Here is a 54,549-nt window from a genome sequence, read left to right on the forward strand (position 1 = left end):
GCAAAACAAAACCACAACATTAAAAATCGAACACAACTTCAGCAAACCACACTTAGATACAAAACCGAGCAAAATTGCACGATTCATTAGCCCGAAATTTTCTGCTTTAGCTGCGTTTTTAGCGCTGGCAACTAACGCCCAATTAAGTAGCCCGAAACGCACTGGCTCACTTTCCGCATAACTCGGCAACACAAAACCCGGCGCAAACCAAAAGTGCTGAGCGTTGAGGGTCTGCTTGAATTGTTTGTTATGTTTTACCACAAACGACTGATTTATTTGGCAAAGAACTGCTTTGTTGACCGCATTTCAAGAAGTGAATCACAAGCTCAAATTCACTTGGCCGCCAACGGCACGAAACACCAAGCGCGTAAGCCCACTTCCCTGCCCAATGAGGCAACCCGACTTCACCTCAACAAGCGCCCTCTCTTTCCAACCACAGCGCAGAACAATGGAAAATTGCCGAGGCAACTGCCAAGCCGATGTGCCACTTGGCAAAGAGCCACAAAGCGACTTTAAGCCAGTTAAACAACAACCCAACCGACACGACCTACAAATGAAGCAACCCGCGAACATTGACATGTTTTACGGGGTGAGAAATTCGCGAACTTGGACCGACAATGCGTATTTGCTGAGGCAACTCGAACGAATTGCCAAAGGGACAAAGAACATAGATCGAAGAAGCTTTAAGCCACTGAAATACAAGTAAACATAACGCCAAATTAAGGTGTGAACAACGCTAACCACCTAACCTAAACCATTGTGCCATAAACACTAAACTTACTTGAAGTGAGAGCGCCAAGCGTTGTGAATCACTCTTAAATTTCTTGTTATGTACGTGCTCCCTCTGGCACGACCATAGGCAGGTCAGTACAGCCAAAGTCTAAACCAAACTGGCTTAACAAACAGGTTAGCTGACCTCTGTGATGCGTTTGATGATTGAAAATATGTTGGCAAAACTCACCAACTGTTCGTTCGATTACCTGACCCTCGGTTGTCGTATACCTGACTACTTGGTTACAACTACCAGAGCTAAACTGATTAGTAATTTCAATATAGATCGAGTCTACAAGTTCTCGTAATTCAGATAGTTCGCCGAGATTCGAAGCGAACGTGTCAGAAACTGACTTAGCGACAGGTAATTTATCTAAAACTGTAGCTTCAACTGTTACTAACTCATTTGCTACAAGGCGCTGTAGCATAATCAAGTCACCGAACAAGATATGATTCCAGTGAGCCATGATTGTAGGAAAAAATGAGTTGGTATTCTGATACAACTGCTCATCAGTCAGCTTACTGCAAACACCAAGTAACTGCTTATTCATTCGCTGATTATACAGCGCCAACATCCTGAAATTTGAGGATAAATCCATTTGACCTCCAAAGTACATAACGCCGCGTTAAGTGGTGAACAACGCTAACCACCTAACCTAAACCATTGTACCTTAAACACTTAACCTAACTGGAACTGAAATCGCCAAGCGTTGTGAATCCGTCTTAAACGCTTTGTTATGCGTTTACTCAAAGACTTCGTAATGACGCTCAACGTTCACAGTTACCTTACCCCAATGGGAAGCTTTAACTCTTTGCTGATGTTGCTCGAAAGCAACTTTATCCGTGAATTCTTCGTAAACATCAAAACGGAGAGGGTTTTCTGGATTCTCAGTGACACTAAAGGTAATACAACCGGGTTCTTCGAGAGTAAGACGTTTATGGTGTTCCAACTCACTTTTCACTAACTCAAGATCTAGCTCAGGAACTAGAATAAAGCCTTTCAATGTTACTTTTGACATAAATTCCCTCGAAACGCATAACGCCCAATTAAGTAGCCCGAAACGCCCTGGCTAACCTTCTGCATTCCTCGGCAACGCCAAACCCGACACTAACCAAAAGTGCTGAGCGTTGAGGGTCTGCTTGAATTGCTTGTTAGGTGTGTAGCCCGAGAGTTCATCATTTCCAGCCTTGGAGCCATTTACTTTGGTCTTTAAGCTCTACCCAGTTAATTGAGTACTCTTTATTTGAAAGCACCGCTTCAACTTTACACACCAAAACTGAACCATCTTCATCAAACTCTATCTCTGACACGAGGAAATGCTTTTCTCGGTTGAGAGGGCTCACCGCTGTCCACTTACTGTTGTACAACTTAGCTGGGTTAATTTTATTCATAGTCACTCCATAAAACTCTGACTTTGCCCGATTTTTACGATGTGACAATTGAGCGAGTTCACTAATCTATGATTTCTAAGAAAAAACACCTAACGCCAAATTAAGGTGTGAACAACGCTAACACCTTACCTAAAGCATTGTGCCATAAACACTAAGCCGGCTTGAAGTGAAAGCACCAAGCGTTGTGAATCACTCTTAAATTTATTGTTATACAGCAGATTTCACCTAGCCTCTTCGTACATCATTGAAGATTTCACAAGATAACTTATAGTTGTGCTGTCTTGCGATTTTCTGTGAAAAAAACAACTGTGGTAATTCATAGACAACTAGTAATACGAGTATAAGAAGTGCACTAGAATGACCTAGAACAAGGCCGATGATGCTTACAGTTAACAGTGTCAGTTCCAATGCGAATAATGCATATTTTCCTAGATAACAGTGGTGAAAACCGCCTAGGAAGAACCAATTCAACGTTGCGTAGGTGTCTGGATCCTTCAGTCTTTTTGACTGGAGTTCATAGAATTCTTTTTTTTGATTTTCAGATAATGAATTTACCTGGCTTCTCAACAATTCTTCTTTTTTTTCTAACTCTTCAATAGGTTCAAATAAGCGCATTACGGCACCTCATCATATATTTTTTCAATGAGGTCAGGTTGATTACACCGCTTAATTCTTGCTAAGCCAAGTTTCCAACCTTTTATCGCCCCATACTTTGCAATACATTGCTTGGTGAATTCAGAGCAAGTAGGCTCAAAATTACATTCAATATTTAATAATTGCTTTGAACCACCGCTAACCTGATAGCGATGGATCAATTTCAAAGAGATATACTTAAGCAAACTTATCGGCCAAGAGTAATAATCACGGCCTCGCGTTTCCAAAACAGCATAAAGCGTTTTTGTTCAACAACTTGAAATACAACTTGCCAGCCATCTTGTACAAATTTGTTCAACTCTGCTTCCATTTTTTGCACAGGTAAGCCACTTGCACCTAGCAAGATTGTGCCGCAGCCACCTTCAACAATATGAACCACTTTATACTCTGTAAACTTTGTCATTTTTATAACCAACTAATTTAATAAAAACAGGATGTTACAATAAGCAAAGAGGTGCATCAAGGTGAATATTGTGAAGTTTGCTGTATAACGCTGCGTTAAGGTGTGACAAGCGCTTGCCATACTTGAGCGAAGCGAAACCGGCAAGCGTTTGGAATCACCCTTAAACGCTTTGTTATGTGTATTTTTTCGACTGCAACCACTATACCCTTATTTTCTATGGGTGGTCCGCTCTTACTTTGACCGCTACACTGTTCAAGTCAAATAAAATAAGGAATACAGACATGATCCAGATAGGCCAAACGTTACCAACCGCTACCCTTAGTGAACTAGGTAACGAAGGAATGGTAAACCATAACACTGACGAGCTTTTTGCAAACAAGCGAGTTGTACTCTTCGCTGTACCCGGAGCATTTACACCTACTTGCTCAGAGGCCCATCTACCTGGTTACGTTGTACTCGCTGACGAAATTAAGGCAACAGGTATCGATCTCATTGCTTGTGTTTCAGTTAACGATGCTTTTGTAATGCAAGCTTGGGGTGAGGCACAAAACGCCACAGAAATTATGATGTTAGCCGATGGCGATGCCAGCTTTACAAAATCGTTGGGGCTTGAAATGGATACGGCGACTTTCGGTGGAATTCGTTCACAGCGCTATGCAATGGTTATCGAAAATGGCGTGATTACACAGCTAAATGTCGAGGAGCCAAAACAATTTGAAGCTAGCAAAGCCGAGACTATTTTAGCTGCTCTCAAGTAACCTTCAAGAACAACAACGGTTCAGAGTAGCCTATTCTGAACCCTTTTCCCGTGAATACACATAACGCCCAATTAAGTAGCCCGAAACGCACTGGCTCACTTTCCGCATGACACCGTAAACACGAAATTCAACGCAAACCAAAAATGCTAAGCGTTGAGGGTCTGCTTGAATTGTTTGTTATGCCGCTACATTTCGCCTGATTTTATTTTTGACTGAGCTTCCATTATCGTCTGTTTCCCAAACAATAAATCCATCATTGCTATGATCCGTTTATTGTCGTTTCCCCACTTATTTGTATTCGCACTATTCGGTGCCTTGAACTCTACTTCGCCCACTTTTTTACTATTTTTATAAGCTTTAACTTGGGCATCTGCGATGAACGTTCTAAAATCCCAGCTCCAACGCGATACATAAGTCAATGTCAGTTCCGAGCCCTTAGGTGATGTTCCGTCACTTACAACCGTACATTTATGAGCAGTTTCCAAACACCATTCTTGCATTGAATCTAAGAAAATTTCTCTTGTTGCATCATCTTTCACGATGGTAACTTCTTCACTCTGATGCTCTTCTGGTATTGCTTCTACTGTATATTTTGGTGAAGCACATGCTGCCAATAGAACAGGTAGACTCAGGATGATTAGCTTTTTATACATTTTATATCTCTTCTAATGAATTATAATTTTACTGGAATTTGAGTGGCGGCATAACGCCCAATTAAGTAGCCCGAAACGCCCTGACTCACTTTCCGCATGACGCCGTAAACACGAAATTCAACGCAAACCAAAAGTGCTAAGCGTTAAGGGTCTGCTTGAATTGTTTGTTATGTTTTACCACAACAGACTGATTTATTTGGCAAAGAACTGCATTATTGACCGAATTTCAAGAAGTCAGTCACACGCTCACACTCACTTGACCGCCAAATACACGAAACACAAAGCGCGTAAATCCACTTCCCTGCCCAATGAGGCAACCCGATAAACGCTCAACAAGCGCCCTCTCTTTCCAACCAAAGCGCAGAGCAATGGCAAATTGCCGAGGCAATTGCCAAGCCGACATGCTACTTGGCAAATACGCTGAAAGCGCCTTAAAGCCAGTGAAACTTAAAACCAGCCACCACGACCTGCAAATGAAGCAACCCACGAATATTGGCATGTTTTACGGGCTGAGAGATTCAAGAATTTAGGCCGACAATGCGGATTTGCTGAAGTATTCGAACAAACTGCCCAAGGGACAAAGAACATAGATCGAAGAAACTTTAAGCCACTGAAATACAAGTAAACATAACGCTGCGTTAAGTAGTGAGCAACATTGCCACCTAACCTAAACCTTTGTGCCGTAAACACTAAATTCAAAGCAAACCGAAAATGCTTAGCGTTGCGAATCTGCCTTAAACGCCTTGTTAGTTGCCATTCTACACCTTTGATTTTCAGTTCATTACCACTTTGCCAACACCGTTTTTGAGCGCTTAGAAAAACTCAAATCAGGCGCAGTTTCAAAGCGACTGTCACTGAAACCACTTGGAACTTACAACGTCGCAGAAAACTGGCCAAAAACACCCAATAAACCTTTTGGAAAGGCAATGTCACAAAGCTGACTTTCAAAAAGTAAATTTGCGTCTGAAACGGCAAAACAAAACCACAACATTAAAAATCAAACCCAACTTCAGCAAACTACACCCAGACACAAACCCGAGCACAATTGCACAGTTCATTAGCCTTAAGTTTTCTGCTTTAGTATCGTTTTTTCCGCTGGCAACTAACGCCCAATTAAGTAGCCCGAAACGCACTGGCTCACTTTCCGCAATACTCGGCAACACCAAACTCGACGCAAACCAAAAGTGCTGAGCGTTGAGGGTCTGCTTGAATTGTTTGTTATGTTTTACCACAAATGACTGATTTATTTGGCAAAGAACTGCTTTGTTGACCGCAATTTCAAGAAGTCAGTCACACGCTCAAACTGACGTGGCCGCCAGATGCACGAAACACCAAGCGCGTAAGTCCACTTCCCTGCCCAATGAGGCAACCCGATAAACGCTCAACAAGCGCCCTCTCTTTCCAACTACAGCGCAGAACAATGGCAAATTGCCGAGGCAACTGCCAAGCCGACATGTTACTTGGCAAATACGCTAAAAGCGCTCTAAAGCCAGCGAAACCTAAAACCAACCGACCCGGTTTGCAAATGAAGCAACCCACGAATTTTGGCATGTCTGACGGGCTGAGTGATTCATGAATTTAGGCCGACAATGCAGATTTGCTGAAGTAACTCGAACGAACTGCCAAAGGGACAAAGAACATAGTTCGAAGAAGCTTTAAGCCACTGAAATACAAGTAAACATAACGCTGCGTTAAGTGGTGAACAACGCTACCACCCAACCTCACCCATTATGTCGTAAGCACTAAAGTTGAATCAAACTGAAAATGCTAAGCGTTGTGAATCCGCCTTAAACGCCTTGTTATGTGCCGGATTTGCACTGAACTAATCTTCAAATAAGTCCAAATTCTCATTCACGTATTCCATAATTTGGTCGTAGAAGAACTCATCAATTTTACCTGCTACGACAAAGCAAAGTAGATAGGACGATACAAAGTGAAATTTGTACTGTTTTTTCGAATTAGTATCGAGTGACCAGTCTGCCTTAACCTGCTCATCAATTTCGTTGTTCATCATTTCAAACAGAGCATCATTATTCATATGATTTCGTTTAGAGTAAAAGATTGATGCTAGTTGATACATATGTTCCTTTGGAATTTCTCCAGAAGCTACCGCATAAAGAGCCTCATCTAACGCTTCACTCGCTTCTAGCAACCACTTTTCCATCGAATATTTCTCCATTTCCGAACTGGCACATAACGCCCAATTAAGTAGCCCGAAACGCACTGACTGACTTTCCGCATAACACCGTAAACACGAAATTCAACGCAAACCAAAAGTGCTAAGCGTTGAGGGTCTGCTTGAATTGTTTGTTATGTTTTACCACAAATGACTGATTTATTTGGCAAAGAACTGCTTTGTTGACCGCATTTCAAGAAGTCAGTCACACGCTCAAACTGACGTGGCCGCCAGATGCACGAAACACAAAGCGCGTAACTCCACTTCCCTGCCCAATGAGGCAACCCGACAAAGGTTCAACAAGCGCCCTCTCTTTCCAACCACAGCGCAGAACAATGGCAAATTGCCGAGGCAACTGCCAAGCCAACATGCTACTTGGCAAATACACTCAAAGCGTCTTAAAGACAGTGATATTTAAATCCAACCTCCACGACCTGAAAATGAAGCAACCCACGAATATTGGCATGTTTTACGGGCTGAGTGATTCATGAACTTAGACCGATAATGCTGATTTGCTGAAGTACTCGAACGAACAGTCCAAGGGACAAAGAAAGTAGATCGAAGAAACTTTAAGCCACTGAAATACAAGTAAACATAACGCTGCGTTAAGGTGTGACAAGCGTTTGCCATACTTGAGCGAAGCGAAACCGGCAAGCGTTTGGAATCACTCTTAAACGCCTTGTTATAACACGGTTTTACACGTCACTTTCCGTCAAAATCTGACGGCAATTACGAACTGTTAGCACCCGAACTTCATGGCTTAAACTGTAAATAATACGATAATGCCCAAAAATTATTTCGCGATAATTTGTATGGAGCATTTCAGGAACGAAACGACCCACTTCTGGCGTACTTCCTAACAATTCTGTTTTTTCGAACACTTCATTTACCCACTTTTCTGCAGCCGATGGGTTGTCCAATGAAATAAACTCCGCTGCATCACCAAGCTTTTGTAATGCTAAGGGTGACCAAACTACTTTCATTTCTTAACACGTCCTAGCACTTGAGCACGCGCATCTTCATTTGAAACACCGAGACCTGAAGCTAATTGAGCTTCTGCTGTGCGCATTTCTTCAAGCAATTCGATTTTCTCTTGCATTGCTTCATACTCTGCAACATCAAGAACAACTGCAACACCTTTACCACGTTGTGTAATGACCAATGGACGACGAGTCTCATTGATTTGTTTGATGTAAGAAGCTACACCTGCACGAAATTCAGATAAAGGCTGAATATCTTGATCGAAATGAATACGACTCATATTGAACTCCAATTAGTACAAAATAACGTACAAATAATAGCTCAATTAACCGTTTTGAGCAAGGAGTTGATTCCGTGTTATAACGCTCTGTTAAGGGGTGAGCAACGCAATACCGAAGCCGCCGCATTCCACCTTAAACACTAAAACCAACGCATAGTGAAAATGCCACGCGTTGCGAATCCCTCTTGAACAGTTTGTTAACTGAGCGCCTTTCAGTTTTCGCCGTTCTTACAGCCACTTTAGCCAAAGCTGGTTTTCCTAATGAATGATTAGTAAAGCTAACTCAGATATGTATTTAACCAAAAGATTACCTTTTATCTTTAGTTTGAAATGCGTCTCACAGCACCATACTTCGGCGATGTAAGTGCGCCGAACTAATCGCGAATACCTTATATTATTAGAAGGCTTTGTGCCGCCTTTCACATCAGTAAATTTAAGTACCAAATTGAAATTAGTCGCATTAGCTCAATTAAGGAAACCGACCGAACACGCTAAACCTCTGAGCCTAGAAACCGTATCAATGTGCTTTCGTATTTTATGCGCCAGTTAACGCCCAATTAAGGGGTGAACAACGCCTCCACCCTAACCTAAAGCATTGTGCCATAAACACTAAATTTGAAGTAGAAGCAAAAATGCCAAGCGTTGTGAATCCCTCTTAAATTGCTTGTTATGCGTATTATCCCACGCGTACCAGACTGAGTTTTTCACTCGCTGCTGGAGCTTCAATGTAACCCTCCCTGTTTTAGTGGCACTCTAAATTAGAGTTTTTCCTACTTTCATGCCTTGCTAAATACTCCCAAGGAGTCAGATCATCGAGTGAATCATGAGGGCGTTCATCGTTGTATTCCTTCATCCATTTTTCTGTCAGGTCTCGGACTTCGCTCAAGGTTTTGAACACGTACATGTTGAGTATTTCTGTCCGATAAGTTCGGTTAAATCGCTCTATATAGGAGTTCTCCGTTGGTTTGCCTGGGCGAATAAATTCCAGTTCAACTGCGTTTTCTTCAGCCCATTCAGCCAGAGTGGTCGAGATAAATTCAGGGCCATTATCCATGCGCAGCTTACTGGGGTACCCTCGCCAGGCAATAATGCGTTCTAGCACCCTTATAATGCGTGGTGCAGGCAGATTGAGATCTACTTCAATCGCTAGCACCTCACGGTTGAAATCGTCCACGACATTGAACGTACGAAAGCGTCTGCCGCAGAGCAATGCGTCACTCATGAAATCGATAGACCAGCAACTGTTGATCGACTCTGGGCATACCAGTGGCGCTGGATTTCGTTTAGGTAGGCGCTTTTTGCCCTTGCGCCGTAGGTTTAGCTTGAGCGAACAGTACACTCGATGGACTCGTTTATGATTCCATCGGTGTCCCCAGCGCCTAAGTACTTTAAATAATTTGCTAAAACCGTATGCAGGGTACCGCTCTACTGCCTCTTGCAATTTAGCGATAACCTCATCATCTCGATGAGGCTCTGGTCGGTAGCGATAGACTGAGTCGCTAATGCCAACTACGCGGCAGGCCATTCGCAAACTGACCTGATAGTGTTTGCGAGCGTAATCGACGAGCTCGCGTTTAACCGCTGGCCTTACAGCTTTTTTTCCAGGATATCTTTAACGATACGGTGCTCGAGGCTGAGGTCTGCAAACATTTGCTTGAGCCTCCGATTCTCATCCTCGAGCTCTTTGAGCCGTTTAACATCTGACGCTTCCATACCACCATACTTGGACTTCCAGTTGTAGTATGTCGCATCAGAGATGCCATATTCACGACAGACTTCGTTAACCTTTCGTCCTGCTTCGACTTCCTTCAGGATCTTTACGATTTGCGTTTCTGTGTAGCGTGATTTTTTCATCATGCGTTCTCCGTTTGTTTCAGTGTAAACGGAAAAACTCTAATAGCTAATGACCAGTTTTTGGGGGAGGGTTACAGTTAGTTGTACACCCCCAAAATGATGATGAGAACCATTATGCTCGTAGGTTAAAAAACCTTCTTGTTGCAACCAAACGATAGTTGAATTGAATATCTCTGATTCTAGTCGGAAGTCTTCAGACTGTTTTGAACCATAAACAAGATCATAGTAAGTCCACTCTTCATCTTCGTCCTCAGGTGATTTTACAACGTTACCACTTTGGTCGATTAGCTCACTCGTCGCAATGTCGTGCCGTTGTAGTGTGATTTTTATAGGGAAGTTGGCATATAACATTGCCAATATTTTTGCTGCATGATTTTCAAATATTTGAATATTGTTCATTGTAAGCCCATTTCGTATAACGCCGCGTTAAGTGGTGAACAACGCGACCACCTAACCTAAACCGTTGTGCCGTAAACACTAAAACCGATTAAAACTGAAAATGCCAAGCGTTGTGAATCCGTCTTAAACGCTTTGTTAGCCGTCTTGGACACCAACCATAGAAAAGTGGTGACTAGCGATATTAAAGCCTTCGCGTAAGTAGAACTTATGTGCCGGAAAACGCTGTACACCAGAATCCAGATGTATTTGTTCACAACCGCTTTCTAAGGCGTATATTTTGAACCAATCGATAATAAATTTGCCTACTCCACGCGAACGAAATTGAGAATTAGTTACCAAGTCTTCAATGTAAATATGCTTACCCCAAGCCAGCTTTTCACCTACGCTAAAGCCTGCTGCCGCAAGCACACCTTCTGACGATTTAACATAGACGACTTGGTAACCATTTGATTGCTGCTTCTCGATCTGAGCAGACAAAGTATCTAAGTTGTAATTTGGGCGAAGTTGCAGCAATACCTCTAGGACTGACTCATAATCAGAGTTTTTCTCTAAAAATTGGACTTCCATGTTTTCTCCATTTTGACGTTGACGGCTAACGCTGCGTTAAGGTGTGACAAGCGCTTGCCATACTTGAGCGAAGCGAAACCGGCAAGCGTTTGGAATCACCCTTAAACGCTTTGTTATGTGTATTTTTCGACTGCAACCACTATACCCTTATTTTCTATGGGTGGTCCGCTCTTACTTTGACCGCTACACTGTTCAAGTCAAATAAAATAAGGAATACAGACATGATCCAGATAGGCCAAACATTACCAACCGCTACCCTTAGTGAACTAGGTAACGAAGGAATGGTAAACCATAACACTGACGAGCTTTTTGCAAACAAGCGAGTTGTACTCTTCGCTGTACCCGGAGCATTTACACCTACTTGCTCAGAGGCCCATCTACCTGGTTACGTTGTACTCGCTGACGAAATTAAGGCAACAGGTATCGATCTCATTGCTTGTGTTTCAGTTAACGATGCTTTTGTAATGCAAGCTTGGGGTGAGGCACAAAACGCCACAGAAATTATGATGTTAGCCGATGGCGATGCCAGCTTTACAAAATCGTTGGGGCTTGAAATGGATACGGCGACTTTCGGTGGAATTCGTTCACAGCGCTATGCAATGGTTATCGAAAATGGCGTGATTACACAGCTAAATGTCGAGGAGCCAAAACAATTTGAAGCTAGCAAAGCCGAGACTATTTTAGCTGCTCTCAAGTAACCTTCAAGAACAACAACGGTTCAGAGTAGCCTATTGTGAACCCTTTTCCCGTGAATACACATAACGCCCTGTTAAGGTGTGAGCAACGCAATACCGATGCTTCCGCACACCGCCTTATACACTAAATGCAACGCATGGCAAAAATGCCGAGCGTTGCGAATCACTCTTAAACAGTTTGTTATGTGCTGTAATCTATCACCAAGGCTCAGGCAACTCTTCATGAGATAATTCAATTTTAACTTTATCATCCCGAAATATAATATCGACCTGAGTCCAGTGCTCTTCTTTACTTTTCATTAGCGCATGTACATCATCCAACAAAAAGGCTACTTTAGAATTTGATACTGAAGCATCCTTGCGGACAACTTCACCAACTACCATTTCAAGTTCATATTCTTTCATACCATATTTTTCATATCTCTTTTCGGTATATACGAATGAACTAGCATTGAACCCCTGATTAAGTAAATCTATTCGTATCAGGTCAACAATACTTTGAAAGTACTCTATATAATTACTAACCAAATCAGCCTTCCTTTTATGGCACATAACGCCGCGTTAAGTAGTGAGCAACATTGCCACCCAGCCTAAACCATTGTGCCGTAAACACTAAATTCAAAGCAAACCGAAAATGCTAAGCGTTGCGAATCTGCCTTAAACGCTTTGTTAGTTGCATTCTACACCTTTGATTTCCAGTTTATTTCCGCTTTGCCAACACCGTTTTTGAGCGCGTTGAAAAACTTAAATCAGGCGCAGTTTTAAAGCGCCTGTCACTGAAACCACTTGGAATTATCAACGCCGTAGAAAACTGACTAAAAGCATCAAAAAGACCTTTTGGAAAGACAATGTCACAAAGCTGATTTTCAACGAGTACATTCGCGTCTGAAACGGCAAAACAAAGCCACAATATTAAAAAATCGAACGCAACTTCAGCAAACTAGATCATAGAGACAAAGCTGAGCACAATTGCACGATTCATTAGCCTTAATTTTCTGCCTTAGCTGCGTTTTTCTCGCTGGCAACTAACGCCCAATTAAGTAGCCCGAAACGCCCTGGCTAACTTTCCGCATTGCTCTGCAACACGAAATTCAACGCAAACCAAAAGTGCTAAGCGTTGAGGGTCTGCTTGAATTGTTTGTTATGTTTTACCACAAATGACTGATTTATTTGGCAAAGAACTGCTTTATTGACCGCATTTCAAGAAGTGAATCACACACTCAAACTCACTTGGCCGCCAGATGCGCTAGACACAAAGCGCATAAGTCCACTTCCCTGCCCAATGAGGCAACCCGATAAACGCTCAACAAGCGCCCTCTCTTTCCAACCACAGCGCAGAACAATGGCAAATTGCCGAGGCAACTGCTAAGTCGACATGCTACTTGGCAAATACGCTGAAAGCGCCTTAGAGCCAATGACATTTAACGTCAACCGCCACGACCTGAAAATGAAGCAACCCACGAATATTGGCATGTTTTACGGGCTGAGAAATTCAAGGATTTAGGCCGACAATGCGGATTTGCTGAAGTAACTCGGACGAACTGCCAAAGGGACAAAGAACATAGATCGAAGAAACTTTAAGCCACTGAAATACAAGTAAACATAACGCCCAATTAAGTAGTGAGTAACGCACTGACCAAGCCGCTGCAAACCACTTAAAACACAAAAGCCAACGCATAGTAAATTCGCCAAGCGTTACGAATCTGCTTGAATTGTTTGTTATGTTTTACCACAAATGACTGATTTATTTGGCAAAGAACTGCATTATTGACCGTGTTTTCTGAGCCTAATCACACGCCAAAACTCACTTGGCCGCCAGATGCGCTAGACACAGAGCGCGTAAGTCCACTTCCCTGCCCAATGAGGCAACCCGACAAAGGCTCAACAAGCGCCCTCTCTTTCCAACCACAGCGCAGAACAATGGCAAATTGCCGAGGCAACTGCCAAGCCGACATGCTACTTGGCAAATACGCTGAAAGCGCCTTAAAGCCAGTGAAACTTAAAACCAGCCACCACGACCCTGCAAATGAAGCAACCCACGAATATTGGCATGTTTTATAGGTTGAGAGATTCAAGAATTTAGGCCGACAATGCGGATTTGCTGAAGTACTCGAACGAACTGCCAAAGGGACAAAGAACATAGATCAAACAAACTTTAAGCCACTGAAATACAAGTAAACATAACGCTGCGTTAAGGTGTGACAAGCGTTTGCCACACTTGAGCGAAGCGAAACCGGCAAGCGTTTGGAATCACTCTTAAACGCCTTGTTAGGTTTATTTTTGTTCCACGTATATTAATTGCTCAACATCAAAACCATTCTGTTCAGCCAGTTCTTCAAACCTTTCGATGATATCTGCACTTACACTCGGTGACCGCGATAACAACCAAAGATAATCATTGTTCGGACCTGATACAAAAGCATATTCGTAGTTTTCTTTTTCTAGGTCAAAGACCACATATGAGCCATAAAATGGGCCAAAAAACGACACTTTCAAATACCCTTCGTCAGGGTTGTTAACGAAATATGCTTTACCTTCCGCTTCTTTCCATTCTTGGGTTGCTGCGGAATAACCGCGGTTCAACACCGAAACACCGCCATCTTTACGCAATCTATATTCGGCAGTGACCTGACTCAAACCTCGTTCAAACGAATGATCTAAGCGAGCTATTTCGTACCACTGACCTAAATAATTATTAAGCTTGAAATCCTTAACTGGTTTTATTGTTTTAGGCATGCCTAAACAACCACCTAGCGATAATAAAACTATGAACAGAAGTACTTTTCTCATGGTTTCCTCCGTAAAAACCTAACGCCGCGTTAAGTAGTGAGCAACATTACCACCTAACCTAAACCATTGTGCCGTAAACACTAAATTCAAAGCAAACCATAAATGCCTAGCGTTGCGAATCTGCCTTAAACGCTTTGTTAGTTGCCATTCTAAACCTATGATTTCCCGTTTATTTCCACTTTGCCAACACCGATTTTTAACGCGTTGAAAAACTCAAATCAGGCGCAGTTTCAAAGCGCCTGTCACTGAAACCACTTGGAACTTACAACGCCGTAGATAACTGCCTAAAAGCACCAAAAAGACCTTTTGGAAAGACAATGTCACAAAGCTGACTTTCAACAAGTGAATTAGCGTCTGAAACGGCAAAACAAAACCACAAGATTAAAATAGAACACAATTTAAGCAAACCACACCCAGATACAAAACCGAGCACAATTGCACAATTCATTAGCCTTAATTTTTCTGCTTTAGCTGCGTTTTTTCCGTTGGCAACTAACGCCGCATTAAGGTGTGAGCGACGCTTGGCTATACTTGAGCGAAGCGAAACCGCCAAGCGTTGCGAATCACTCTTAAATGCTTTGTTAGCACTAAAATTCTTCGATTGTGCTACGTTCTTCGACTTCTAGAATATCGAACTCTACTTCGCCATCATCCCCAAGGGTGAAAGTAACAGAAGACTCTTCTTCTCCTTCAAGATCCATGTCAGCACAACCATTATAAATAGACCACTGATACTGGTAATCAAGCTGATATTCATTACCACCGAGAAAAGTAACATCGAATATATCAATTCCAGTGTGGTTTTCAGCACGAGAGTTAATATGTGACAAATCAGGTACAAGAGATGAGTCAAAAGATGGTTCATGCTCTATGAGGAAAGCTTTCAATTCTTGGCAAAGATGAGTGCCATGCTCAATTTCACCCGACTTACTTTGGAAAATCATGTTTATACCTCGAACCTTAATATTCATATTAGTGCTAACGCTGCGTTAAGTAGTGAGCAACATTGCCACCTAACCTAAAGCATTGTGCCATAAACACTAAATTCAAAGAAAACCAAAAATGCCCAGCGTTGCGAATCTGCCTTAAACGCTTTGTTAGGTGCGTTTTTAAAGGTTCACCACTAATTTACCTTGGTTTACTTCTCTAATACTGAGACACTTGGGCCGCAAATTACATTAGGCAAAATAATATGAAACTTTTAGTTCGCAATCTAGCGCGTACCATCACTGAACACGAAGTTCGTGTACTATTCTCTGCTCACGGTAAAGTTACCGAGTGCAACTTGGTTCTAGACCAAGAATCAGGTTTATCAAAAGGTTTCGCGTTTGTCGAAATGCCAGATGACAAGGAAGCAAAAGCTGCTATCCAAAACCTAAACCTTTCAAACGTTGCTAAAAGCACCATTCGAGTAAAACGCGCTCAAAACTAAACTCAAAAAGCCAGTGGTTGATTTCTGCTGGCAGTTTTCCGCTTAAGCACCTAACGCCGCGTTAAGTAGTGAGCAACATTGCCACCTAACCTAAACCATTGTGCCGTAAACACTAAATTCAAAGCAAACCAAAAATGCCTAACGTTGCGAATCTGCCTTAAACGCTTTGTTAGGCATCTTTGGCTCCATAGAGCTTATTGGGCTTTTTACAATGGACGCTAAAGCACCGAACCTCATTTCTGGCTTGTCTGATGCCATGTTAATTTTGCTAAAATAACGTTTTTGCCAATACCAAAACTCTTGCTCGAAGTACTTGCCTATGTACTTTGCATCTGCCTCTCCGATCTCAATCATAAAATTTAGCTTTTTATAAAAGTGCTCAATTTTGGAGATTTTCTTCCACTCTTCTTTAGGTAAGTTGTGGTAAAGATTATTCCAAGAAGGGACTTCTTGTTCTTCAAGGGCTTTTCTAAGAGCTTGACCCGCATCATTTCTCAACTGTATGTAATCTGGAGATGTATATTCTTGGATTAAGTCCAACGCCCTATTCTTTCGTTCTCTGTTCGTTTCATGAATCACGATAAACGTTGCCGATAATCCTGCACCAATCGCTGCACCTAACAAAGCAGCTCCAACATTTCCAGTTAAAGCCCCTACTATCGCCCCCAAAATACTAGTAAGTGTTGCTACTTCCATTTGACTTCCTTTATTTCTCTCAAATCCTCGGTGATGCCTAACGCCGCGTTAAGTGGTGAACAACGCTAACCACCTAACCTAAACCATTGTACCTTAAACACTTAACCTAACTGGAACTGAAATCGCCAAGCGTTGTGAATCCGTCTTAAACGCTTTGTTATGCGTTTACTCAAAGACTTCGTAATGACGCTCAACGTTCACAGTTACCTTACCCCAATGGGAAGCTTTAACTCTTTGCTGATGTTGCTCGAAAGCAACTTTATCCGTGAATTCTTCGTAAACATCAAAACGGAGAGGGTTTTCTGGATTCTCAGTGACACTAAAGGTAATACAACCGGGTTCTTCGAGAGTAAGACGTTTATGGTGTTCCAACTCACTTTTCACTAACTCAAGATCTAGATCAGGAACTAGAATAAAGCCTTTCAATGTTACTTTTGACATAAATTTCCTCGAAACGCATAACGCCGCGTTAAGTAGTGAGCAACATTACCACACCTAACCTAAACCATTGTGCTGTAAACACTAAATTCAAAGCAAACCAAAAATGCCTAGCGTTGCGAATCTGCCTTAAACGCTTTGTTAGTTGCCATTCTAAACCCTTTGATTTCAAGTTCATTTTCACTTTGCCAACACCGTCTTTGATACGCTTTGAAAACTCAAATCAGGCGCAGTTTCAAAGCGCCTGTCACTGAAACCACTTGGAATTAGCAACGCCGTAGAAAACTGACTAAAAGCACCAAAAAGACCTTTTGGAAAGACAATGTCACAAAGCTGACTTTCAACGAGTAAGTTAGCGCCTGAAACGGCAAAACAAAACCACAATATTTAAATCGAACGCAACTTCAGCAAACTAGATATAGAAACAAATCCGAGCACAATTGCACGATTCATTAGCCTTAATTTTTCTGCTTTAGCTGCGTTTTTTCCGTTGGCAACTAACGCCCTGTTAAGGTGTGAGCAACGCAATACCGAGGCTCCCGCATGCCACCTTAAACACAAAACGCAACGCATAGCAATAATGCCAAGCGTTGCGAATCACTCTTAAACAGATTGTTATGTGCGTGTTCACCGCTTAGGCTGATTAGTCTTCTTCGCCTTCATCTTTTGGCTGAAATTCAGTCCACCAACCTGTGTAATTACAATCTGCACAGATTAAATCTTGTGTATCTTGCCCCATGATTTTCTCTTTATATGGTCTAGAAGTAGAGCCACATTCAGGACAAACAGCACCTGCTCTTTTCATATATAGCCTCTTATTGTTGTTCTTGTTTTTTAGAGTATTCAGGCCAGTTACGACCAAAACCTGATTTACCACAATCGTCACAGACATAGTCACCAGTCGCTGAACCTAAGTGGTACTCTTTAGACAAGTTAGAATGAGAACAATTAGGTACATCTTTTTCTTCTACACTTTGCATTTGCGTTGCTTTCATGAGCTCCCTCCATACTAAAAGAAGAATCATACTATATGCATATAGAGGCAATTGTGAAGGCATAGACAAAACGGCGTTCCCATTAAGCACATAACGCCGCGTTAAGTAGTGAGCAACATTGCCACCTGACCTAAACCATTGTGCCGTAAACACTAAATTCAAAGCAAACCGAAAATGCCCAGCGTTGCGAATCTGCCTTAAACGCCTTGTTAGTTGCCATTCTACACCTATGATTTCCCGTTCATTTCCACTTTGCCAACACCGTTTTTGAGCGCTTTGAAAAACTCAAATCAGGCGCAATTTCAAAGCGCCTGTCACTGAAACCACTTGGAACTAGTAACGGCGTAGAAAGCTGACTAAAAGCACCAAAAAGACCTTTTGGAAAGACAATGTCACAAAGCTGACTTTCAACGAATGAATTAGCGTCTGAAACGGCAAAACAAAACCACAACATTAAACATCGAACACAATTTCAGCAAACCACAACCAGACAAAAATCGAGCAAAACTGAAAATTTCATTAGCCCTAAATTTTCTGCCTTAGCTGCGTTTTTCTCACTGGCAACTAACGCCCAATTAAGTAGCCCGAAACGCACTGGCTAACCTTCCGCATTCCTCGGCAACGCCAAACTCGACGCAAACCAAAAGTGCTGAGCGTTGAGGGTCTGCTTAAATTGTTTGTTAGGCATTTACTTCCTTCGGATCACTTCCATATCTATTTGATCCTGAATTTCCTTTCGAAGCAGTGAAGTATAATAAGACCAAAACACCTATGATGGGGATAAGCACTATCAACAACCACCAACCCGAGCGATCTGTATCATGTAGTCTGCGAACACCAACAGCTATTCCCGGAATCAACAATGCTAAAGTGTAAATCCCGCTTAACAAACCGTAACCAGTATCAGGATCGAAGCTACCTGTTAAACCGTCAACAAAGGTTAGGAAAAAGCTAATGAGTAAGTTAAACAGAAAGAAATACCAATACTCCTTTCTGCGAGAACGCCCGCTAAAAGTGGCATATTTCTTAACTGCTGTTATGTACCAATTCATGATATATCCTTTTGATTAATATTAGAAATGCCTAACGCCGCGTTAAGTAGTGAGCAACACTGCCACCTAACCTAAACCATTGTGCCGTAAACACTAAATTCAACGCAAACCAAAAATGCCTAGCGTTGCGAATCTGCCTTAAACGCCTTGTTAGTTGCCATTCTAACCCTTTGATTTCCTCTTTATTTCCACTTTGCCAGTACCGGTTTTGAGCGCTTTGAAAAACTCAAGTCAGGCGCAGTTTCAAAGCGACTATCACTGAAACCACTTGGAACTAGCAACGCCGTAGAAAACTGGCTGAATACACCAAAAAGACCTTTTGGAAAGGCAATGTCACAAGGCTGACTTTCAACAAGTACATTCGCGTCTGAAACGGCAAAACAAAACCACAACATTAAACACAATTTCAGCAAACCACACACTCAAACACAAAACAGAGTAAAATTGCACAATTCATTAGCCCTAAACTTTCTGCCTTAGCTGCGTTTTTCTCGCTGGCAACTAACGCTGCGTTAAGTAGTGAGCAACATTGCCACTTAACCTAAACCATTGTGCCGTAAACACTAAATTCGAAGCAAACCGAAAATGCCTAACGTTGCGAATCTGCCTTAAACGCCTTGTTAGTTGTCATTCTAAACCTTTGATTACCAGTTTATTTCCACTTTGCCAACACCGTTTTGAGCGCTTTGAAAAACTCAAATCAGGCGCAGTTTCAAAGCGACTATCACTGAAACCACTTGTAACTAGCAACGCCGCAAAAAGCTGGCTGAAAGCACCAAATAGACCTTTTGGAAAGGCAATACCACAAAGCTGAGTTTCAACGAGTAAAATAGCGTCTGAAACGGCAAAACAAAGCCACTACATTAAAAATCGAACACAATTTCATCAAACAACACACCCAGACACAAAACTGAGCAAATTTGCACAATTCATTAGCCTTAAACTTTCTGCTTTAGCTGCATTTTTACCACTGGCAACTAACGCTGCGTTAAGTAGTGAGCAACATTGCCACCTAACCTAAACCATTGTGCCGTAAACACTAAATTCAAAGCAAACCAAAAATGCCTAGCGTTGCGAATCTGCCTTAAACGCTTTGTTAGTTGCCATTCTAAACCTCTGATTTCCAGTTCATTTCCACTTTGCCAACACCGTTTTTGAGCGCTTTGAAAAACTCAAATCAGGCGCAGTTTCAAAGCAACTGTTACTGAAACCACTTGGAACTTACAACGCCGTAGAAAACTGCCTAAAAGCATCAAAAAAACCTTTTGGAAAGACAATGTCACAAAGCTGACTTTCAACGAGTAAGTTAGCGCCTGAAACGGCAAAACAAAACCACAACATTAAACATCGAACACAATTTCAGCAAACCACAACCAGACAAAAATCGAGCAAAACTGAAAATTTCATTAGCCCTAAACTTTCTGCCTTAGCTGCGTTTTTACCGCTGGCAACTAACGCCGAATTAAGTAGCCCGAAACGCACTGGCTGACTTTCCGCATGACACCGTAAACACGAAATTCAACGCAAACCCAAAATGCTGAGCGTTGAGGGTCTGCTTGAATTGTTTGTTATGTTTTACCACAAATGACTGATTTATTTGGCAAAGAACTGCATTATTGACCACGTTTCAAGAAGTCAGTCACAAGCTCAACCTCACTTGGCCGCCAAAGGCACGAAACATAAAGCGCGTAAGTCCACTTCCCTGCCCAATGAGGCAACCCGACTTGGCCTCAACAAGCGCCCTCTCTTTCCAACCACAGCGCAGAACAATGGCAAATTGCCGAGGCAACTGCCAAGCTGATATGCTGATTGGCAAATACGCTGAAAGCGCCTTAGAGCCAATGAGATTTAAAACCAACCGCCACGACCTTCAAATGAAGCAACCCGCGAATATTGACATGTTTTACGGGCTGAGAGATTCAAGAATTGGGTTCGACAATGCGGATTTGCTGAAGTACTCGAACGAACTGCCTAAGGGACAAAGAACATAGATCGAAGAAACTTTAAGCCACTGAAATACAAGTAAACATAACGCTGCGTTAAGGTGTGACAAGCGTTTGCCATACTTGAGCGAAGCGAAACCGGCAAGCGTTTGGAATCACTCTTAAACGCCTTGTTATAACGAAGCTTCTTCATGTGCTTGTGCCTTAACTAGCCCGTTTACTGAACCTTTCTATGTTTAACGAAGGCAATAACCAAAGCCACTAACGCCAGTAGCTGAAAAAGCCAGAATAAAGGAATGAACCCAAATGGCTCAACTAAGAAGCCATTCTCGTCTACGTATGAACCGATGGTGTTATAAGCAATTAAACACAAAATACCGCTGATACAGAAAAGAACACTTATTTTATACTTACGGAGAAAATTCATCGGAGCCTCAACATTTGAATATCTAAAATTTTAGACATTTTGTAAGTGTACATGGTTCACTCTCAATAAACATGATTGGACAGACAAGTTATAACGCCCAATTAAGGGGTGAGCAACGCTACTACCCAAACCTAAGGCATTGTGCCATAAACACTAAATTTGAAGTAGAAGCAAAAATGCCAAGCGTTGGGAATCCCTCTTAAATTGTTTGTTAGTTTGCGTGCCAAAGTGACACAGAGATTGCTTATTGCACACTTTAAGACCATAATACACATGTGACATTTTGACACAACAGGAGATAACATTATGGCTACTACTTTGCCTCGCATCACCGCTAGAGTTGATGTCGATACACAAGACTTACTTACTAAGGCTGCCGCGATCGCCGGCATGTCTAGCATCAATTCGTTTGTTCTAAGCGCTGCAATCGAAAAAGCTAAACAAGTCATCGAACGTGAACAGGCTTTAAAACTGAGCCAAGCTGACGCGATGTTCCTTATGGAAGCTTTAGACCGTCCTGCGACACAGAACTCAAAACTAAAAGCTGCTGCTGATCGATACGAGAGTAAAACTCAATGATGAATACGGTACTTCTAGATAAAGCTAAACACGATAGAAACCGATTCAACTGTGGCATCGAAGCTCTCAATAATTACTTAAAAGGAATGGCGAGTCAGCAAGCAAAGAAGGACAACACCAGAACGTTTGTTTTGGAAGATGATAGCAACAACTCACATGTCATCGGCTTTTACACGCTAACAATGACACCAATTGACTTAAAGGCATTGCCTGATAAGTTACAAAAAAAGCACCAATCATCCACCTCTGGTGGTCTGATTGCCCGTCTTGCTGTTGATGACCGATACAAAGGGAAAGGCTTTGGTGAGTGGCTGCTTATCGACGCACTCAGAAAGCTATTAGCCGCTAGTGATAGCGTTGCATTTCCAGTTGTTATCGTTGATGCCAAAGACGGAGCAAAACATTTCTATGAACGCTATGGTTTTCAAGCATTTCAAGACGCTGAAAACAAACTCTTCATCACCATTGCAGATGTGAGAGCAAGCTTAGGCTAGTTAACCGCTAGCCTTTAGCAAACTAACGCCCTGTTAAGGGGTGAGCAACGCAACACCGAAGCCGCCGCATTCCACCTTAAACACTAAAACTAACGCATAGTAAAAATGCCACGCGTTGCGAATCCCTCTTGAACAGTTTGTTAGGTGCTAGTATGGGGAGAACCCTTTTAGGGGAGCACCATCATCTCCTGAAATATTCAATATCTTACAAACGATTTCAAAATATCTAGGCTGAATACCCTCGACGATCTTACCATTGCCATGATCATTCATAGATCTGATTGTCGGGAATAAACTCCAAATACCATTGATGGTAATGTAACGGTTGACTTCATGATGTTCAACGAAACCATTTAGCTGATAAATGTCGATGTAGGCTTTAACTTCGTCAGATTCTTTCTTAGTTAACTGTGAACCTCTAATGACATTTGAGAATGAAGCCAAATTACTGTAATGCTGGTACAGAATAACCATTTTAGTAAAACGATCTGAACCACCTGATACTAATAGCTGTAATTCTTGCCAAGATAGCTTAGTAATATTTTTAACATGAATTACTGAACGAATACCTTTTCGATTACTAACCTCAACAATATCATTCACTTGAAATCTAGCTATCTTTTTGTACAAATCAACATCATATTCTATTTTCATTTTATCTTCTTAATTTCTACAAGACGTACTCAAGTAGCACCTAACGCTGCGTTAAGGTGTGACAAGCGCTTGCCACACTGTGAGCGAAGCGAAACCGGCAAGCGTTTGGAATCACTCTTAAACGCTTTGTTAGGTTTATATTTCATTGCTATTGATTAATCAAGACAGAGCCCCCATATAGTATAAGGATAAGAACACGCCTTACCACTCAGAACATACATTCCCTAACTGAGACAACTGGAGCGTGAAAATAAATATTCCAGATTTCTCAAGGAATGATCTAATGATTGCTTATCTTATTCTCGTTCACCGCTATCCAGATCAATTTAAACGGTTATTTCATGCCATATACCATCCAAAAAATCACTACGTTATCCATGTTGACAAAACTTCTGGCAAAGAAATTTTAGATGAAATATCTTTGTTTATAGGTGATTACAAAAATGCCGAAATTCTTGAATCAGAAAATGCGCTATGGGGTGGATATAGCCTAGTTAATATTGAACTTCGTGGTATGGCTAAGTTATTAAATATGAATAAAAGCTGGACTCATTTTATAAACCTAAGTGGACAAGATTTTCCATTGAAAACTCAGCTATATATTCATGACTTTTTGTCAAATAATCCAGACAAGGAATTCATTCGAGCACTAGACCAAAATGAAGCTAGGCCCGAAACGATGAATCGCATAGAAAATATGTGTTTTGAATATGAAGAACATATTTACCGACCTAAAATAGCCAGAAAGTTCATGTCAGGAATAACACCGTTTATTGGCACTCAATGGATGATTGTGTCGCGACAGTTCTGTGACTTTGTCTGTAATACGGATGCATCTCAGCCCTATAAAGAATTTTATAAAAATACTTTTATTGCTGATGAGGGATTTTTCCAAACGGTTATGATGAATAACGATTGTCATGGTGAAATAGTTCAAGATGATTTGCGTTTTATCGATTGGGTACCAGATGGAGACATAAAGCTAAGGCCAAGGACGTTTACAATGGCCGATATTTCCAACTTAATATCGAGCCCTAATCTTTTCGCTCGAAAATTTGATCTGTTAGAGGATGCTAAAGTGGTGGATAGAATTGAACACCACCTCGGTGCAACTGTCTAGTCTTTAATGAACCACCCTGTATTTACGGGGTGGCTCAAAGAAACCTAACGCCGCGTTAAGTAGTGAGCAACATCACCACCTAACCTAAACCATTGTGCCGTAAACACTAAATTCAAAGCAAACCGAAAATGCGTAGCGTTGCGAATCTGCCTTAAACGCCTTGTTAGTTGCCATTCTAAACCTTTGATTTCCAGTTCATTTCCACTTTGCCAACACCGTTTTTGAGCACCTTGAAAAACTCAAGTCAGGCGCAGTTTTAAAGCGCCTGTCACTGAAACCACTTGGAACTAGCAACGCCGTAGAAAGCTGGCTGAAAGCAGCCAAAAGACCTTTTGGAAAGGCAATGCCACAAAGCTGAATTCCAACGAGTAAATAGCGTCTGAAACGGCAAAATAAAACCACAACATTAAAAATCGTACGCAATTCCGGCAAGCCACACCAAAGCACAAAACCGAGCACAATTGCACGATTCATTAGCCCTAAATTTTCTACCTTAGCTGCGTTTATTCCGCTGGCAACTAACGCTGCGTTAAGGTGTGACAAGCGCTTGCCATACTTGAGCGAAGCGAAACCGGCAAGCGTTTGGAATCACCCTTAAACGCTTTGTTATGTGTATTTTTCGACTGCAACCATTATACCCTTATTTTCTATGGGTGGTCCGCTCTTACTTTGACCGCTACACTATTCAAGTCAAATAAAATAAGGAATACAGACATGATCCAGATAGGCCAAACATTACCAACCGCTACCCTTAGTGAACTAGGTAACGAAGGAATGGTAAACCATAACACTGACGAGCTTTTTGCAAACAAGCGAGTTGTACTCTTCGCTGTACCCGGAGCATTTACACCTACTTGCTCAGAGGCCCATCTACCTGGTTACGTTGTACTCGCTGACGAAATTAAGGCAACAGGTATCGATCTCATTGCTTGTGTTTCAGTTAACGATGCTTTTGTAATGCAAGCTTGGGGTGAGGCACAAAACGCCACAGAAATTATGATGTTAGCCGATGGCGATGCCAGCTTTACAAAATCGTTGGGGCTTGAAATGGATACGGCGACTTTCGGTGGAATTCGTTCACAGCGCTATGCAATGGTTATCGAAAATGGCGTGATTACACAGCTAAATGTCGAGGAGCCAAAACAATTTGAAGCTAGCAAAGCCGAGACTATTTTAGCTGCTCTCAAGTAACCTTCAAGAACAACAACGGTTCAGAGTAGCCTATTCTGAACCCTTTTCCCGTGAATACACATAACGCTGCGTTAAGGTGTGACAAGCGCTTGCCATACTTGAGCGAAGCGAAACCGGCAAGCGTTTGGAATCACTCTTAAACGCTTTGTTATGTGCCAGATATTAGACTAAGAAATCTAGCTCTTCTGACGCCTTCGTTGGCACGATTTCTGTCACTTCATAGCTGGCTAAACCTTCTCGGTGAAAAGGGTCTTGAGCGATTACGTCATTCAGCTTGTTTCGGTCGCCAATAGTGGAAATGATGACACCACCAGTTCTTGGTTCTTTGCGCCCGGATAAAATAAAATGACCTTTTGCATATTGCTCATTGAGATAGTCCACATGCTCAGGGATAAAAGCATCTACTTTCTCTAGAGGCACTTGATAAGTCAAAGAGATGATAAACATACATAATCCTTATATCTTTTACGCTGAAACACAGTGGCACTGGTGTACCCCACGAAAAGTGGACACAACATAACTACACACTTTCGAACTCAGCTGGACTCACATAGCCCAACGCTGAGTGCTTTCTATTTCGATTGTAATAGATCTCGATATATTCGAAGATCCCCATTCGAGCTTCCTCTATATCTTGGTAGTCTTCTGCATATATCAGCTCGACTTTCAGTCGACTGTAGAAGGACTCCATCACCGCATTATCCCAACAATTGCCTTTGCGGCTCATGCTCGGCACACCTCCATGCTTACGCATGAAGTCCTGATAATCATGTGCTCTATATTGTACACCACGGTCTGAGTGGATTATGACGCCCTTAGGCGGCTTACGTGACTTAAACGCCATTTTCAGTGCATTCGTAATGAGTTGAACCGTCATCGTTGTATCTAGCGACCAACCAACAATACGCCTCGAATGCAGATCTTGTACCGTGGCTAGGTAGAGCCAACGCCTCTTCACCCAGATGTATGTAATGTCAGTCACCCATTTCTGATTAGGGCTCTTTGCTTCGAAGTCTCTTCTTAACAAATTATCCGCCACATTAGTCATCGCTGCCACATCCTTAGTGTATTTGAACCCTATCCCATTACGTGCTTTGATACCCTTTTCTTTCATGATATCAGCAATATAGTTGACGCAGCAGGCATAGCCTGCTTGATTCAGCTCATCGGTGATTCGAACTGAACCATAGCGAGCACGATGCTTCGCAAAGGTACACATGACTAACTGCTCAAAGCGGCATCGACGCTTTGAACGCTCACTCGGCTCTCGATTTAACCATTTGTAATAACCACTCGGCGAAACGTCCAAGGCGTGGCACATATGAGTGATTTTGTATTCCCCAACATAGCTCTCGATATACTCGTACTTCACTCTTGGTTCTTCGCGAAGTACGCCGACACCTTTTTTAGGAATTCCATCTCATCACGTAGACGCTTGTTCTCGCGCCTTAGCGCTCGGAGTTCTTCGGACTCTTTCTTCGAATAATCGACACCGTCTAAGGTGTTAAACTGTTTATCAGATAGGCGTGTGAACTGGCGCTTCCAGTTCCGGATTTGCTGGGCACTGATGCCCAGTTCCTTAGCAACGGAGACTGCTGTTCGGCCAGGAAGACTGGCCAGGCGCACTGCTTCTTTGCGGAACTCTTCGGTGTACGCTGGATTACGATGTTTAGCCATAAATCACCTCTCAATTAGACCCTAGATCTAACTTAGTAAAGTGTCTACTAAACGTGGGGTACTCGATTACATAACGCCGCGTTAAGTGGTGAGCAACGCAGACCACCACACCTAAACCATTGTGCCGTAATAAACACTAAAGCTGAATCAAACCAAAAATGCCGAGCGTTGGGAATCCGTCTTAAACGCTTTGTTAGGTGAAAACCACCAAATTACAGGTAATTACCTGCTTTTTCATAAGCTTCCACCTCTATTGGTGATTCCCGATAGCCAAAGATTGCTAGTTGCAACAAATACGTTTTAGTAAACTCGTCAAGACCTAACTCTTCCACTTGCTTTACATGAATTAACTCATGTGAAAGAAGTAATTTATCACCCTTTGCTTTAGCGGAAATCCAAACGCCATAGCCAAACGTATTACCTGTAAAATATGGAGAATCAAGGCCTAACCTTTGCATCTGAAATAAAAGTGACTCGTTTTCAGGTAAAGGCAATTTATCCGCATAATGAATACGTACTTTCTCAGGGTGTTTAATGCCAATCCTACGTGCTATTTCGAGATATTGAGGCAACAAAGGTTCACCTCGAGTTAAAGCTATTTCTTCATTTTTTCTTACGTACTTGATGGATAACGGTAAATAAGCCTCTATTTGCTCTACCAAGTGACCGGGAGGATTTGCATAGACCTCAGATTTATCTTGGCAGCCCAGAGTTGAAACAATCGAAACCACTAACATTAAGGATTTTAAAACGGTCTTCATATTTTGAGTGAACTCCTTTTCACCTAACGCCCAATTAAGGGGTGAACAACGCTACCACCTAACCTAAAACATTGTGCCATAAACACTAAATTTGAAGTAGAAGCAAAAATGCCAAGCGTTGTGAATCCCTCTTAAATTGCTTGTTAGGTGATTACCCAAGGCTACTGCGAACAAATGCTCCAATTACAGCGACTAAGGTTCCTACCAACATACCTGAAATTAGAGTGAAAATACGGTCACTTCTTTTGGTGCGAGCCTCTGACAACAACAAACTTCCCTTGCCCGACAGTGCAAATGGTTGGTCTTTCAAAGAAGAACTGGGGGCCGACCAACTAAGGTTTTCGTACTCAGCTTTAGTCTTAGCAGTGCTACAGGCGAAGAACTTCCTAGCCAAAATCTGTTCTTTTTGCATAGTTTTATTATCGTTTTCATTCACTTGATAAAAATCGTCAACCAGCCCACTAGAAACAAGAGATGCAAACACATAAAAATCCTTATGATCATTATGCGTTTTGGGAATTAACTCGGCAATTTCAGCTAATGTTAACTCACCCGATTTTTCAAGTTTACTTAGAATTTTATATCCCGTACCTTTCACGAAATCTCCTTATTCACCTAACGCCCAATTAAGGTGTGAGCCACGCTACCACTGTACTCAATTTGGACGCCGTAAACACTGAACTAGACCCAAGCCAAAAATGCCAAGCGTGGGGAATCACTCTTAAATTGTTTGTTAGGCTAATCTTGCGTGTAGCCTCGCCCTAACATACCAAATTCAAACAACAGTGTATCGAGGTCCCCAAGTAGAGGATCGGTCGGGTATTTGCGTTTGGTATTTTCAATAACACGTTCGTAAAATCTGTAGTTAATAGTACCACGCGCACCTGTACTAACTTTACGCGCCTCTTTCGAGAACTCTGCTTTTAACCAGTTAATTTGCTCTGAAATTTCACTCATACGGCACCCTACGGTTAACTGATAGAAAACAAACCCGTAGTTTTGAACATTTCTAGATATTTTGGATTCATCGACTTCAAATTTTTGTGAAGATCTTCTAACTGAAAACCATCTGCTAGCATGATTTGAACAACCATGTTGTCTTCAGAAGCAATTTCAGTACAAGAGAACAAATTAATGTCTTCAACAAAAGCGCGAATGTACATATCAGCTTCTTCATGCTCTGGAATGATCGGACGCTCGGGACGCAAATCTTCATCTTTCAGGTATTCAAGTTTTAATTGGTAACGCATCTTTACACCTCTTAATATTATCTATGTAAACACTACCACTTTTGCTTGTTTTTTCATACATTTGCCTAACGCCGCGTTAAGTGGTGAACAACGCTAACCACCTAACCTAAACCATTGTACCTTAAACACTTAACCTAACTGGAACTGAAATCGCCAAGCGTTGTGAATCCGCCTTAAACGCTTTGTTATGCGTTTACTCAAAGACTTCGTAATGACGCTCAACGTCCACAGTTACCTTACCCCAATGGGAAGCTTTAACTCTTTGCTGATGTTGCTCGAAAGCAACTTTATCCGTGAACTCTTCGTAAACATCAAAACGGAGAGTGTTTTCTGGATTTTCAGTGACACTAAAGGTAATACAACCGGGTTCTTCGAGAGTAAGACGTTTATGGTGTTCCAACTCACTTTTCACTAACTCAAGATCTAGCTCAGGAACTAGAATAAAGCCTTTCAATGTTACTTTTGACATAAATTTCCTCGAAACGCATAACGCCGCGTTAAGTAGTGAGCAACATTGCCACCCAACCTAAACCATTGTTCCATAAACACTAAATTCAAAAAAAACCAAAAATGCCTAGCGTTGCGAATCTGCCTTAAACGCTTTGTTATGAGGCAACTTGAAGAGACAAAGAAAGGAAGTTTTCGTCGCTTTCAGTCACCTTATAGCCAAGAGATTTGTAAAACCTTACCGCTGACTCATTTCTAGTAAAGCTTGATAAGGTTACGCGACTGCGCCCTTGCTCTCGCGCCATGTCGTGAACCATATTCATTACCCTTCCACCAAATTCTTGATTTTGGAATTCTGGAAACACAATGAGTAAATGTACATGAAATGCATTATCGTAAGGCTTGAAGCATAGCATTCCAACTTTCGTGTTATTGAGATAAACCCAGTGGAACCAATGGGGCTCGTAGTCACTTTTTAAACGATTGACTTGAAACTCATCACACCAACCAAAGACTGCATCGACATGTGAATAAAGTCCCTGTTTCACAACAGAAAACAGACTTTCAAACTCATCACTTTCTACTTGTATTAGTTGAATATCCATATGCCTCATAACGCTGCGTTAAGGTGTGACAAGCGCTTGCCATACTTGAGCGAAGCGAAACCGGCAAGCGTTTGGAATCACTCTTAAACGCTTTGTTAGCTGAATTTTTCCATAACAAAGTTCTGCAGTTTTTGACCACGAACTTCTATCGCTTGCTCTTTCACAACCTTAAAACCAAATTTTTCGTAGAAAGGTCGAGCTGTAATACTAACCTCAGAACAATACTTGGCAATACCACGTGCTTTCCCAACTTTTAAAACGTGCTCCATAAGACAACGAGCAACACCCTTGCCTTGGTAGTCATGATGACAAAAGAAATGATCGATTAAACCACTTTCTTGAAGGTCAGCATAACCAACAATGACACCCTCTATTTCTGCAATAAAAGGTGAAATAGCGTTCAGTTTATTTTTCCAGATCTCGCGGTCAAAATTATCTGGTGCCCAAGCCTCAACTTGCTCTTGGGAATAGTCTCGTCGATTCACGTTACGAACCGTATGATAAAAAAGTTCCCATAACTCACTTGCGTCAGATTCTTCGTATTTTCTAATTTTGATCATGCTACTTGCACCAATATTCAGCTAACGCTGCGTTAAGGTGTGACAAGCGCTTGCCATACTGTGAGCGGAGCGAAACCGGCAAGCGTTTGGAATCACTCTTAAACGCCTTGTTAGCTATTTGGTGAAGTGTACCCCGTAGTTGTCGCTACGACTTCAAAACCACGCTTTGATACGATTGGTTTACTCATATCTGAGGCATCGATTATAAGATATTTAACCCCTTTCGATTTTGATTCAGCAATACGTTTATTGAGTAGCAAACTATAATAACCATTACCCCTAAATTCTTCGATTGTGCTTCCGCCCCAAATACCTGCAAATGGACTACTTCCATTAAAGGTTAGCCAAGCAGAAGTGACTGGTCGGTCATTTACATACACTACATAAATTGACACTGAATCTGGAGAATGTTCTTTGAGACTCATTAGGTAGTTGTATTGCCAATCGAAGTCTCCACCCCAGACTTGTTCTTGAACCCTTATTGCGTCACGAATGCCTGCGCTGTCAGAAACCTCTGTGATCTGAGATTCATCAAAGAACTCATCAGCGGCCTTTGAAAGATCCAAAACCATAAATGATTCCGAAACTTCTTTTTCAAAACCATTGGCAAGTAATACTTCGCAGATATTACTTGGTTTATCGGTACTGTACGTTTTCCATTCAAAGCATAAATTGCGCTTGTTAAAGTATGCAAGTTGCTCTTTAACTATTGATTCAGTGAGGCTTTCGTCGAAGCTGAAGAATGAAATATAGCTACCATGACGATCATTTGATACGAACTTAGTCAGATTACTATCTGCTTTCTTTACGCCATTAAATGAGTTAATGCGCTTTCGTTCAAACTCATTGTACTCTCGCATTACATCCACTGTATTCATTTTATCCTCGTATATAGCTAACGCCGCGTTAAGTAGTGAGCAACATTACCACCTAACCTAAACCATTGTGCCGTAAACACGAAATTCAAAGCAAACCGAAAATGCTAAGCGTTGCGAATCTGCCTTAAACGCCTTGTTAGTTGCCATTCTAAACCTCTGATTTCCTGTCAATTTTTACTTTGCCAACACCGTTTTTGAGCGCTTTGAAAAACTCAAATCAGGCGCAGTTTCAAAGCGCCTGTCACTGAAACCACTTGGAACTTACAACGTCGCAGAAAACTGGCCAAAAATACCCAATAAACCTTTTGGAAAGACAATGCCACAAAGCTGACTTTCAACGAGTAAGTTAGCGCCTGAAACGGCAAAACGAAACCACAACATTAAAATCGCACACGACTTCAGCAAACTACACCAAATCACAAAACTGAACAAAATTGCACAATTCAGTCGCCTTAAACTTTCTGCTTTAGCTACGTTTTTACCGCTGGCAACTAACGCCGCATTAAGGTGTGAGCGGCGCTTGGCTATACTTGAGCGAAGCGAAAACGCCAAGCGTTGCGAATCACTCTTAAATGCTTTGTTATATTTGTTCAAACTCTAAACTATAATAATCGCTATTTTTGTTTGCTTTCCAGACATCTAAATAGCCTGTACGCATTGCGTGCCCAGCACAGATTTGCTCTTTAGTTACAGTGGACTTAAGACCTATTAAACAGTTATTTATTGCACTTGAATCAAGACGCATAAGATAGGTTGCTCTTGGGTCTTTACTTAGTTTTGTCAACTCGATTGCTATGGATACCCTAATGGCATCCTCCTGAATTTTATAGAGATCAATTTGATATCTGCCACCAGTCAATTCGACACCACACCCCGTTGATGCAATTATTTCTCGAGTTCGAACATTGCCGATTAATTCAAGATCAGGAATAATAACTCTATCTGATTGTTCTAACCTAAGAACCACTCTATGCTCTTGCTCATAAATCCACTCGTCACTTTTTTGCATAAATACTTCATAAAGTATTCTGTCAGCGCTTTCGGCAGAGATGTTTGAATAGTCATAGTCAAACTTATCGTTTTTGTATCTTAGTCCTTTCCTATAGGAAACCGGCTTCGGTTTTCCATCAAATGGGGAACTGTCAAAGAGCGATGTATTTAATAGTGAATCTGCACGAAACAAATTAGCAAATATGCTTTGCTGGTAAGGAAAAACACCAATACCAGCTGCGATGCCTCTGTGTTCATCTGCATAGTGCGCCCACATTAGCAAGTTTTCCTTGTTTTCAGAAAAACTAATTACTCCCACATTATGCATCCTAGTCTCGACGTAGTCGGAAAAGCTCATAGTCTCCTCTTGGAAAGTTAGAGCCATAGGTTCGTCAAAGTGACTAGCCAGTTCTTCCAAGCTCTGCTTACAGAACGACGCTTCAAATGGGTCATTTAAAGCTGAGAGTTGAGAAAGTCGTATAAAGCCTTGTTCGAAAAAATCCCTAGGCTTACTCATATATTTAAATAACTGTTTCATACACAACCTGACTGACAAATATAACGCCGCGTTAAGTAGTGAGCAACATTACCACCTAACCTAAACCATTGTGCCGTAAACACTAAATTCAAAGCAAACCAAAAATGCCTAGCGTTGCGAATCTGCCTTAAACGCTTTGTTAGTTGCCATTCTAAATCTTTGATTTTCAGTTTATTTCCACTTTGCCAACACCGTTTTTGAGCGCTTTGAAAAACTCAAATCAGGCGCCGTTTCAAAGCGCCTGTCACTGAAACCACTTGGAATTAGCAACGCCGTAGAACGCTGACCAAAAGCACCCAAAAAACCTTTTGGAAAGGCAATGTCACAAAGCTGACTTTCAAGGTGTAAATCAGCGTTTGAAACGACAAAACAAAACCACAACATTAAAAGTCGAACACAATTTCAGCAAACCACACCGAGGCACAAAACCGACCAAAATTGCACAATTCATTTGCCCTAAGTTTTCTGATTTAGCTGCGTTTTTTCCGCTGGCAACTAACGCCGCGTTAAGTAGTGAGCAACATTACCACCTAACCTAAACCATTGTGCCGTAAACACTAAATTCAAAGCAAACTGAAAATGCTTAGCGTTGCGAATCTGCCTTAAACGCCTTGTTAGTTGCCATTCTAAACCTCTGATTTCCAGTTCATTTCCACTTTGCCAACACCGTTTTTGAGTGCTTTGAAAAACTCAAATCAGGCGCAGTTTCAAAGCGCCTGTTACTGAAACCACTTGGAACTTACAACGCCGTAGAAAACTGCCTAAAAGCATCAAAAAAACCTTTTGGAAAGGCAATGTCACAAAGCTCACTTTCAACGAGTACATTCGAGTCTGAAACGGCAAAACAAAACCACAATATTAAAAATCGAACGCAACTTCAGCAAACCACACTTAGATACAAAACCGAGCACAATTGCACAATTCATTAGCCTTAATTTTTCTGCTTTAGCTGCGTTTTTTCCACTGGCAACTAACGCCGCATTAAGATGTGAGCGGCGCTTGGCTATACTTGAGCGAAGCGAAACTGCCAAGCGTTGCGAATCACTCTTAAATGCTTTGTTAGGGCACAGTTCTCAAAGATTGCCACCTTACTAACCAGCCCTTTGAATTTACACGATTTTCAAACGTTTCTCGTGACCTTTTAGGATTATGTGTGACACAGTAACCAAATAAGGATTCGTACCCAAAAGCTGCAATACATTCATAGCTACCAGGTGCGACTTGTCGAATGGCAACAGCTGTCTCTTGTTCTGGCCAATAACTCATAGCATCAAGGGAGCTTGCGTAAGGTAAATCGCCATTTCGAGTATGCATGAGTGCTTGGTTACGAACTTGCCAGTTAATTTCTGGCATTAGCTGCTTGAGCTGAGATTCATACTGTAAATATGCTTTAGGGTCGTTCTCGTCAGGAGCAAAGTAAATAACATCCGCATCGTTCAATGGTGTCGCCACATCAAAACCATGCAGTGCATCCCAAACAAGATTACGAACGAAACCAGCTGCAATATAGCATTGAGGCAAGCCCAATTTAGAGACGTACTCTAAGGCTTTGACTCTAACTGGATCTTGTTTGATTAATTCTACGATTCTGTCCATTTCCGCCCTGTGCCCTAACGCCGCGTTAAGTAGTGAGCAACATTGCCACCTGACCTAAACCATTGTGCCGTAAACACTAAATTCAAAGCAAACCGAAAATGCCTAGCGTTGCGAATCTGCCTTAAACGCCTTGTTAGTTGCCATTCTAAACCTCTGATTTCCCGTTCATTTCCACTTTGCCAACACCGTTCTTGAGCGATTTAAAAACTCAAATCAGGCGCAGTTTCAAAGCGACTGTCACTGAAACCACTTGGAACTAGCAACGCCGTAGAAAGCTGGCTGAAAGCCCCCAAAAAGACCTTTTGGAAAGGCAATGCCACAAAGCTGACTTTCAACGAGTAAATTAGCGTCTGAAACGGCAAAAACAAAGCCACAATATTAAAAATCGAACGCAACTTCAGCACACCACACCCAGACACAAAACTGAGCAAATTTGCACAATTCATTAGCCTTAAACTTTCTGCTTTAGCTGCGTTTTTACCACTGGCAACTAACGCTGCGTTAAGGTGTGACAAGCGTTTGCCACACTTGAGCGAAGCGAAACCGGCAAGCGTTTGGAATCACTCTTAAACGCTTTGTTATGCGCCACTTGCGATCACCTCAAATTAATACCATAATTAGGTACTATTTGGTATCAGGAGATTGCAATGGCTAAAAATACTAGCATCACTCTCGGCGAACACTTTGATGGCTTCATCAGTAACCAGATCCAAAGTGGACGCTATGGCTCAGCAAGTGAAGTAATTCGTTCCGCTCTACGTTTACTCGAAACACAAGAAACGAAAATGAACACTTTACGACAACTACTCGTTGAAGGTGAAGAAAGTGGTATGGCTGATTATGACCTCGATTCGTTTATCAGTGAACTAGATAGCGAAGAGAGAAAATGAAACCATTCCAACTAACCAACAAGGCAAAGTCTGATTTAAAAGATATTGCCTTGTTTACCTCCCGCAGGTGGGGCCGCGAGCAACGAAATATTTATCTCAAACAATTCGATGAATCATTTTGGCTACTCGCTGAAAATCCTGATATCGGTAAAACTTGTGATGAAATCAGAGATGGCTACCGAAAATTTCCACAAGGAAGCCATGTTATTTTTTATCAACAAATTGGTAGCCAAAACATCCAGATCATCAGAATCTTGCATAAGAGTATGGATGTGAACCCAATCTTTGGCGCATAACGCCCAATTAAGGGGTGAACAACGCTGCCACCCACACCTAAAGCATTGTGCCATAAACACTAAAATTGAAGTAGAAGGAAAAATGCCAAGCGTTGAGAATCCCTCTTAAATTGCTTGTTAGGCATGTCTCAATTACAAGGTAAGTTCTTCAATATTTGGAATAGAACCAACTTCGATACATCTGCGTATTAGACGTTCTAGCAACTCAGAAGAATCCGAAACCAATTGGCTTCGGTCTCCCTTAATCTTTGAACCGTGGACAGCGGAACTGCGACTTTTGTATAGCTTTTTGACGCTCGATAAAATGCGTTTTGCCTGATCTTTATCATCAGGCTCCAAAAATTTAGCCACGAACAAACTTAGTTTAAAAACCGTTTCACCTTGAATATCGAATAACCCCTCAATACCCGACCATAATACAGCTAGCTGCGCTCTTGGGTTAGGGTGCCACCTGTAACTTGAACGAGCACTCACAGCATCACTGAATCTATCGACACCTAGGAGGTTTCGAGCATTTTGAAAATGCGTATTCAGCCAAAGAACATCTTTTGGAGTAACTGTATAGAGAGAATTAATGCTTCCTCTCATATGATAATTCGTTACCGATAAACGACTGTTGTTAGATAGTAATTCGGCAGGCGTATCACTTTGAAGGTTTGCTACTGCATCGCAGTCGAACAAGGCACTAAGAATGACCACATCCCACTGAGCATTCCACGTTTTTGCAGCTAATTCTTTCCCTGTGACTCCGGAAATTTTCACTTGAGCCCCAACCCTACGAAGAAAAATAGCCGTAATACCCAAGTCAATTTCACTACAACTTTGTTTAATGATTAAGTCTGTTGACGGGTCACAACAAGCGGGAATAATTTCAACATTTTCACATAGCTTAATGGTCTCTGTTACCGATAGACCGCTAACATACAGGAAACTTTCTTCCTGTTTATTGGACACTGATATTCCCATTTTTACTCCAAAATGCCTAACGCCCAATTAAGTAGCCCGAAACGCCCTGGCTGACTTTCCGCATGGTGCCGTAAACACCAAACCCAACGCAAACCAAAAGTGCTAAGCGTTGAGGGTCTGCTTGAATTGTTTGTTATGTTTTACCACAAATGACTGATTTATTTGGCAAAGAACTGCTTTATTGGCCGCATTTCAAGAAGTAAATCACGCACTCAAACTCACTTGGCCGCCAAAAGCACGAAACACAAAGCGCGTAAGTCCACTTCCCTGCCCAATGAGGCAACCCGATAAACGCTCAACAAGCGCCCTCTCTTTCCAACCAAAGCACAAAACAATGGCAAATTGCCGAGGCAACTGCCAAGCCGACATGTTGATTGGCAAATACGCTAAAAGCGACTTAGAGCCAGCGGCACTTAAAACCAGCCGCCACGACCTAAAAATGAAGCAACCCACGAATATTGACATGTTTTACGGGCTGAGAAATTCAAGAATTTGGGCCGACAATGCGGATTTGCTGAAGAAACTCGAACGAATGGCCAAAGGGACAAAGAACAGAGATCGAAGAAGCTTTAAGCCACTGAAATACAAGTAAACATAACGCCCTGCTAAGGGGTGAGCAACGCAATACCGAAGCCGCCGCAAACCACCTGAATCACTTAGACCAACGCATAGTGAAAATGCCACGCGTTGCGAATCCCTCTTGAGCAGTTTGTTATGTTAAAATATGTTCAACCCGCCCCACAGCACTATGCAAGCAATCAGCAATGGTTTAGTCCAAGCCCAAAAATTTAGCGCATCAATAGATAACTTTGGTGTAAATATCAAAGTTAATGCCCAAGATAGTACAAAACTTGCTACGAATGATAGTCCACCAATGACCCAGCCTCGTTGAGAAATTAGAACAATGGATGGACCAAAAAGCATTACGGATGTATATAGTGTTTGAAAAGGTGTCATAGATTAATCTCGAGAAAAACAACTTTAATTTTATCGTACAACATGATGATTTAGTTAATATTTTTACATAACGCCGCGTTAAGTAGTGAGCAACATCACCACCTGACCTAAACCATTGTGCCATAAACACTAAATTCAAAGAAAACCAAAAATGCCTAGCGTTGCGAATCTGCCTTAAACGCTTTGTTAGTTGCCATTCTAAACCCTTTGATTTCAAGTTCATTTTCACTTTGCCAACACCGTCTTTGATACGCTTTGAAAACTCAAATCAGGCGCAGTTTCAAAGCGCCTGTCACTGAAACCACTTGGAATTATCAACGCCGTAGAAAACTGACTAAAAGCACCAAAAAGACCTTTTGGAAAGACAATGTCACAAAGCTGACTTTCAACGAGTAAGTTAGCGCCTGAAACGGCAAAACAAAACCACAATATTTAAATCGAACGCAACTTCAGCAAACTAGATATAGAAACAAATCCGAGCACAATTGCACGATTCATTAGCCCGAAACTTTCTGCTTTAGCCGCATTTTTACCGCTGGCAACTAACGCCCAATTAAGTTGTGAGTAACGCTACCACTAAACCCGACCTTTGCACCGGAATCACTGAAGCCGACTTAAACCGAACACGCCAAGCGTTACGAATCAGCTTGAATTGTTTGTTAGATTTTTTGTTTCCAGTCCCAAGAAATGCTAACTTCTCCTCGTTGTCCCATTTGAGCCTCAATACAAGGAATTAGAGGGATTAACTTAGACTGCCCTGTTGGAGCAAAACAGTTTTTACCAGTTCTATAAAACGACTTCCCACCTGAGTAGCCTGATTTAGATACAACAATTCGCTTTTGACGACCGGAATTTACCGCTTCTACAACCACTTTCGTATAGTGATGCATCATTCCATGGCTACCATAAATCATCATTTCATCACCCACAGAAACTGCATTTTGCTCTAAGTAAGATTTTAACGTATCCCCCTCAAAACCCAATATAGGGTCAGACTTTAATTGATATATAGTTACTTCGTTTATGTTCATTAGTACTTCATTCTCCATTAAAATCTAACGCCGCATTAAGGTGTGAGCGGCGCTTGGCTATACTTGAGCGAAGCGAAACCGCCAAGCGTTGCGAATCACTCTTAAATGCTTTGTTAGCTTCACACCCTTCACTAATGGTATTAAACCGCTTGATGCCATTCATTGTAGTCTATATGTTAATAGCATGATTTAAAGGAGTTTTATCATGAAAAAGACAAATGTTATTGCATTAGCAAGCCTTCTTACGTTTATGGGACCAGCTGCTTTGGCGGAAAAACCTGAATGGGCTGGCAAAGGGAAACCAAACCTAGAGGACGTAAAATCGATTTCCGATTTGAAAAAAGCTGAAACTCAAATTGAAGAACGTGAAGATGAACTTGAAAAGCTAATCGAAGAAAAAAAGGAAAAGGCGAAGAAAGCTAAAAGCAAGAAAGACAAAAAAGCTTTCGAACGCGAGTTGGAAGAGCTTGAAGATGAGCAAGAAGAAGTCGAAGAGCTAAAAGAAAAAGTTAAAGACAAGAAGTCTGGATTCGAAAAGCAGAAAGAAAAGAAAGCAGATCAAACTCGAAATGAAGTTGACAAGGGCTCTGACAAGGGCAAAGAAAAGCGAGAAGAGAATAGTAAGAAATGGTGGAAGTTCTGGGAGTAGAACTTAGCCAATAAGTACCAAATACAGCTTCAGGGTAATGACTTTATTACCCTGACAGCTATCCCCTCTTAAACTCACGTTTTTCGAGTGATAGCTAACGCTGCGTTAAGGTGTGACAAGCGTTTGCCACACTTGAGCGAAGCGAAACTGGCAAGCGTTTGGAATCACTCTTAAACGCTTTGTTATAACCGTTTTTCCATGCGTAAAAGACCCCAAACCTCACCGTCGAAAGAACGAGAGCCATTTTCATGCGATTTCACGGTAAAACCAAGAGACTCATAGCAACTTCTCGCAACTATGTTTCGTTCAAATACGGCTAGTGATAGCAAGCTAGCGCTGTATTTTTCTTTTGCTAGCTCGACTAACTGACCAAGCATGAGCTTTGAAATGCCCTTTCCACGAAAGCTGTCCGAAACAAATACGCGGCAAATTCTAAAATGTGACGCTGAAACTTTGAATAGTTCAACATAGCCAGCACTCTGACCTGCAACAACGAAGATAAAGGGAAACACTTGTGCTTGAGAACAATGTTTAGAAATTTGCACTGAATCCAATGGAAACTCAAAGTTTGGACCACCCCATTGATAATTCAATTTATCCGAGTCGATCCACCCGATAAGCAGGTCATGGTCTTCTTTTTGAAATGCTCTAAGTTCCATTTTTCCCTCTAAGGTTATAACGCTGCGTTAAGGTGTGATAAGCGCTTGCCATACTTGAGCGAAGCGAAACCGGCAAGCGTTTGGAATCACTCTTAAACGCTTTGTTATATGCAAATTTTCAACCCAAGCACCGAAGCCAATATAACTATTGATGATAGACTAAATCAATAGCCCATTTTGTGAAGTAAAATCATGAAAGACTGCAACCAGTGTGGAAAATGCTGCATCAAGTATGGCGATGATGATTTAGCCGCCACGCAAGAAGAAATAGACTTATGGGAGCTATTTAACCCAGACATTTTTGAGTATGTAAAAGACGGAAAAATCTGGTTTGATCCCGAGACAAGAGAGCAATTACACCGTTGCCCGTTTTTAGAACTAGCACCAAAAGCCAAAGCTGAAGAACAAGACAAATACACCTGTAGCATTTACCTCGACCGACCAGAAGATTGCTGCCACTACCCTAGCCTGATCAATGAAATGGTTCGGGACGAATGTGAAATGATCGAAGTTGTAGATCTCGAAAACCCAAAGAAAGCTCAGAAACAGCTAGACAAGTTAATGAGTTCAAGCCGACCATCGAGCTATTCATAGTGCTGATTTTTGCGCTTGCATATAACGCCGCATTAAGGTGTGAGCGGCGCTTGGCTATACTTGAGCGAAGCGAAACTGCCAAGCGTTGCGAATCACTCTTAAATGCTTTGTTATATGCTTATTTTACTCGGACTCTTTCATACCACTGATCGAATTGATCGATGACTCGATTATGGTAGAAGGTCTTGCTGATACTTTTAGGATTGTCAGGGTCTAGTCGACGAAGTTTACAGTATCGTTCACCTTCAGATTTCAAAGTCCTCATTTGATCGTGAAAGACTTTATTTTGTTTAAAATTAGTATAACGAGCTTTCAGTATCTCTAACAATTCATGGTAGTCATGAGGGTAATTTTTCAAGGCATCTTCTTCTGAGAGCACTATTTCAGGCGCATCAGGGTCATTTGTAACACGGACTTGTAATGCTTCTTCATTCGTAGTTTTGACCAATTTAGTATGCAATTTCAGAGAAATTGCATAGTTAGCATCTTTGTCGTGTTCATGGTCTTTCTCTACACCTTTGAGATATTTCAGTAAGTTTGACTTAACTTCATTATCTACACTAAAGCTCGTTACATCAGATAGATGAAAAAAGGACACGGGCATTAAGTAGAAATTGTATCGACTGAAGTCGTGATTGAACCAACTCATGGCAAGAGTCATGAAGTTCTTTAAAGATGCAGTGCCTATTTCTTGAATGCTAGTGCTTAATTCTAGATCCCCACACACGAAATGAACTGAGTCATCACGGATGTTCATTAACAAACGAATATTGTCACCTACTACTGAGGGAATTGAGCCGTTACTTAGTAAACGATTAAGAGCCGCACCTAATGATATTGTTTTGGGGTTTCCGCTAGGAGATATGACCACTTCCCCTTTTTTCATCACATGGATTGTTTGTGGTAGTTCGCCACCATCCTTCACTAACTTAGACTTAAGAAGCAACTCCCATGCATTGGTCATTAGAATCGAGAAAGTCTCTTCACGGTGCTGGAAGTTTGGCTTGTTGTATATTTCAATTGCTGAAATACAAGCTGAGATAGACTTTTCAAGCATGATTTGATGCAAAAACTTATCTACTTCATCTTTTTGACTCTGATGCTGGCGAAAAGTCGTTGAATTGAAAGTGGTTATGATTTCAGTAACCTTAAAACCAGTGCCACTACGGTCTAAAAGGGTTGCCCACTTTTTTCTTAAATACGTTCTGACTGTGGATACACTCCAACCTGTAGCTTCAGCTAATTCTTCTAATGAGAACTCATTTCCAGCTTTGAAACTTTCAAGGAAGAACGTGTATGCCTTATCAACTTGTAACCATTTTTTATTTGACATAAACCTACCTACTGACTTGCATATAACGCTGCGTTAAGTGGTGAACAACGCGACCACTAAATCTAAGCTATTGTACTTTAAACACTTAAGCTGACTTTAACTGAAATCGCCAAGCGTTGTGAATCCGCCTTAAACGCCTTGTTAGTTGCCATTCTGGACCTTTGATTTTCAATTCATTTCCACTTTGCCAACACCGATTTTGACGCGTTTTGAAAAACTCAAATCAGGCGCAGTTTCAAAGCGCCTGTCACTGAAACCACTTGGAACTTACAACGTCGCAGGAAACTGGCCAAAAATACCCAATAAACCTTTTGGAAAGGCAATGTCACAAAGCTGATTTTCAACGAGTACATTCGCGTCTGAAACGGCAAGACAAAGCCACAATATTAAAAATCGAACAAAATTTCATCAAACCACACGCCCAGACGCAAAACAGAGCAAAATTGCACGATTCATTAGCCCTAAGTTTTTCGATTTAGCTGCGTTTTTACCGCTGGCAACTAACGCCCAATTAAGTAGTGAGTAACGCACTGACCAAGCCGCTGCAGACCACTTAAAACACAAAAGCCAACGCATAGTAAATTCGCCAAGCGTTACGAATCTGCTTGAATTGTTTGTTAGGTTTGTAGCCTCGTGGTCCCTGTGTAACCCTCCCTGTTTTAGTGGCACTCTAAATTAGAGTTTTTCCTACTTTCATGCCTTGCTAAATACTCCCAAGGAGTCAGATCATCGAGTGAATCATGAGGGCGTTCATCGTTGTATTCCTTCATCCATTTTTCTGTCAGGTCTCGGACTTCGCTCAAGGTTTTGAACACGTACATGTTGAGTATTTCTGTCCGATAAGTTCGGTTAAATCGCTCTATATAGGAGTTCTCCGTTGGTTTGCCTGGGCGAATAAATTCCAGTTCAACTGCGTTTTCTTCAGCCCATTCAGCCAGAGTGGTCGAGATAAATTCAGGGCCATTATCCATGCGCAGCTTACTGGGGTACCCTCGCCAGGCAATAATGCGTTCTAGCACCCTTATAATGCGTGGTGCAGGCAGATTGAGATCTACTTCAATCGCTAGCACCTCACGGTTGAAATCGTCCACGACATTGAACGTACGAAAGCGTCTGCCGCAGAGCAATGCGTCACTCATGAAATCGATAGACCAGCAACTGTTGATCGACTCTGGGCATACCAGTGGCGCTGGATTTCGTTTAGGTAGGCGCTTTTTGCCCTTGCGCCGTAGGTTTAGCTTGAGCGAACAGTACACTCGATGGACTCGTTTATGATTCCATCGGTGTCCCCAGCGCCTAAGTACTTTAAATAATTTGCTAAAACCGTATGCAGGGTACCGCTCTACTGCCTCTTGCAATTTAGCGATAACCTCATCATCTCGATGAGGCTCTGGTCGGTAGCGATAGACTGAGTCGCTAATGCCAACTACGCGGCAGGCCATTCGCAAACTGACCTGATAGTGTTTGCGAGCGTAATCGACGAGCTCGCGTTTAACCGCTGGCCTTACAGCTTTTTTTCCAGGATATCTTTAACGATACGGTGCTCGAGGCTGAGGTCTGCAAACATTTGCTTGAGCCTCCGATTCTCATCCTCGAGCTCTTTGAGCCGTTTAACATCTGACGCTTCCATACCACCATACTTGGACTTCCAGTTGTAGTATGTCGCATCAGAGATGCCATATTCACGACAGACTTCGTTAACCTTTCGTCCTGCTTCGACTTCCTTCAGGATCTTTACGATTTGCGTTTCTGTGTAGCGTGATTTTTTCATCATGCGTTCTCCGTTTGTTTCAGTGTAAACGGAAAAACTCTAATAGCTAATGACCAGTTTTTGGGGGAGGGTTACACCTGTATGAACTCTTTTCTACAAATCTACGTAAATAAAAATATATCAAACACTAGCGGAGTCATTCATGTTTTCTCTTTTTAAGAGTAACCCAGCCAAAAAACTCAAGAAACGACACTCAATGATACTTGAGCAAGCTATGCTAGCCCAGAGGAAAGGCGACATTAGAACTTACTCTCAATTGACTGCCGAGGCAGAAGAGATTTTTAAGCAGATAAAGGATATTAACACTTCAAAAACCTAACGCCCAATTAAGGGGTGAACAACGCCTCCACCCAAACCTAAAGCATTGTGCCATAAACACTAAAACTGAAGTAGAAGCAAAAGTGCCAAGCGTTGTGAATCCCTCTTAAATTGCTTGTTATGACGCTTTTATATTCTTAGACAAAGAAAAAATTGCATCAGACACGCTACCTAAAAAACTGCTGTACACAGCCAAAGCCACTTCTCTTTGGGGAGCTTCGATTGCAATAAATCCCTCGCGATAAGTTTCTTTGTCGTGAGACTCTATTAGTTTTAACCTACGAGGAAGCTCATCTATTAGTTGGTAAGCTAACATGACTTTCTTCGTTTCTTCAGCCCCCAACAGCCCTAGGCGCTGGACGACATGACTATAAGTATAAATATGGACTGAAGTTGGAAAGTACTCAATTGTGCCGGGTTCACACTGCTCACTGAGACCTTCAATGTTAGATTGATAGCTTTTTGAAACAATTTTCAGTTCCTCAACCAAAGCTACCCTCATAGCATTCCTTTCACTTTCAAGTTCTGTATCGTGCTGTTTTCTAGCTTGTTTAGCATTAAAACTAATAGTTAGCATTACACCGATAAAACCCAGAATACCTGCAATGAAAGTTTGATATTTTTCAAACCAGTCCATTATTTACTCCAATGTTAAGAAAGCTTCATAACGCTGCGTTAAGGTGTGACAAGCGTTTGCCATACTTGAGCGAAGCGAAACCGGCAAGCGTTTGGAATCACTCTTAAACGCTTTGTTAGTTTACCTTTCGCATTAATCGCACGATTTAATTAAATTGCACATTTTGCTCGATAAACTATAATGTTATTGCACTTCCAAACTTGGAGCTTAACCATGTACACACTAACAGCAAATGATGCCAAACGTAATTTCGGTGAGCTGCTGCTAAACGCTCAACGTGAACCAGTTAAAATTAGTAAAAACAACAAAGATGCCGTTGTTGTGATGTCGATTAGAGACTATGAAGAACTTGAAGCTATGAAAGCCGATTACATCAAACATTGCTTTGAGTCCGCAAAAACAGACTTAGCCCAAGGCAATGTAGTTGACGGTGAAAACTTCCTAAACGCGTTGTAAGTAAAGTATGCACAAGAGTAAATATAAACTAAGTAAATTAGCACAGGCTCATTTACACAAAATCAAAAATTATACCGTTACAAACTTTTCCGAGAGGCAGTGGAACGCATACAAAGACACACTTCTCACTGGATTTCAGATGCTCGCAGACAATCCATCAGTAGGCAGAAGCTGCAACGATTTATATGAAAATGGATTTTATTTCCCGATTGGTAAGCACACGGCTTACTTCACCAAGGAAGACGGCTTTATTTTGGTCGTTGCAGTTCTTGGACAATCGCAATTACCACAAAATCATCTACGATAATTATCACACCCTAGCATTTTGAGTTAGGGTGACAATATTGATTGGTAAACTAACGCCCAATTAAGGGGTGAACAACGCCTCCACCCAAACCTAAAGCATTGTGCCATAAACACTAAAATTGAAGTAGAAGCAAAAGTGCCAAGCGTTGTGAATCCCTCTTAAATTGCTTGTTATGAGCGGGGTTAAGAGTGCGCTTTGACGTATTTTTTAACCTTTTTCATAGCCATTTGACGCTTAAGTGGCGAAAGATAGTCGATAAACAAGTTACCCGATAAATGATCTATTTCGTGCTGCATTACGATGGCTAAAAACTCATCACTTTCGATGGTTATTGGCTTACCTTCGCGATCTAAAGCAGACACAACAACGGAAGTAAAACGCTCTACGTCTGCATAGTAATCAGGAACTGATAAACAACCTTCTTGACCCAATGCTTTATCCGAGCCACTAACCACTTCTGGGTTAACCAAAATTAACGGTTCATCTCGACTTTCTGAAAGGTCGATAATAACAACAGCCTCTTTACGACCAACTTGAGTCGACGCCAAACCGATACCATTGTCAGTCGCATATAGCGTTTCCAACATATCGTCTATTAATGTTTGTACCGTCGTAATATCTTGCACCTTTTCCGCTTTGACCTTAAGCCTTGGATCCGGTGCAGTCAGAATTTCTAAAACTGCCATATTTTCCTTCTGATTCTTGGAAGCTCATAACGCCGCGTTAAGTAGTGAGCAACATTACCACCTAACCTAAACCATTGTGCCGTAAACACGAAATTCAAAGCAAACCGAAAATGCTAAGCGTTGCGAATCTGCCTTAAACGCCTTGTTAGTTGCCATTCTAAACCTCTGATTTCCAGTCAATTTTCACTTTGCCAACACCATTTTTGAGCGCGTTAAAAAACTCAAATCAGGCGCAGTTTCAAAGCGCCTGTCACTGAAACCACTTGGAACTTACAACGCCCTAGAAAACTGGCCAAAAGAACCCAATAAACTTTTTGGAAAGACAATGCCACAAAGCTGACTTTCAACGAGTAAGTTAGCGCCTGAAACGGCACAACAAAGCCACAATATTAAAAAATCGAACGCAACTTCAACAAACTAGAGCATAGAGACAAATCTGAGCACAATTGCACTATTCATTAGCCCTAAACTTTCTGACTTAGCTGCATTTTTACCGCTGGCAACTAACGCCGCGTTAAGGGGCGATAACGCGATACCACCTAAACTTAAACATTGTGCCATATACACTTAAGCTGAACTTTGAGCTAGAACCGCCAAGCGTTAGGAGTCCCTCTTAAACGCTTTGTTAGGCTTATGCTGCATGAGATACTCCAGATCATTTTCACCAACCGTTACAAAACCTAGCCTTGAATACAAGTGTTTAGCGGGATTTGTTTTTAATACACTAAGCCCAACCGTACTGCCCGTAAGGTTGGCTTTATCGATTAACATTGAAATAAGAGAACTTGCTATCTTTTGATTTTGGTAGTTTGGATGGATTTGAATTTGGACAAGATACCATTCGTTGGAACCTTCGTTAAATTTTGCTTTGAACAAACCAGCCGAAGAACCCTCAACTTCAATAATTTTCGCATGTTCAAACTCGTATAATATTCGACTTAAATACGCATCTTTCGTTCTGGGCATACCACAATCTTTAAGGTACTTACCCATTGTTATATCACGCAGATTAAGAAGAAAGTCGACATCTGAATCTACAGCTTGTCTCAATGAATATTCCACTATCCCTCCGGAATAAGCCTAACGCTGCGTTAAGTGGTGAACAACGCGACCACTAAACCTAAGCTATTGCACTTTAAGCACTTAAGCTGACTTGAACTGAAATCGCCAAGCGTTGTGAATCCGCCTTAAACGCCTTGTTATATTTGTTATTCGGTGAACTAACTCTTTGTTATCAATTACTAACAACTTATTTGACATTAACTGATATTACACATTTAATGAATCAAATTATATACGATATGAAAGGAGTTATTATCGTGAAAAAGCTACTTGGCTTAGTCTTTGTTTGTTTCGCACTTTCGGCTTGTACCGAAGTCGGCAGCGAAGCGTGGTGTAACGACTTAAAAGAGAAACCAAAAGGTGATTGGTCAGCCAATGAAGCTGCTGACTTCGCTAAGCATTGCATTCTTTAATATCTGACGTGGTGCTAGGGATTAGCTTATCCTAGCACTGCTACTTTTCAACCCTTAAACTCACCTGCAAATATAACGCCGCATTAAGGTGTGAGCGACGCTTGGCTATACTTGAGCGAAGCGAAAACGCCAAGCGTTGCGAATCACTCTTAAATGCTTTGTTATAAGCACTAGAACTGCCTAAGCGGAACTTGAGAAACCTCTATGGTAAAGTCATAACCGTAGGCTGTCTTAAACATTTCTAATGATTGTAATGCGAGTTCTTTATGCTGCATTGGCCCAACTATAACTTTTTTTACGACATTCTTAGGGAAGCTAAAAGGGAGAAAAGGAACGAGAATACTGTTCTTTTCAAAAAAGTCTAAACCGGTGAGAGCAAATTCAGCACTAGGCCTTTTAGAAAAAAGTCTTACTTCATTCTCAGTTTCAAATTTAGCGTCTTTAGTCAGTGCAATCTCTCTGGCTGCAATTGGGACTAAATTATAAAGAGCTAAGTCTCGTTCGACTTGGTTTTCAACGGCGTCTATCGCGTGTTCAACATTCGCGGCAGACGCTATGAACTTATATGGTTCTTCATTGTAATTAACATCATGAATTTCAAACCCATTGTCTTCTGCGCATGCCAATAGGGCTGCTCTGTCGAAACCAATTGAATACCCTCCGTTTAGGGGGCAATATGACACCCACTGCGCAAGTTTATCCCCTTCTTTACAGAAAGATGCAGTAAAAAATAGAGAGCGCCCAATAGAATTAATAATCCGTTCCATAAACTCAATTGTATTGGGTATAGGTTCTTCATATTTTTTTGCGCTTAAGCTCTGTGAAATTTCATTCGTAGCTCGCTCTACACCACGAAGGATTTCATTTGTATCGTTTAGATATCTAGAATCTGTCACTCGAATTGTAAGTGTATCATACCCTAAGATACCCTTCAAACCCGCAACACTAGTATAATGATAAATCAGTTCCAATTTATATATCCTCCGTATGAGCTTTAAGTGCTTATAACGCCCAATTAAGTAGCCCGAAACGCCCTGGCTGACTTTCTGCATGACGCCGTAAACACAAAATTCAACGCAAACCAAAAGTGCTAAGCGTTGAGGGTCTGCTTGAATTGTTTGTTATGTTTTACCACAAATGACTGATTTACTTGGCAAAGAAGTGCATTCTTGACCGCATTTCAAGAAGTGAATCACAAGCTCAAACTCACTTGGACGCCAAAGGCACGAAACACAAAGCGCGTAAGTCCACTTGTAACCCTCCCTGTTTTAGTGGCACTCTAAATTAGAGTTTTTCCTACTTTCATGCCTTGCTAAATACTCCCAAGGAGTCAGATCATCGAGTGAATCATGAGGGCGTTCATCGTTGTATTCCTTCATCCATTTTTCTGTCAGGTCTCGGACTTCGCTCAAGGTTTTGAACACGTACATGTTGAGTATTTCTGTCCGATAAGTTCGGTTAAATCGCTCTATATAGGAGTTCTCCGTTGGTTTGCCTGGGCGAATAAATTCCAGTTCAACTGCGTTTTCTTCAGCCCATTCAGCCAGAGTGGTCGAGATAAATTCAGGGCCATTATCCATGCGCAGCTTACTGGGGTACCCTCGCCAGGCAATAATGCGTTCTAGCACCCTTATAATGCGTGGTGCAGGCAGATTGAGATCTACTTCAATCGCTAGCACCTCACGGTTGAAATCGTCCACGACATTGAACGTACGAAAGCGTCTGCCGCAGAGCAATGCGTCACTCATGAAATCGATAGACCAGCAACTGTTGATCGACTCTGGGCATACCAGTGGCGCTGGATTTCGTTTAGGTAGGCGCTTTTTGCCCTTGCGCCGTAGGTTTAGCTTGAGCGAACAGTACACTCGATGGACTCGTTTATGATTCCATCGGTGTCCCCAGCGCCTAAGTACTTTAAATAATTTGCTAAAACCGTATGCAGGGTACCGCTCTACTGCCTCTTGCAATTTAGCGATAACCTCATCATCTCGATGAGGCTCTGGTCGGTAGCGATAGACTGAGTCGCTAATGCCAACTACGCGGCAGGCCATTCGCAAACTGACCTGATAGTGTTTGCGAGCGTAATCGACGAGCTCGCGTTTAACCGCTGGCCTTACAGCTTTTTTTCCAGGATATCTTTAACGATACGGTGCTCGAGGCTGAGGTCTGCAAACATTTGCTTGAGCCTCCGATTCTCATCCTCGAGCTCTTTGAGCCGTTTAACATCTGACGCTTCCATACCACCATACTTGGACTTCCAGTTGTAGTATGTCGCATCAGAGATGCCATATTCACGACAGACTTCGTTAACCTTTCGTCCTGCTTCGACTTCCTTCAGGATCTTTACGATTTGCGTTTCTGTGTAGCGTGATTTTTTCATCATGCGTTCTCCGTTTGTTTCAGTGTAAACGGAAAAACTCTAATAGCTAATGACCAGTTTTTTGGGGAGGGTTACACACTTCCCTGCCCAATGAGGCAACCCGACAAACGTTCAACAAGCGTCCTCTCTTTCCAACCAAAGCGCAGAACAATGGCAAATTGCCGAGGCAACTGCCAAGCCGAAATGCAACTTGGCAAATACGCTGAAAGCGCCTTAAAGCCAGTGAAACTTAAAACCAGCCGCCACGACCCGAAAATGAAGCAACCCACGAATATTGACATGTTTTACGGGCTGAGAGATTCATGAATTGGGGCCGACAATGCGGATTTGCTGAAGAAATTCGAACGAATGGCCAAAGAGACAAAGAACATGGATCGAAGAAACTTTAAGCCACTGAAATACAAGTAAACATAACGCCGCATTAAGTGGTGAGCGACGCTAAACACCAACGCCTCGACAAACCACTTAAAACGCCAAAACTGAATTTACACTAAAGCCGCCAAGCGTTGCGAATCCGTCTTAAATGCTTTGTTATGTGAATTTTTACTCGTACTTTTTACCGTTGTGCTTTAACCAACCATGCGGATGTTTATTGTTGGGATCGCGATGCGTCCAGTGCATTACACCACCCTTTTTGTTCCATTCATACTCGCCGTAAAACTGAACTCGATCGCCGACTTTTAGATTGGGAATTCTTGGTGCCAAGTCGATATTATGAGCAACAAGTAAAGTCTGCTTACTATCTAATTTGAGTATAAATTTTTGATGTCGACTTCCTTTGTTGTCACCTGGCAATAGGCGAATTACTGTTCCTGAACCACGAACTTGAAGGTCACTTTGATGATTTTCAAACGCCTGTTCGAGCTTGTAGTCATTCGCTAGAGCACCAACTGAAACTAAGCAAAAAGCTGCTATAAATATTGCGAAGAACTTCTTCATATACTCAATTCTCTCTGATTCACATAACGCCGCGTTAAGTGGTGAACAACGCGACCACCCAACCTAAACCATTGCGCCGTAAACACTAAAGTTGAATCAAACTGAAAATGCTAAGCGTTGTGAATCCGTCTTAAACGCTTTGTTATGCTCGTCTTTCCAGCATTGACGTAATGTCTTTTTTGAACTCATCCGAGAGGCGTTCGAATTGCTCTGGTGCAACCAAATTTTCTTCACACATTAGCATGAGCTGAATAAATGCCTTATTACGAGAATGACCATCAAAGATAAGCTTCATCTGCTTTTCTGACGTTTTGGAATACTGACACATAAAATGAAACCTTTCTCCTGCCAGTTCTGACTCGTCAGTAATAGTTTCAATAACTTCGTTCAGTTGTCTCGTGCAATACAACTGAATTGCTTCATTTTTGATTTCGCAAAAGACTTTCCAATCAGACTCTTTGATACTCATGACAACCTCCATAAAGTTCCATTTTCCAGCATAGAGCATAACGCCCAATTAAGTAGCCCGAAACGCACTGGCTGACTTTCCGCATGACACCGTAAACACGAAATTCAACGCAAACCAAAAGTGCTAAGCGTTGAGGGTCTGCTTGAATTGTTTGTTATGTTTTACCACAACTGACTGATTTATTTGGCAAAGAACTGCTTTGTTGACCACGTTTCAAGAAGTTAGTCACACGCCCCAACTCACTTGGCCGCCAAAGGCACGAAACACAAAGCGCGTAAATCCACTTCCCTGCCCAATGAGGCAACCCGACTTGGCCTCAACAAGCGCCCTCTCTTTCCAACCAAAGCGCAGAACAATGGCAAATTGCCGAGGCAACTGCCAAGCCGACATGCTACTTAGCAAATACGCTAAAAGCGCCTTAAAGCCAGTGAAACTTAAAACCAGCATCCACGACCTGAAAATGAAGCAACCCACGAATATTGGCATGTTTTACGGGCTGAGAAATTCACGAATTTCGGCCGACAATGCGGATTTGCTGAGGCAACTCGGACGAACTGCCAAAGGGACAAAGAACAGAGTTCGAAGAATCTTTAAGCCACTGAAATACAAGTAAACATAACGCTGCGTTAAGGTGTGACAAGCGCTTGCCATACTTGAGCGAAGCGAAACCGGCAAGCGTTTGGAATCACTCTTAAACGCTTTGTTATGAAGCAGTTACAAGCGCGTGATTGACTAAAATTCACTTTCTATCGGCTGGGTGATTTATGCCGTCCATGACTTCAATTGTACCTAGGTCGTATGGGTTTACTCCCTCAAGGCAACCAATATTATACCCATATTCAGTTGGGTCTGATCGTCTTTGATGGTGGGTATAAATACCACAGTTTGAACAAAAGTAATGTTTAGCTGTACCAGTGTTAAATTGATACAACTTTAATTCAGATTCACCTTTTAGGATTTTGATATTAGATAACGGGACTGAACCAACTATTGCACCTTTTCTTCGGCAAATTGAGCAGTCACAACGCCTAGGTTTCTCGATGCCGTTTGGCAAATACAGCTCTAACACAACAGCACCACAATGACATGAAGCTTGATGATTTTCCTTGATTTCCGTATTTCCAACTTGTTTGATCATAGTTGATATTTCCTTCTGCTTCATAACGCCCAATTAAGTAGCCCGAAACGCTCTCGCTCACTTTCCGCATGACACCGTAAACACGAATTTCAACGTAAACCAAAAGTGCTAAGCGTTGAGGGTCTGCTTGAATTGTTTGTTATGTTTTACCACAACTGACTGATTTATTTGGCAAAGAACTGCATTCTTGACCACGTTTCAAGAAGTCAGTCACACGCTCAAACTGATGTGGCCACCAAATGCACGAAACACAAAGCGCGTAAGTCCACTTCCCTGCCCAATGAGGCAACCCGACAAACGTTCAACAAGCGCCCTCTCTTTCCAACCACAGCGCAGAACAATGGCAAATTGCCGAGGCAACTGCCAAGCCAACATGCTACTTGGCAAATACGCTGAAAGCGCCTTAAAGCCAGTGAAACTTAAAACCAGCCACCACGACCTGCAAATGAAGCAACCCACGAATATTGGCATGTTTTACGGGCTGAGAAATTCAAGAATTTAGGCCGACAATGTAGATTTGCTGAGGCAACTCGAACGAATAGCCAAAGGGACAAAGAACATAGATCTAAGAAGCTTTAAGCCACTGAAATACAAGTAAACATAACGCCCAATTAAGGGGTGAGCAACGCTACCACCCAACCTAACGCATTGTACCGTAAACACTAAATTTGAAGTAGAAGCAAAAATGCCAAGCGTTGGGAATCCCTCTTAAATTGTTTGTTATGGCTCTGGACTTGAAAGGTACTCTGCAGCAACCCAACCTTTAACCCCATGACCTTCAATAAGTACCCAGCCACCACTTGTTTGCATAACTTTAACCTTGTCTCCAGCTACCAATTGATTGATTATCTTTGAATTAGTCGTTGGTTCCGCTCTTACACGTAAACTTTTAGCTTCAATCGTACTGAACGAATTAACTGATTCTGAAGGAGAACCAAAAAAGTTGGCTACTAACAAGAAAGCTATAATGATTAGTAACGTTTTGCCTAGTAAGGAACTGCCCTTACCAGTGTTTGACAAAACTTCCTTCGGACTGCCGCTACTCGTTAGATTCTGACTATATGACAGACCGGAACCGGGAATTCCTACCGTCGCTTTCACACCCTTTTTGCCAATGTTTACTGTGGCACCTGGCTTTCCGATTGAGGTACTAACACCACTTTTACTAAGGTTAACATGAAGCCCTGGTGCAATTTTTATACGTTTTCGAAATTTGAATCCCATAATTTCCTCTATACAGACGAACCTTGAACATCGTGTGAGCCATAACGCCCAATTAAGTAGCCCGAAACGCACTGGCTCACCATCCGCATGACGCCGTAAACAAGAAACCCGACGCAAACCAAAAGTGCTAAGCGTTGAGGGTCTGCTTGAATTGTTTGTTATGTTTTACCACAAATGACTGATTTATTTGGCAAAGAACTGCATTCTTGACCGCATTTCAAGAAGTGAATCACAAGCTCAAACTCACTTGGCCGCCAAAGGCACGAAACACAAAACGCGTAAGTCCACTTCCCTGCCCAATGAGGCAACCCGACAAACGTTCAACAAGCGCCCTCTCTTTCCAACCAAAGCGCAAAACAATGGCAAATTGCCGAGGCAACTGCCAAGCCAACATGCTACTTGGCAAATACGCAGAAAGCGACTTAGAGCCAATGACATTTAAAGCCAACCGCCACGATCTGAAAATGAAGCAACCCACGAATATTGGCATGTTTTATAGGTTGAGAGATTCAAGAATTTAGGCCGACAATGCGGATTTGCTGAAGTAACTCGGACGAACTGCCAAAGGGACAAAGAACATAGATCGAAGAAACTTTAAGCCACTGAAATACAAGTAAACATAACGCTGCGTTAAGGTGTGACAAGCGCTTGCCATACTGTGAGCGAAGCGAAACCGGC

69 protein-coding genes are annotated in these 54,549 nt (G+C 41.9%); 17 read left to right on the top strand and 52 right to left on the bottom strand.

What is annotated here, in order from left to right; translation table 11 throughout:
* Nucleotides 1-448: 448 nt before the first annotated feature.
* Complete coding sequence (locus tag ViNHUV68_RS20180; RefSeq protein WP_391090964.1) at nt 449-706, top strand: hypothetical protein; 258 nt, start codon at nt 449-451, stop codon at nt 704-706.
* Between the two features lie 121 nt (nt 707-827).
* Here the strand turns inward: ViNHUV68_RS20180 and ViNHUV68_RS20185 are convergent, their stop codons facing one another.
* The 6 genes from ViNHUV68_RS20185 to ViNHUV68_RS20210 form a co-directional block, all read right to left on the bottom strand.
* Nucleotides 828-1,370 carry a DinB family protein gene (locus tag ViNHUV68_RS20185; RefSeq protein WP_391090966.1) on the bottom strand — a complete coding sequence of 181 codons (543 nt, stop codon included), beginning with the start codon at nt 1,368-1,370 and terminating at the stop codon, nt 828-830.
* A gap of 144 nt (nt 1,371-1,514) precedes the next feature.
* Nucleotides 1,515-1,790 carry an antibiotic biosynthesis monooxygenase gene (locus ViNHUV68_RS20190; protein ID WP_391090968.1) on the bottom strand — a complete coding sequence of 92 codons (276 nt, stop codon included), beginning with the start codon at nt 1,788-1,790 and terminating at the stop codon, nt 1,515-1,517.
* 157 nt (nt 1,791-1,947) lie between these two features.
* On the bottom strand, nt 1,948-2,163 hold the full coding sequence (locus ViNHUV68_RS20195) for a TIGR02450 family Trp-rich protein (protein WP_038176315.1): 216 nt from the start codon (nt 2,161-2,163) through the stop codon (nt 1,948-1,950).
* Nucleotides 2,164-2,388: 225 nt separating this feature from the next.
* Nucleotides 2,389-2,778: a hypothetical protein gene (locus tag ViNHUV68_RS20200; RefSeq protein WP_391090970.1), complete on the bottom strand. Its 390-nt coding sequence runs from the start codon at nt 2,776-2,778 to the stop codon at nt 2,389-2,391.
* Nucleotides 2,778-3,044 carry a membrane protein insertion efficiency factor YidD gene (gene yidD / locus ViNHUV68_RS20205; RefSeq protein WP_391090972.1) on the bottom strand — a complete coding sequence of 89 codons (267 nt, stop codon included), beginning with the start codon at nt 3,042-3,044 and terminating at the stop codon, nt 2,778-2,780. Before yidD ends, ViNHUV68_RS20200 begins: the two co-directional genes overlap by 1 nt.
* The gene (locus ViNHUV68_RS20210; protein WP_237319170.1) at nt 3,005-3,220 is read right to left on the bottom strand and encodes a DUF4177 domain-containing protein; all 216 of its coding nucleotides are present in this window, start codon (nt 3,218-3,220) and stop codon (nt 3,005-3,007) included. Before ViNHUV68_RS20210 ends, yidD begins: the two co-directional genes overlap by 40 nt.
* A gap of 281 nt (nt 3,221-3,501) precedes the next feature.
* Between ViNHUV68_RS20210 and ViNHUV68_RS20215 the strand changes: the two genes are divergently transcribed.
* Nucleotides 3,502-3,978 carry a peroxiredoxin gene (locus ViNHUV68_RS20215; RefSeq protein WP_038177602.1) on the top strand — a complete coding sequence of 159 codons (477 nt, stop codon included), beginning with the start codon at nt 3,502-3,504 and terminating at the stop codon, nt 3,976-3,978.
* 185 nt (nt 3,979-4,163) lie between these two features.
* Here the strand turns inward: ViNHUV68_RS20215 and ViNHUV68_RS20220 are convergent, their stop codons facing one another.
* The 7 genes from ViNHUV68_RS20220 to ViNHUV68_RS20250 all read right to left on the bottom strand — a co-directional run bounded on the left by ViNHUV68_RS20220 (nt 4,164) and on the right by ViNHUV68_RS20250 (nt 10,888).
* Entirely contained in the window at nt 4,164-4,631 is a 468-nt protein-coding gene (locus tag ViNHUV68_RS20220; protein WP_038177624.1) for an Sbal_3080 family lipoprotein, read from the bottom strand.
* A gap of 1,822 nt (nt 4,632-6,453) precedes the next feature.
* Nucleotides 6,454-6,795, bottom strand: a complete 342-nt coding sequence (locus tag ViNHUV68_RS20225; protein ID WP_391090974.1) for a hypothetical protein — start codon at nt 6,793-6,795, stop codon at nt 6,454-6,456.
* Nucleotides 6,796-7,502: 707 nt separating this feature from the next.
* Nucleotides 7,503-7,790: a type II toxin-antitoxin system RelE/ParE family toxin gene (locus ViNHUV68_RS20230; RefSeq protein WP_391090976.1), complete on the bottom strand. Its 288-nt coding sequence runs from the start codon at nt 7,788-7,790 to the stop codon at nt 7,503-7,505.
* Nucleotides 7,787-8,068, bottom strand: coding sequence for a type II toxin-antitoxin system Phd/YefM family antitoxin (locus tag ViNHUV68_RS20235; protein WP_000086648.1), 282 nt, complete (start codon nt 8,066-8,068; stop codon nt 7,787-7,789). The genes ViNHUV68_RS20230 and ViNHUV68_RS20235 overlap by 4 nt, the downstream gene beginning before the upstream one ends.
* Before the next feature lie 742 nt (nt 8,069-8,810).
* Nucleotides 8,811-9,922 (bottom strand): IS3 family transposase gene (locus ViNHUV68_RS20240; protein ID WP_391090223.1). Its coding sequence is split into 2 segments (ribosomal slippage): nt 8,811-9,670 and nt 9,670-9,922, totalling 1,113 coding nucleotides; the frame shifts between segments, so codons are not numbered across the junction.
* A gap of 39 nt (nt 9,923-9,961) precedes the next feature.
* Nucleotides 9,962-10,321 (bottom strand): hypothetical protein, encoded by a 360-nt coding sequence (locus tag ViNHUV68_RS20245; protein WP_391090979.1) that lies wholly within the window; start codon nt 10,319-10,321, stop codon nt 9,962-9,964.
* A gap of 135 nt (nt 10,322-10,456) precedes the next feature.
* The gene (locus ViNHUV68_RS20250) at nt 10,457-10,888 is read right to left on the bottom strand and encodes a GNAT family N-acetyltransferase (protein WP_391090981.1); all 432 of its coding nucleotides are present in this window, start codon (nt 10,886-10,888) and stop codon (nt 10,457-10,459) included.
* 221 nt (nt 10,889-11,109) lie between these two features.
* On the opposite strand from ViNHUV68_RS20250, the gene ViNHUV68_RS20255 reads away from it, so the two are divergent.
* A complete protein-coding gene (locus ViNHUV68_RS20255; RefSeq protein ID WP_038177602.1) occupies nt 11,110-11,586 on the top strand; it encodes a peroxiredoxin in 477 nt (158 codons plus the stop codon).
* A 195-nt stretch (nt 11,587-11,781) separates the two neighbouring features.
* On the opposite strand, the gene ViNHUV68_RS20260 is transcribed toward ViNHUV68_RS20255, so the two are convergent.
* From ViNHUV68_RS20260 to ViNHUV68_RS20270, 3 genes are all read right to left on the bottom strand, one after another.
* Complete coding sequence (locus ViNHUV68_RS20260; protein ID WP_391090983.1) at nt 11,782-11,988, bottom strand: hypothetical protein; 207 nt, start codon at nt 11,986-11,988, stop codon at nt 11,782-11,784.
* Between the two features lie 1,869 nt (nt 11,989-13,857).
* Nucleotides 13,858-14,373 (bottom strand): lipocalin family protein, encoded by a 516-nt coding sequence (locus ViNHUV68_RS20265; RefSeq protein WP_391090985.1) that lies wholly within the window; start codon nt 14,371-14,373, stop codon nt 13,858-13,860.
* 587 nt (nt 14,374-14,960) lie between these two features.
* On the bottom strand, nt 14,961-15,317 hold the full coding sequence (locus tag ViNHUV68_RS20270; protein WP_391090986.1) for a hypothetical protein: 357 nt from the start codon (nt 15,315-15,317) through the stop codon (nt 14,961-14,963).
* Between the two features lie 248 nt (nt 15,318-15,565).
* On the opposite strand from ViNHUV68_RS20270, the gene ViNHUV68_RS20275 reads away from it, so the two are divergent.
* Entirely contained in the window at nt 15,566-15,805 is a 240-nt protein-coding gene (locus tag ViNHUV68_RS20275; RefSeq protein WP_391090988.1) for an RNA recognition motif domain-containing protein, read from the top strand.
* A gap of 138 nt (nt 15,806-15,943) precedes the next feature.
* On the opposite strand, the gene ViNHUV68_RS20280 is transcribed toward ViNHUV68_RS20275, so the two are convergent.
* The 6 genes from ViNHUV68_RS20280 to ViNHUV68_RS20305 all read right to left on the bottom strand — a co-directional run bounded on the left by ViNHUV68_RS20280 (nt 15,944) and on the right by ViNHUV68_RS20305 (nt 21,356).
* Nucleotides 15,944-16,501: a hypothetical protein gene (locus ViNHUV68_RS20280; RefSeq protein ID WP_391090990.1), complete on the bottom strand. Its 558-nt coding sequence runs from the start codon at nt 16,499-16,501 to the stop codon at nt 15,944-15,946.
* A gap of 165 nt (nt 16,502-16,666) precedes the next feature.
* Complete coding sequence (locus tag ViNHUV68_RS20285; RefSeq protein WP_391090992.1) at nt 16,667-16,942, bottom strand: antibiotic biosynthesis monooxygenase; 276 nt, start codon at nt 16,940-16,942, stop codon at nt 16,667-16,669.
* A 640-nt stretch (nt 16,943-17,582) separates the two neighbouring features.
* A complete protein-coding gene (locus tag ViNHUV68_RS20290; protein WP_391090993.1) occupies nt 17,583-17,744 on the bottom strand; it encodes an Eag protein in 162 nt (53 codons plus the stop codon).
* Nucleotides 17,745-17,754: 10 nt separating this feature from the next.
* A complete protein-coding gene (locus ViNHUV68_RS20295; protein ID WP_077261269.1) occupies nt 17,755-17,934 on the bottom strand; it encodes a hypothetical protein in 180 nt (59 codons plus the stop codon).
* A 680-nt stretch (nt 17,935-18,614) separates the two neighbouring features.
* On the bottom strand, nt 18,615-18,986 hold the full coding sequence (locus ViNHUV68_RS20300; protein ID WP_391090995.1) for a DUF805 domain-containing protein: 372 nt from the start codon (nt 18,984-18,986) through the stop codon (nt 18,615-18,617).
* A 2,160-nt stretch (nt 18,987-21,146) separates the two neighbouring features.
* Nucleotides 21,147-21,356 (bottom strand): DUF3955 domain-containing protein, encoded by a 210-nt coding sequence (locus ViNHUV68_RS20305; protein WP_086495604.1) that lies wholly within the window; start codon nt 21,354-21,356, stop codon nt 21,147-21,149.
* Between the two features lie 306 nt (nt 21,357-21,662).
* Here ViNHUV68_RS20305 and ViNHUV68_RS20310 point away from each other — a divergent pair, with 306 nt between their 5' ends.
* Nucleotides 21,663-21,935, top strand: coding sequence for a DUF1778 domain-containing protein (locus ViNHUV68_RS20310; RefSeq protein ID WP_038177637.1), 273 nt, complete (start codon nt 21,663-21,665; stop codon nt 21,933-21,935).
* Nucleotides 21,932-22,429: a GNAT family N-acetyltransferase gene (locus ViNHUV68_RS20315; protein ID WP_130193611.1), complete on the top strand. Its 498-nt coding sequence runs from the start codon at nt 21,932-21,934 to the stop codon at nt 22,427-22,429. Before ViNHUV68_RS20310 ends, ViNHUV68_RS20315 begins: the two co-directional genes overlap by 4 nt.
* A 147-nt stretch (nt 22,430-22,576) precedes the next feature.
* Here ViNHUV68_RS20315 and ViNHUV68_RS20320 read toward each other — a convergent pair whose 3' ends face one another.
* Nucleotides 22,577-23,083 (bottom strand): hypothetical protein, encoded by a 507-nt coding sequence (locus ViNHUV68_RS20320; protein WP_078558925.1) that lies wholly within the window; start codon nt 23,081-23,083, stop codon nt 22,577-22,579.
* A gap of 283 nt (nt 23,084-23,366) precedes the next feature.
* Here ViNHUV68_RS20320 and ViNHUV68_RS20325 point away from each other — a divergent pair, with 283 nt between their 5' ends.
* A complete protein-coding gene (locus tag ViNHUV68_RS20325; RefSeq protein ID WP_391090998.1) occupies nt 23,367-24,203 on the top strand; it encodes a beta-1,6-N-acetylglucosaminyltransferase in 837 nt (278 codons plus the stop codon).
* Between the two features lie 195 nt (nt 24,204-24,398).
* Here the strand turns inward: ViNHUV68_RS20325 and ViNHUV68_RS20330 are convergent, their stop codons facing one another.
* Nucleotides 24,399-24,677 (bottom strand): hypothetical protein, encoded by a 279-nt coding sequence (locus ViNHUV68_RS20330; protein ID WP_391091000.1) that lies wholly within the window; start codon nt 24,675-24,677, stop codon nt 24,399-24,401.
* 240 nt (nt 24,678-24,917) lie between these two features.
* Between ViNHUV68_RS20330 and ViNHUV68_RS20335 the strand changes: the two genes are divergently transcribed.
* Complete coding sequence (locus ViNHUV68_RS20335) at nt 24,918-25,394, top strand: peroxiredoxin (RefSeq protein ID WP_038177602.1); 477 nt, start codon at nt 24,918-24,920, stop codon at nt 25,392-25,394.
* Nucleotides 25,395-25,556: 162 nt separating this feature from the next.
* Here ViNHUV68_RS20335 and ViNHUV68_RS20340 read toward each other — a convergent pair whose 3' ends face one another.
* The 14 genes from ViNHUV68_RS20340 to ViNHUV68_RS20405 all read right to left on the bottom strand — a co-directional run bounded on the left by ViNHUV68_RS20340 (nt 25,557) and on the right by ViNHUV68_RS20405 (nt 34,696).
* Nucleotides 25,557-25,841, bottom strand: a complete 285-nt coding sequence (locus tag ViNHUV68_RS20340) for a YciI family protein (protein WP_391091002.1) — start codon at nt 25,839-25,841, stop codon at nt 25,557-25,559.
* A gap of 73 nt (nt 25,842-25,914) precedes the next feature.
* The gene (locus ViNHUV68_RS20345) at nt 25,915-26,766 is read right to left on the bottom strand and encodes an IS3 family transposase (protein ID WP_391090960.1); all 852 of its coding nucleotides are present in this window, start codon (nt 26,764-26,766) and stop codon (nt 25,915-25,917) included.
* Nucleotides 26,763-27,071 carry a transposase gene (locus ViNHUV68_RS20350; protein WP_038887895.1) on the bottom strand — a complete coding sequence of 103 codons (309 nt, stop codon included), beginning with the start codon at nt 27,069-27,071 and terminating at the stop codon, nt 26,763-26,765. The genes ViNHUV68_RS20345 and ViNHUV68_RS20350 overlap by 4 nt, the downstream gene beginning before the upstream one ends.
* Nucleotides 27,072-27,283: 212 nt before the next feature.
* Nucleotides 27,284-27,832 (bottom strand): hypothetical protein, encoded by a 549-nt coding sequence (locus ViNHUV68_RS20355; protein ID WP_391091004.1) that lies wholly within the window; start codon nt 27,830-27,832, stop codon nt 27,284-27,286.
* 151 nt (nt 27,833-27,983) lie between these two features.
* Nucleotides 27,984-28,430, bottom strand: a complete 447-nt coding sequence (locus tag ViNHUV68_RS20360; RefSeq protein WP_391091006.1) for a hypothetical protein — start codon at nt 28,428-28,430, stop codon at nt 27,984-27,986.
* A 140-nt stretch (nt 28,431-28,570) separates the two neighbouring features.
* Nucleotides 28,571-28,789, bottom strand: a complete 219-nt coding sequence (locus ViNHUV68_RS20365) for a hypothetical protein (protein ID WP_391091008.1) — start codon at nt 28,787-28,789, stop codon at nt 28,571-28,573.
* Between the two features lie 14 nt (nt 28,790-28,803).
* Nucleotides 28,804-29,082: a hypothetical protein gene (locus ViNHUV68_RS20370; RefSeq protein ID WP_105054780.1), complete on the bottom strand. Its 279-nt coding sequence runs from the start codon at nt 29,080-29,082 to the stop codon at nt 28,804-28,806.
* 193 nt (nt 29,083-29,275) lie between these two features.
* Nucleotides 29,276-29,551, bottom strand: a complete 276-nt coding sequence (locus ViNHUV68_RS20375) for an antibiotic biosynthesis monooxygenase (protein WP_391091010.1) — start codon at nt 29,549-29,551, stop codon at nt 29,276-29,278.
* Nucleotides 29,552-29,687: 136 nt separating this feature from the next.
* Nucleotides 29,688-30,143 (bottom strand): GNAT family N-acetyltransferase, encoded by a 456-nt coding sequence (locus ViNHUV68_RS20380; protein ID WP_391091012.1) that lies wholly within the window; start codon nt 30,141-30,143, stop codon nt 29,688-29,690.
* Between the two features lie 86 nt (nt 30,144-30,229).
* Nucleotides 30,230-30,694, bottom strand: a complete 465-nt coding sequence (locus ViNHUV68_RS20385) for a GNAT family N-acetyltransferase (protein WP_391091014.1) — start codon at nt 30,692-30,694, stop codon at nt 30,230-30,232.
* Nucleotides 30,695-30,804: 110 nt separating this feature from the next.
* A complete protein-coding gene (locus ViNHUV68_RS20390) occupies nt 30,805-31,572 on the bottom strand; it encodes a GNAT family N-acetyltransferase (RefSeq protein ID WP_391091016.1) in 768 nt (255 codons plus the stop codon).
* Between the two features lie 261 nt (nt 31,573-31,833).
* Nucleotides 31,834-32,166, bottom strand: a complete 333-nt coding sequence (locus ViNHUV68_RS20395) for a hypothetical protein (RefSeq protein WP_391091887.1) — start codon at nt 32,164-32,166, stop codon at nt 31,834-31,836.
* The gene (locus tag ViNHUV68_RS20400) at nt 32,153-33,100 is read right to left on the bottom strand and encodes a DUF2971 domain-containing protein (protein WP_391091018.1); all 948 of its coding nucleotides are present in this window, start codon (nt 33,098-33,100) and stop codon (nt 32,153-32,155) included. The genes ViNHUV68_RS20395 and ViNHUV68_RS20400 overlap by 14 nt, the downstream gene beginning before the upstream one ends.
* A 1,059-nt stretch (nt 33,101-34,159) precedes the next feature.
* Nucleotides 34,160-34,696: a nucleotidyltransferase family protein gene (locus tag ViNHUV68_RS20405; protein ID WP_391091020.1), complete on the bottom strand. Its 537-nt coding sequence runs from the start codon at nt 34,694-34,696 to the stop codon at nt 34,160-34,162.
* Between the two features lie 647 nt (nt 34,697-35,343).
* Here ViNHUV68_RS20405 and ViNHUV68_RS20410 point away from each other — a divergent pair.
* Together ViNHUV68_RS20410 and ViNHUV68_RS20415 are read left to right on the top strand one after the other, a co-directional pair.
* On the top strand, nt 35,344-35,586 hold the full coding sequence (locus ViNHUV68_RS20410; protein ID WP_038176344.1) for a type II toxin-antitoxin system ParD family antitoxin: 243 nt from the start codon (nt 35,344-35,346) through the stop codon (nt 35,584-35,586).
* Nucleotides 35,583-35,882 carry a type II toxin-antitoxin system RelE/ParE family toxin gene (locus ViNHUV68_RS20415; RefSeq protein ID WP_019282621.1) on the top strand — a complete coding sequence of 100 codons (300 nt, stop codon included), beginning with the start codon at nt 35,583-35,585 and terminating at the stop codon, nt 35,880-35,882. Before ViNHUV68_RS20410 ends, ViNHUV68_RS20415 begins: the two co-directional genes overlap by 4 nt.
* A 132-nt stretch (nt 35,883-36,014) precedes the next feature.
* Here ViNHUV68_RS20415 and ViNHUV68_RS20420 read toward each other — a convergent pair whose 3' ends face one another.
* Nucleotides 36,015-36,848: a HEPN domain-containing protein gene (locus tag ViNHUV68_RS20420; protein WP_051686544.1), complete on the bottom strand. Its 834-nt coding sequence runs from the start codon at nt 36,846-36,848 to the stop codon at nt 36,015-36,017.
* A gap of 334 nt (nt 36,849-37,182) precedes the next feature.
* Between ViNHUV68_RS20420 and ViNHUV68_RS20425 the strand changes: the two genes are divergently transcribed.
* A complete protein-coding gene (locus ViNHUV68_RS20425) occupies nt 37,183-37,440 on the top strand; it encodes a hypothetical protein (protein WP_391091023.1) in 258 nt (85 codons plus the stop codon).
* A 1,024-nt stretch (nt 37,441-38,464) separates the two neighbouring features.
* On the opposite strand, the gene ViNHUV68_RS20430 is transcribed toward ViNHUV68_RS20425, so the two are convergent.
* A complete protein-coding gene (locus ViNHUV68_RS20430; protein ID WP_391091025.1) occupies nt 38,465-38,836 on the bottom strand; it encodes a hypothetical protein in 372 nt (123 codons plus the stop codon).
* A 205-nt stretch (nt 38,837-39,041) separates the two neighbouring features.
* Here ViNHUV68_RS20430 and ViNHUV68_RS20435 point away from each other — a divergent pair, with 205 nt between their 5' ends.
* Nucleotides 39,042-39,485 (top strand): hypothetical protein, encoded by a 444-nt coding sequence (locus tag ViNHUV68_RS20435; protein WP_391091027.1) that lies wholly within the window; start codon nt 39,042-39,044, stop codon nt 39,483-39,485.
* 182 nt (nt 39,486-39,667) lie between these two features.
* Here the strand turns inward: ViNHUV68_RS20435 and ViNHUV68_RS20440 are convergent, their stop codons facing one another.
* Complete coding sequence (locus tag ViNHUV68_RS20440) at nt 39,668-40,144, bottom strand: N-acetyltransferase (protein WP_038177618.1); 477 nt, start codon at nt 40,142-40,144, stop codon at nt 39,668-39,670.
* A gap of 192 nt (nt 40,145-40,336) precedes the next feature.
* On the opposite strand from ViNHUV68_RS20440, the gene ViNHUV68_RS20445 reads away from it, so the two are divergent.
* Nucleotides 40,337-40,738 (top strand): YkgJ family cysteine cluster protein, encoded by a 402-nt coding sequence (locus ViNHUV68_RS20445; protein ID WP_391091029.1) that lies wholly within the window; start codon nt 40,337-40,339, stop codon nt 40,736-40,738.
* Nucleotides 40,739-40,856: 118 nt separating this feature from the next.
* On the opposite strand, the gene ViNHUV68_RS20450 is transcribed toward ViNHUV68_RS20445, so the two are convergent.
* Both ViNHUV68_RS20450 and ViNHUV68_RS20455 read right to left on the bottom strand, forming a co-directional pair.
* On the bottom strand, nt 40,857-42,071 hold the full coding sequence (locus tag ViNHUV68_RS20450; RefSeq protein WP_391091031.1) for a DUF3644 domain-containing protein: 1,215 nt from the start codon (nt 42,069-42,071) through the stop codon (nt 40,857-40,859).
* Nucleotides 42,072-42,730: 659 nt separating this feature from the next.
* Nucleotides 42,731-43,842 (bottom strand): IS3 family transposase gene (locus ViNHUV68_RS20455; RefSeq protein WP_391090223.1). Its coding sequence is split into 2 segments (ribosomal slippage): nt 42,731-43,590 and nt 43,590-43,842, totalling 1,113 coding nucleotides; the frame shifts between segments, so codons are not numbered across the junction.
* A 142-nt stretch (nt 43,843-43,984) separates the two neighbouring features.
* On the opposite strand from ViNHUV68_RS20455, the gene ViNHUV68_RS20460 reads away from it, so the two are divergent.
* On the top strand, nt 43,985-44,161 hold the full coding sequence (locus tag ViNHUV68_RS20460; protein ID WP_391091033.1) for a DUF6435 family protein: 177 nt from the start codon (nt 43,985-43,987) through the stop codon (nt 44,159-44,161).
* Between the two features lie 117 nt (nt 44,162-44,278).
* Here ViNHUV68_RS20460 and ViNHUV68_RS20465 read toward each other — a convergent pair whose 3' ends face one another.
* On the bottom strand, nt 44,279-44,797 hold the full coding sequence (locus ViNHUV68_RS20465; protein WP_038177594.1) for a hypothetical protein: 519 nt from the start codon (nt 44,795-44,797) through the stop codon (nt 44,279-44,281).
* Nucleotides 44,798-45,010: 213 nt separating this feature from the next.
* On the opposite strand from ViNHUV68_RS20465, the gene ViNHUV68_RS20470 reads away from it, so the two are divergent.
* The gene (locus ViNHUV68_RS20470; RefSeq protein WP_391091035.1) at nt 45,011-45,253 is read left to right on the top strand and encodes a type II toxin-antitoxin system prevent-host-death family antitoxin; all 243 of its coding nucleotides are present in this window, start codon (nt 45,011-45,013) and stop codon (nt 45,251-45,253) included.
* Between the two features lie 7 nt (nt 45,254-45,260).
* Nucleotides 45,261-45,560 (top strand): type II toxin-antitoxin system RelE/ParE family toxin, encoded by a 300-nt coding sequence (locus ViNHUV68_RS20475; protein WP_213610970.1) that lies wholly within the window; start codon nt 45,261-45,263, stop codon nt 45,558-45,560.
* Between the two features lie 182 nt (nt 45,561-45,742).
* Here ViNHUV68_RS20475 and def read toward each other — a convergent pair whose 3' ends face one another.
* Both def and ViNHUV68_RS20485 read right to left on the bottom strand, forming a co-directional pair.
* Nucleotides 45,743-46,246 carry a peptide deformylase gene (def, locus tag ViNHUV68_RS20480; protein ID WP_031854631.1) on the bottom strand — a complete coding sequence of 168 codons (504 nt, stop codon included), beginning with the start codon at nt 46,244-46,246 and terminating at the stop codon, nt 45,743-45,745.
* A gap of 600 nt (nt 46,247-46,846) precedes the next feature.
* A complete protein-coding gene (locus tag ViNHUV68_RS20485; RefSeq protein ID WP_391091038.1) occupies nt 46,847-47,308 on the bottom strand; it encodes a GNAT family N-acetyltransferase in 462 nt (153 codons plus the stop codon).
* A gap of 257 nt (nt 47,309-47,565) precedes the next feature.
* Here ViNHUV68_RS20485 and ViNHUV68_RS20490 point away from each other — a divergent pair, with 257 nt between their 5' ends.
* Nucleotides 47,566-47,721 carry a DUF3012 domain-containing protein gene (locus ViNHUV68_RS20490; RefSeq protein ID WP_391091040.1) on the top strand — a complete coding sequence of 52 codons (156 nt, stop codon included), beginning with the start codon at nt 47,566-47,568 and terminating at the stop codon, nt 47,719-47,721.
* 170 nt (nt 47,722-47,891) lie between these two features.
* Here ViNHUV68_RS20490 and ViNHUV68_RS20495 read toward each other — a convergent pair whose 3' ends face one another.
* From ViNHUV68_RS20495 to ViNHUV68_RS20520, 6 genes are all read right to left on the bottom strand, one after another.
* On the bottom strand, nt 47,892-48,692 hold the full coding sequence (locus tag ViNHUV68_RS20495) for a DUF2971 domain-containing protein (protein WP_391091042.1): 801 nt from the start codon (nt 48,690-48,692) through the stop codon (nt 47,892-47,894).
* 297 nt (nt 48,693-48,989) lie between these two features.
* Nucleotides 48,990-50,101, bottom strand: a protein-coding gene (locus tag ViNHUV68_RS20500) for an IS3 family transposase (protein WP_391090223.1) whose coding sequence is annotated in 2 segments (ribosomal slippage) — nt 48,990-49,849 and nt 49,849-50,101 — 1,113 coding nt in all. Because the reading frame shifts where the segments join, the coding sequence is not laid out codon by codon here.
* 543 nt (nt 50,102-50,644) lie between these two features.
* A complete protein-coding gene (locus ViNHUV68_RS20505) occupies nt 50,645-51,040 on the bottom strand; it encodes a DUF3465 domain-containing protein (protein ID WP_391091044.1) in 396 nt (131 codons plus the stop codon).
* A gap of 142 nt (nt 51,041-51,182) precedes the next feature.
* Nucleotides 51,183-51,509, bottom strand: coding sequence for a hypothetical protein (locus ViNHUV68_RS20510; protein ID WP_391091046.1), 327 nt, complete (start codon nt 51,507-51,509; stop codon nt 51,183-51,185).
* A 739-nt stretch (nt 51,510-52,248) separates the two neighbouring features.
* Nucleotides 52,249-52,647 (bottom strand): GFA family protein, encoded by a 399-nt coding sequence (locus ViNHUV68_RS20515; protein ID WP_100754564.1) that lies wholly within the window; start codon nt 52,645-52,647, stop codon nt 52,249-52,251.
* Nucleotides 52,648-53,367: 720 nt separating this feature from the next.
* Complete coding sequence (locus ViNHUV68_RS20520) at nt 53,368-53,871, bottom strand: DUF4236 domain-containing protein (RefSeq protein ID WP_391091048.1); 504 nt, start codon at nt 53,869-53,871, stop codon at nt 53,368-53,370.
* Between the last annotated feature and the right edge of the window lie 678 nt (nt 53,872-54,549).

The organism is Vibrio sp. NH-UV-68, from assembly GCF_042940635.1.
Lineage (GTDB): Bacteria > Pseudomonadota > Gammaproteobacteria > Enterobacterales > Vibrionaceae > Vibrio > Vibrio pacinii.

Coding starts and splice junctions, on each gene's coding strand:
- ViNHUV68_RS20180 (WP_391090964.1), top strand. CDS start 449: ATGGAAAATTGCCGAGGCAACTGCCAAGCCGATGTGCCACTTGGCAAA.
- ViNHUV68_RS20185 (WP_391090966.1), bottom strand. CDS start 1,370: ATGGATTTATCCTCAAATTTCAGGATGTTGGCGCTGTATAATCAGCGA.
- ViNHUV68_RS20190 (WP_391090968.1), bottom strand. CDS start 1,790: ATGTCAAAAGTAACATTGAAAGGCTTTATTCTAGTTCCTGAGCTAGAT.
- ViNHUV68_RS20195 (WP_038176315.1), bottom strand. CDS start 2,163: ATGAATAAAATTAACCCAGCTAAGTTGTACAACAGTAAGTGGACAGCG.
- ViNHUV68_RS20200 (WP_391090970.1), bottom strand. CDS start 2,778: ATGCGCTTATTTGAACCTATTGAAGAGTTAGAAAAAAAAGAAGAATTG.
- ViNHUV68_RS20210 (WP_237319170.1), bottom strand. CDS start 3,220: ATGACAAAGTTTACAGAGTATAAAGTGGTTCATATTGTTGAAGGTGGC.
- ViNHUV68_RS20215 (WP_038177602.1), top strand. CDS start 3,502: ATGATCCAGATAGGCCAAACGTTACCAACCGCTACCCTTAGTGAACTA.
- ViNHUV68_RS20220 (WP_038177624.1), bottom strand. CDS start 4,631: ATGTATAAAAAGCTAATCATCCTGAGTCTACCTGTTCTATTGGCAGCA.
- ViNHUV68_RS20225 (WP_391090974.1), bottom strand. CDS start 6,795: ATGGAAAAGTGGTTGCTAGAAGCGAGTGAAGCGTTAGATGAGGCTCTT.
- ViNHUV68_RS20230 (WP_391090976.1), bottom strand. CDS start 7,790: ATGAAAGTAGTTTGGTCACCCTTAGCATTACAAAAGCTTGGTGATGCA.
- ViNHUV68_RS20235 (WP_000086648.1), bottom strand. CDS start 8,068: ATGAGTCGTATTCATTTCGATCAAGATATTCAGCCTTTATCTGAATTT.
- ViNHUV68_RS20245 (WP_391090979.1), bottom strand. CDS start 10,321: ATGAACAATATTCAAATATTTGAAAATCATGCAGCAAAAATATTGGCA.
- ViNHUV68_RS20250 (WP_391090981.1), bottom strand. CDS start 10,888: ATGGAAGTCCAATTTTTAGAGAAAAACTCTGATTATGAGTCAGTCCTA.
- ViNHUV68_RS20255 (WP_038177602.1), top strand. CDS start 11,110: ATGATCCAGATAGGCCAAACATTACCAACCGCTACCCTTAGTGAACTA.
- ViNHUV68_RS20260 (WP_391090983.1), bottom strand. CDS start 11,988: ATGAAAGAATATGAACTTGAAATGGTAGTTGGTGAAGTTGTCCGCAAG.
- ViNHUV68_RS20265 (WP_391090985.1), bottom strand. CDS start 14,373: ATGAGAAAAGTACTTCTGTTCATAGTTTTATTATCGCTAGGTGGTTGT.
- ViNHUV68_RS20270 (WP_391090986.1), bottom strand. CDS start 15,317: ATGATTTTCCAAAGTAAGTCGGGTGAAATTGAGCATGGCACTCATCTT.
- ViNHUV68_RS20275 (WP_391090988.1), top strand. CDS start 15,566: ATGAAACTTTTAGTTCGCAATCTAGCGCGTACCATCACTGAACACGAA.
- ViNHUV68_RS20280 (WP_391090990.1), bottom strand. CDS start 16,501: ATGGAAGTAGCAACACTTACTAGTATTTTGGGGGCGATAGTAGGGGCT.
- ViNHUV68_RS20285 (WP_391090992.1), bottom strand. CDS start 16,942: ATGTCAAAAGTAACATTGAAAGGCTTTATTCTAGTTCCTGATCTAGAT.
- ViNHUV68_RS20290 (WP_391090993.1), bottom strand. CDS start 17,744: ATGAAAAGAGCAGGTGCTGTTTGTCCTGAATGTGGCTCTACTTCTAGA.
- ViNHUV68_RS20295 (WP_077261269.1), bottom strand. CDS start 17,934: ATGAAAGCAACGCAAATGCAAAGTGTAGAAGAAAAAGATGTACCTAAT.
- ViNHUV68_RS20300 (WP_391090995.1), bottom strand. CDS start 18,986: ATGAATTGGTACATAACAGCAGTTAAGAAATATGCCACTTTTAGCGGG.
- ViNHUV68_RS20305 (WP_086495604.1), bottom strand. CDS start 21,356: ATGAATTTTCTCCGTAAGTATAAAATAAGTGTTCTTTTCTGTATCAGC.
- ViNHUV68_RS20310 (WP_038177637.1), top strand. CDS start 21,663: ATGGCTACTACTTTGCCTCGCATCACCGCTAGAGTTGATGTCGATACA.
- ViNHUV68_RS20315 (WP_130193611.1), top strand. CDS start 21,932: ATGATGAATACGGTACTTCTAGATAAAGCTAAACACGATAGAAACCGA.
- ViNHUV68_RS20320 (WP_078558925.1), bottom strand. CDS start 23,083: ATGAAAATAGAATATGATGTTGATTTGTACAAAAAGATAGCTAGATTT.
- ViNHUV68_RS20325 (WP_391090998.1), top strand. CDS start 23,367: ATGATTGCTTATCTTATTCTCGTTCACCGCTATCCAGATCAATTTAAA.
- ViNHUV68_RS20330 (WP_391091000.1), bottom strand. CDS start 24,677: ATGAATCGTGCAATTGTGCTCGGTTTTGTGCTTTGGTGTGGCTTGCCG.
- ViNHUV68_RS20335 (WP_038177602.1), top strand. CDS start 24,918: ATGATCCAGATAGGCCAAACATTACCAACCGCTACCCTTAGTGAACTA.
- ViNHUV68_RS20340 (WP_391091002.1), bottom strand. CDS start 25,841: ATGTTTATCATCTCTTTGACTTATCAAGTGCCTCTAGAGAAAGTAGAT.
- ViNHUV68_RS20350 (WP_038887895.1), bottom strand. CDS start 27,071: ATGGCTAAACATCGTAATCCAGCGTACACCGAAGAGTTCCGCAAAGAA.
- ViNHUV68_RS20355 (WP_391091004.1), bottom strand. CDS start 27,832: ATGAAGACCGTTTTAAAATCCTTAATGTTAGTGGTTTCGATTGTTTCA.
- ViNHUV68_RS20365 (WP_391091008.1), bottom strand. CDS start 28,789: ATGAGTGAAATTTCAGAGCAAATTAACTGGTTAAAAGCAGAGTTCTCG.
- ViNHUV68_RS20370 (WP_105054780.1), bottom strand. CDS start 29,082: ATGCGTTACCAATTAAAACTTGAATACCTGAAAGATGAAGATTTGCGT.
- ViNHUV68_RS20375 (WP_391091010.1), bottom strand. CDS start 29,551: ATGTCAAAAGTAACATTGAAAGGCTTTATTCTAGTTCCTGAGCTAGAT.
- ViNHUV68_RS20380 (WP_391091012.1), bottom strand. CDS start 30,143: ATGAGGCATATGGATATTCAACTAATACAAGTAGAAAGTGATGAGTTT.
- ViNHUV68_RS20385 (WP_391091014.1), bottom strand. CDS start 30,694: ATGATCAAAATTAGAAAATACGAAGAATCTGACGCAAGTGAGTTATGG.
- ViNHUV68_RS20390 (WP_391091016.1), bottom strand. CDS start 31,572: ATGAATACAGTGGATGTAATGCGAGAGTACAATGAGTTTGAACGAAAG.
- ViNHUV68_RS20400 (WP_391091018.1), bottom strand. CDS start 33,100: ATGAAACAGTTATTTAAATATATGAGTAAGCCTAGGGATTTTTTCGAA.
- ViNHUV68_RS20405 (WP_391091020.1), bottom strand. CDS start 34,696: ATGGACAGAATCGTAGAATTAATCAAACAAGATCCAGTTAGAGTCAAA.
- ViNHUV68_RS20410 (WP_038176344.1), top strand. CDS start 35,344: ATGGCTAAAAATACTAGCATCACTCTCGGCGAACACTTTGATGGCTTC.
- ViNHUV68_RS20415 (WP_019282621.1), top strand. CDS start 35,583: ATGAAACCATTCCAACTAACCAACAAGGCAAAGTCTGATTTAAAAGAT.
- ViNHUV68_RS20420 (WP_051686544.1), bottom strand. CDS start 36,848: ATGGGAATATCAGTGTCCAATAAACAGGAAGAAAGTTTCCTGTATGTT.
- ViNHUV68_RS20425 (WP_391091023.1), top strand. CDS start 37,183: ATGGCAAATTGCCGAGGCAACTGCCAAGCCGACATGTTGATTGGCAAA.
- ViNHUV68_RS20430 (WP_391091025.1), bottom strand. CDS start 38,836: ATGAACATAAACGAAGTAACTATATATCAATTAAAGTCTGACCCTATA.
- ViNHUV68_RS20435 (WP_391091027.1), top strand. CDS start 39,042: ATGAAAAAGACAAATGTTATTGCATTAGCAAGCCTTCTTACGTTTATG.
- ViNHUV68_RS20440 (WP_038177618.1), bottom strand. CDS start 40,144: ATGGAACTTAGAGCATTTCAAAAAGAAGACCATGACCTGCTTATCGGG.
- ViNHUV68_RS20445 (WP_391091029.1), top strand. CDS start 40,337: ATGAAAGACTGCAACCAGTGTGGAAAATGCTGCATCAAGTATGGCGAT.
- ViNHUV68_RS20450 (WP_391091031.1), bottom strand. CDS start 42,071: ATGTCAAATAAAAAATGGTTACAAGTTGATAAGGCATACACGTTCTTC.
- ViNHUV68_RS20460 (WP_391091033.1), top strand. CDS start 43,985: ATGTTTTCTCTTTTTAAGAGTAACCCAGCCAAAAAACTCAAGAAACGA.
- ViNHUV68_RS20465 (WP_038177594.1), bottom strand. CDS start 44,797: ATGGACTGGTTTGAAAAATATCAAACTTTCATTGCAGGTATTCTGGGT.
- ViNHUV68_RS20470 (WP_391091035.1), top strand. CDS start 45,011: ATGTACACACTAACAGCAAATGATGCCAAACGTAATTTCGGTGAGCTG.
- ViNHUV68_RS20475 (WP_213610970.1), top strand. CDS start 45,261: ATGCACAAGAGTAAATATAAACTAAGTAAATTAGCACAGGCTCATTTA.
- def (WP_031854631.1), bottom strand. CDS start 46,246: ATGGCAGTTTTAGAAATTCTGACTGCACCGGATCCAAGGCTTAAGGTC.
- ViNHUV68_RS20505 (WP_391091044.1), bottom strand. CDS start 51,040: ATGAAGAAGTTCTTCGCAATATTTATAGCAGCTTTTTGCTTAGTTTCA.
- ViNHUV68_RS20510 (WP_391091046.1), bottom strand. CDS start 51,509: ATGAGTATCAAAGAGTCTGATTGGAAAGTCTTTTGCGAAATCAAAAAT.
- ViNHUV68_RS20515 (WP_100754564.1), bottom strand. CDS start 52,647: ATGATCAAACAAGTTGGAAATACGGAAATCAAGGAAAATCATCAAGCT.
- ViNHUV68_RS20520 (WP_391091048.1), bottom strand. CDS start 53,871: ATGGGATTCAAATTTCGAAAACGTATAAAAATTGCACCAGGGCTTCAT.